Origin of the sequence: Bradyrhizobium sp. SZCCHNR1051 (assembly GCF_032489615.1) — a bacterium.
Taxonomy (GTDB): Bacteria; Pseudomonadota; Alphaproteobacteria; order Rhizobiales; family Xanthobacteraceae; genus Bradyrhizobium.
Genome location: NZ_JAUEYJ010000004.1, coordinates 220,360 through 277,018 on the forward strand (window position 1 = coordinate 220,360; position 56,659 = coordinate 277,018).

The window sequence follows — 56,659 nt, forward strand, 5'->3', positions numbered from 1 at the left end:
CGCCTCCTGATCACAGCTGTCATGCCCGCGAAAGCGGGCATCCAGTACGCCGTCGCCGTCGTAGGACTCATGGTGGCCGCGGCGTACTGGATCGCCCGGTCCCGTCTTCGCCAAGGCTTCGACGAGGCCGCGCGTTCAGGGCGCGCCGAAGCTTTAGCGAAGGCGGCAAGCCGGGCGATGACAGCGGAGTGTTGGGTTGGCATCGCCCTCACGATCAGTCCTCACACCAGCGCCTTGCCGCCGGCGAACGCCGCGGCCGGATCGGACGCTTCCGCCGGCAGGATCATCTCGTTGTGCGCCTTGCCGGACGGAATCATCGGGAAGCAGTTCTCCAGCGCCGCGACGCGGCAGTCGAATAGCACCGGCTTCTTGACCGAGATCATCTCCTTGATCGCGCCGTCGAGATCGCCGGGCTTAGACACCTGCAGGCCGACGCCGCCATAGGCCTCTGCCAGCTTGACGAAGTCCGGCAGCGCCTCCGAGTAGGAATGCGACAGGCGGTTGCCGTGCAGGAGCTGCTGCCACTGCCGCACCATGCCCATGTACTGGTTGTTGAGGATGAAGATCTTGACCGGCAGCTCGTACTGCACGGCCGTCGACATCTCCTGCATCGTCATCTGCACCGAGGCGTCGCCGCCGATGTCGATGACGAGGCTGTCGGGATGCGCCACCTGCACGCCGATCGCGGCCGGCAGGCCGTAGCCCATGGTGCCGAGCCCGCCCGAGGTCATCCAGCGGTGCGGCTCCTCGAAGCCGTAGAACTGCGCCGCCCACATCTGGTGCTGGCCGACCTCGGTGGTGATGTAGGTGTCGCGCCCGCGCGTCAGCTCGAACAGCCGCTGGATCGCATATTGCGGCATGATCACGTCGCGGTTCGGCTTGAAGGCGAGCGAGTTGCGCGCGCGCCAGGTGGCGATCTGCTGCCACCACGCCTTGATGTCGGGCTTCTTCGCCTCGGCCCTGAACACCTGCAGGATGTCGGCGAGCACATCGCCGCAATCGCCGATGATCGGCACGTCGACGCGGATGTTCTTGTTGATCGAGGACGGATCGATGTCGATGTGGATCTTCTTCGAGTTCGGCGAGAACGCGTCGGTGCGGCCGGTGATGCGGTCGTCGAAGCGCGCACCGACGCACAGCATGACGTCGCAATCATGCATCGTCATGTTGGCCTCGTAGGTGCCGTGCATGCCGAGCATGCCGAGCCAGTTGGTGCCCGACGCCGGATAGGCGCCCAGCCCCATCAGGGTCGAGGTGATCGGGAAGCCCGTCACCTCGACCAGCTCGCGCAACAGCTTCGAGGCCTCGGTCCCCGCATTGATGACGCCGCCACCGGAATAGATCACCGGCCGCTTGGCGCCGGCCAGCAGCGCCACCGCCTTGCGGATCTGCGTCGCATCGCCCTTGACGCGCGGGGCGTAGGAGATGTGCACGTCCGACTTGCGCGGCGGATGATAGGTTCCGGTCGCGAACTGCACGTCCTTCGGCACGTCGACGACGACCGGACCCGGACGGCCCGTGGTCGCGACGTAGAACGCCTCGTGCAGCACTTTTGCGAGATCGTTGACGTTGCGGACCAGCCAATTGTGCTTGGTGCAGGGCCGGGTGATGCCGACCGTATCGCACTCCTGGAAGGCGTCGTTGCCGATCAGGTGCGTCGGCACCTGGCCGGTGATGCAGACCAGCGGGATCGAGTCCATCAGCGCGTCGGCCAGCGGGGTCACCATGTTGGTGGCGCCGGGGCCCGAGGTCACCAGCACGACGCCGGGCTTGCCGGTCGAGCGCGCATAGCCTTCGGCGGCGTGGCCGGCGCCCTGCTCGTGGCGGACCAGGATGTGCTGAACCTCGCTCTGCTGGAAGATCTCGTCATAGATCGGAAGCACCGCGCCGCCGGGATAGCCGAAGAGGTGCTGCACGCCGTGGTCGATGAGCGCGCGCACGATCATCGCGGCGCCGGTCATCTGGTTCGGATCGTGGCTCTTGTCGGTCATGGCAGGCTCCGGATCGCTTCTGTCAGCGGCTTGTCGTCTTGGTCGGTCGGGTCTAGCGGATGGCTTCGGTCAGTGGCTCGGCTGGTCGGTTCGACGGCTTCCGGGCAATAAAAAAGGGCCCTGGAAGGCCCTGCGCACCGCTCGGATCATGGATGGCCGCTAGCCATCCCCGGCGATGCGCCTGGGTACGACCACAATAAGGAGGGCGGTAATAATGTTGCGCATGGTGCCGATCGAACTTCCCAAAGGTTGCGCGAACATAGCCACGGATGCCCCGATGTCAAGGCAAAGCGAGCTCATGAGCGCGATTTTGTCAGATTAACGCGGAATTTGCCGTTCGGCGAGCGGTAATTTGGCCACCCCGATCGTTCCGCAGGAGTGCCCGCGACGGGTCACTCCCAAGGATCGATCAGCGTAAGTCCGAGCCCGGCGAAATCTCCGACGTTACGTGTTGCGAGATCGAGACCATAGGCCGACGCGATACCGGCGATCTGCAGGTCGGCAAGCTTGTTCGGGATCTGATGCAACGGCAGCCGTCGCGACCGCGCTTGTGCAAGCAGCAGTGCTGCCGATTGAGCGGCAGCAGCGTCGAACGCGTAGACCCGGCTTCCGAAGCGGCGGATCGTCCTGCTGACAGCCTTTTGAAGACTGTCTTTCCGCCGGCCGTCATTGAGCAACGCCAGCCCGGCCGCCAATTCGACAATCGTAATGCTCGAAATTGCGGTATTCGCAAAGTTTGCATCAAGCCAACCGATCACTTGCATGGCCGGCGCTAGTTTCTGCACCTCCGAGATAACGTTGGTATCAAGCAGGATCATTCGAACTCGACAGGCCGAATAGGTGCGGACCGAAGCAATTCAAGCTCCGCATCGAGGTCGACGCCCGGTCTCGTAATGTTAAAGAGCCAAGTGCCAAACGGCTCTGCATCATCAGGCGACGATGCTTCCTCACGCGCGAGCTTTTCGAGCGTCTCCCTCAGGTCGGCTTCCAAGCTCTTGCCACGCCGTTCGGCGCGAAGCCGCAACAGCTCCTTGGTCGCATCGTCCACTTTGCGGATCAGGATGTCAGCCATCTATGCCTCCACCATTACGATATCACGATATCAAAGCTCGCTCAACGCTGCCACCCACGCCCGCGCCTGCTCCGGCGTCATCCACCCGAACTCCGGTAGCTGATGCCGGAACCAGGTGAACTGCCGCTTGGCATAGTGGCGGGTGTCGGCCTTGCCGATGACGGCCGCCTCCTCCCGCGTGATCTCTCCACGGAGATAACGGATCAGCGCAGGCACGCCATGCGCCTTCATCGCCGGGAGCAGCGGATCGAGCCCGCGGGCCGCCAGCTGTTCAACCTCCTCCAGCGCGCCGCGATCCAGCATCAGATCGAACCTCGCGTCGATCCGCGCATAGAGCGTCTCGCGCTCCGGCGCGATGAACAGCGCCCGATAGCTGCCCTCCGGCAGCAGCGGCGGGGTGGTCTCGGCATGCCACTCGGCCAATGGCCGACCGGTGGCTTCGATCACCTCCAGCGCGCGGGCGACGCGGGTGCGGTCGCGCACGTTCAGCCGCGCGCCCGCCGCCGGATCGCGCCGCGCCAGCTCGGCATGCAGCGCCTCGACCCCGTCGCGGTCGAGCCGCAGGCGCACCGCGTCTCGGACCTCGTCAGGGACGGGCGGGACCGCCGCCAATCCCCGTGTCAGCGCTTTGAAGTACAGCCCGGTGCCGCCGATGAAAATCGGCAGCCGCCCGGCCGCGTGCACCTCGGCAAGAACGACCGCGGCATCCCGGACATAGTGGCCGGCCGAGTAGTTCACGGCTGCATCGACATGGCCGTAGAGCCGGTGCGGCACATCAGCCTCGTCGTCAGGTGTTGGCCGCGCCGTCAGGATTCTCAGGTCACGGTAAACCTGCATGGAATCGGCGTTGACGACGACCCCGCCCGCTTTTTGCGCAAGTTCCACCGCCAGCGCCGACTTGCCGCTGGCGGTCGGCCCTGCGATAAGCACCGCTTTGTTGATCCCTGGCAAAGTCACCTGATGTCTCTCGTCGCCACCTTCATCTGCAATCCCGCCGATCCCGCGCTTGATACCACGATCGTGGAGGCCTTCCTGGCCGTGCTGCCCTCGCCGGGCACGCCGCGCTGGCTGTTCGACGAGGTCGCGATCGACATCCCCTTCGCCCACGACGGCGAGGTCCACAAGCTCGAGGCGCGCCTGCGCGACCTGCGCGGCGACATGCCGATCGACATCGTCGTGCAGCCCGAAGCCGTCCGGCGCAAGAAGCTTTTTCTCGCCGACATGGATAGCACCATGATCGGCCAGGAATGCATCGACGAGCTCGCCGACTTCGCCGGGCTGAAGCCGCGTGTCGCCGCCATTACCGAGCGCGCCATGCGCGGCGAGATCGCGTTCGAGCCGGCGTTGCGCGAACGCGTCGCATTGCTGAAGGACCTGCCGGTGAGCGTCGTCGACGAGGTCCTGACCAAACGCATCAAGCTGACGCCGGGCGGCCGTCATCTGGTGATGACCATGCGCGCACACGGCGCCTATACCTGCCTGATCTCCGGCGGCTTCACGCTGTTCACCAGCGCCATCGCGGCCAAGATCGGCTTCCAGGAGAACCGCGCCAATGAGCTCGTCATCGATGGCGGCAAGCTCACCGGCGAGGTGCGCGAGCCGATCATCGGCCGCGACGCCAAGCTCGCCACCCTGATCGAGCTGCGCGAGTCGTTCGATCTCGACGAGATCGACACCCTGGCGGTCGGCGACGGCGCCAACGACCTCGGCATGATCGAGGCGGCCGGCCTCGGCGTCGCCTATCACGCCAAGCCCGCGGTCTCGGCCGCCGCCTCGGCCCGCATCGACCACGGCGACCTCACCGCCCTGCTCTATGCGCAAGGCTACACGCGCGATCAGTTCGTCGACTGACGAGGCCGTCGCCGTGGCGCGGATGTCAAACGACGCGTGCAAGCGAAGCGCAATACGGCGCCCTCTCCCCTTGTTGTGAGAGAGGACGCATTCATGGGCAGCCGCCAGGCCGTCATTGCGAGCGCAGCGGCGCAGCGAAGCAATCCAGAGTCGGACGCAAGGCAAGCAAAGCCGTTACGAAAAGCCTGATCAGCACATCATTAGGATTTTATTTCAATCCTATGCACTCGCACGTAACTTCATTCCAATCTCATCTCAGATCGCAGATCAGATCATTCGCCCTCCGCATCAAGGCGGGGCGCGCAGTGTCGCTTTAACCGCATCACCAATCGATGAATTGTCAAATCATGCTGCAGCGCATATAAAGCTGACAAGGCTAGGGAGTGTCCAAGGAAACGAAAGCGATTGCACGCGATGCAATCGATCATCGTCACAAAAGGACCTCCCGATGACCATCAAGCACATCATTCCCGGCTCTCTTCTTGCCCTCGCGCTGCTGACCGGCGCGGCTGTCGCCGGTGAGCTGCCGAGCTACGAAGTCGGCGCGCTGCCGGCCACCCCGCACCAGCTTTCTGTCGTCGGTGCATCGGCCGCGCAGCAGACCATCGCCGCGGACAGCGCCGCCTCCCCGCACCAGCTCGCCGTGCTCGCCCAGCACCGTCGCAGCGCCGCTCTCGTCGCTCCGACCACCGTGGGCAGCGTTCGCAACTGAGCGACGCGAGCAACCCATCGTCACATAGGCAGCGCGCGTCTCGCTCGGCGAGGCCGCGCTCCCTATCCGAGAAAACGCGTGGCGTCGCGCGTGGTGAAGATCCTGGACATCCGCTCCGCGGACAGCCCAGACGCCCAGCCCGCTGCACCTTTGGGTCTTCGAGGCCAACATCGCCGCTCTCCGCTTTCATGCCCCGCTCGGCGGCCGCGTCGTCGAGACCAGTCGCACGGACATTCCGGCCGCCGGCGGCAAGACCATCCTGCGCGTGCATTGGCCTGACATCGCGCAATTGGCCGGATCATCTTCGCGCGCGACAGGGCTTGCAGCCGAGAGCGCTCCATCGATCTATGCATGCCCCCACCGTTGACCGGCATGATCCGGGCGGCCATTTTGCTTGAGCCGTTTGCATGGCGACCCGGTCAGGCCCTGCACGCACAGGGAATGCCGGAAGCCGCTCGAGGCCGGAGATGCCGCAGTGCCCGATGAGATGTCGCAGCTGGACGAAGCCTCCTTCCATCCGATCGACCGCGCCAAACTGCTGGAGCCTGCGCTCTCCTCCCACCCTCCGCGAATCCTGCTGCTCTACGGATCGCTCCGGCAACGCTCGTTCAGCCGGCTTCTCACCGAGGAAGCGGCGCGCATTCTCGCCCGCTATGGCGCGGAGACACGGACTTTCGATCCGCACGGCTTGCCGCTGGTCGACGACGCCGAGCCGGATCATCCGAAGGTCCGCGAGCTGCGCGACCTCGTGACCTGGTGCGAAGGCATGGTGTGGTGCTCGCCGGAGCGGCACGGCGCGATGACCGGCGTGATGAAGACCCAGATCGACTGGATCCCGCTGTCGCTCGGGGCCGTCAGGCCGACGCAGGGCAAGACATTGGCCGTGATGCAGGTCAGTGGCGGCTCGCAGTCGTTCAACGCGGTCAATCAGCTTCGGGTGCTCGGCCGCTGGATGCGGCTGATCACCATCCCCAACCAGTCATCGGTGCCGAAGGCGTTCGCGGAGTTCGACGACACCGATCGCATGAAGCCGTCGTCCTACTACGATCGCGTCGTTGACGTCATGGAAGAGCTCGTCAAGTTCACACTGCTGACGCGCGACCGGGCGGACTATCTGGTCGACCGCTATTCCGAGCGCAAGGAAAGTGCCGAGGAGCTGTCGAAGCGGGTCAACCAGCGGTCGCTGTGAGCCGGCGCCTGCCGTGGAGCGGCTGCCGCCCGTTTAATTCTGGAAAAAATAAATATCTTGCTATTTTACAGAATTCATGATTGTCTAGCGCCATCCCGCCTCACTGCGGAGGGGCGTAGCGCGCGATCGTCACGACACGCGAGGCGGGGAGCGGTGGCCGCGAGAGATCGCAGCATTCTCTTCAATGAGAGTGCGGACGAACGATCGCTCGCGGACGTGAAGTCGCAGCGTCCTGACACCCCGATGCTGGTGTCACGCTCGTGACAATGCTTCGCATTGCATGGGCAATGGTGGCCAACAAGCCCGGCGCACCAGGGAGACTGCGTATAAGCGTGAAGACCGCCGCGCAGGGAATGCCGGTTGAATCGGCTTTGCCTGTGGTACCTGCCGCCTGCATTTTTTCAGCAGGCGGGCCATGGGTGAGGCCTTCACCCGGCATTCCCTGCGCCCTCTGCATTTCGAGAGGGACGAACTGATTGCAGACCTCGGGCGCGATGCGCCGCGAGACTGCAAAGCTATGTCGATTGCTGTTTGAGCCGTGAATTCGCCTTGCGAACCGTCGTCGTCCCGGACAAGCCACGGCGCGCGCCAGCGCGTCGGGGCGCCGATCCGGGACCCATACGCCGCGGCCGTCGTGACGAGCAAACGGCCAATGATCAGCCCGGCCCAAACTGCTCCCTGGGGCTATGGGTCCCGGCTCAAGGCCGGGACGACAGCGGAGTGTGGAGCTGCCGTAGGGTGGGCAAAGCAGCCGTCCGCAGGGCGGCAGCGTGCCCACCGTCGTGCCGCGAACGCAGAGCCACATGGTGGGCACGGCGCGCGAGAGAGCGTCGTACCAAGCGTAGGTCACGGTGCGCCTTTGCCCACCCTACGCACCGTGCCCCGCGATGTGGAGGCGTGGACTCCTACCCTATTGCAGGCTCAACGCCACAAAGCGCAGCTCGCCGTCGGCGTTGGAGACGAGCAGCAGCACCGACTTCTTGCCGTCCTTCTTGAGCTGGTCGACGCGCTTCTTGATGTCGACGCCCGAGGTCACCGCCTCCTGGGCGACCTCGACGATGACGTCGCCGGCCGACAGCCGCTTCTCGGCGGCATCGGAGGCCTGGTCAACGCCGGTGACGACGACGCCCTTGACGCTGTCCTTGATCTTGTAGCGGGCGCGCAGGTCCTTCGACAACGCGGCGAGATCGAGCCCGAGCGCCTTCTGGGTCACCGGCTTCTCGGCCGGCTCGTCCTTCTTGATCGCCGCCTGCTGCACCTTCTCGGTATCCTCGAGCCGACCGAGCTTGACCTTGAGCGTCTGCTCCTGGCCCTTGCGGATGACGATGACGTCGACCTCCTTGCCGACGGCGGTGTCGGCGACGATGCGCGACAGGTCCTTCGGCTCCTTGATGTCATGGCCGTCGAACTTGACGACGACGTCGCCCGGCTCGATGCCAGCCGGCTTGGCCGGTCCCTTGTCGTCGACGCCGGCGACCAGCGCGCCGCGCGCCGGCTTGATGTTGAGGCTCTCCGCGATCTCGTCGGTGACGCCCTGGATGCGCACGCCGAGCCAGCCGCGGCGCAGCTCGCCGAACTGGCGCAACTGGTCGACGACGCCGGCCACAGTCTTCGACGGCACCGCGAAGCCGATGCCGATCGAGCCGCCCGACGGCGAGATGATCAGCGTGTTGACGCCGATGACCTCGCCCTCAAGGTTGAACAGCGGGCCGCCGGAATTGCCGCGGTTGATGGCGGCGTCGGTCTGGATGTAGCTGTCATAGGGCCCCGACGAGATGTCGCGGTTCTTGGCCGAGACGATGCCGGCGGTGACGGTGCCACCGAGGCTGAACGGGTTGCCGATCGCGACCACCCAGTCGCCCAGCCGGAGCTTGTCGGAGTCGCCGAACTTGACGACGGTCAACGGCCGCGGCGGCTTGAACTTGAGCACCGCAAGGTCGGTCTTCTTGTCGACGCCGACGAGCTCGGCCTTGATCTTGGTGCCGTCGTTGAGGATCACGTTGATCTCATCGGCATCGGCAATGACGTGGTTGTTGGTGACGACAACGCCCGAGTCGTCGACGATGAAGCCCGAGCCCAGCGAGTTGGTGCGGCGCGGCGAGTTGTCGGCACCGCCCCGGCCGCCCGGACCGCCGCGGCGGTTCTTGAAGAAGTCGTCGAAGAACTCCTCGAACGGCGAGCCCGGCGGCACCTGCGGATTGGCGTTCCGCCCCTCGGACGAGCCGCCCTTGGGCTCGACAGTCTGCGAGGTCGAGATGTTGACGACGGCGTCGATCACCTTTTCAGCGACATCGGCGATCCCCTCCGGCCCCCGCGCCGAGGCCGGGGCCGGCGCGAGCGCCCAGCCCGCGGCAAGAACCGCCGCGGTCAGGATCGGGCGCAGTCGACGGCTGAAAGCAAGGGTTGCGGTCATCGGGCGGATCTCCAGAAAAGTCGGCAAATTCAACCGCTACAGTGCGCCGGAACCGGCGGGGGACGCAAGCACGCCGGATCGGACCGCAGATTCATCATTGAGGGCGACCTAATACGGCAAAATGGCGCAGCCATCGCCTCACAATGGCGTTGGCCGGCCGGCGGACCGTCGTTTGCCGCGGCCGCCCCTCGTTCGGCGAACGCGCAAACGCACAACAATCCGCCGCTCAGATCGGTCGCCGGATCACCCAGATCAGGACCAAACCGGCCACCGCGGAGCCGATGCCGATCGCGCGCAGCACGTTGTCGGGCGTGGTCATCGCAGTCTTCATGGCCCGCCGCATCCACTCCGGACTGGCCGCGAACATCAGGCCTTCGAGCACGAACAGGATACCTAATCCGATGAGGAAATCGGAAAACGCAATGGACCTCATCGGACCCGGACCTCCCGTTCGACCTTCTTGATATGTAACGGGGCGAAGCAACGGCTTCGCCCCGTCCATGTCAACTCCTATTCGCCCGGATCGACCGCCCTGGGCATAAGGCAGGTGCCATCAGGGCTTGGGCGCCGGCACCGCGACGGCCGCGGTCGAGCCGGCGGTGGACGACGTCTCCGCCGCCGGCTTCCCTGAGGGGTTGGCGAAGTAGCGGAAGAACTCCGAATCGGGCCGCAGCAGGAAGCGGGTGTCGCCGGATTTCAGGCCGTTCTCATACGCCGTCATCGAGCGATAGAAGGCGAAGAAGTCGCGGTCCTTGCTGTAGGCCTCGGCGAACAGCCGGTTGCGTTCGGCATCGCCGGCGCCGCGGGTCTGCTCCGCCTGCGAGTTGGCCTCGGCGACGATCACGGTGGCCTCGCGATCGGCCTTGGACCTGATCTCCTGGGCCTTCTGGCCGCCGAACGCCCGGAACTCCTCGGCCTCGCGCTGCCGCTCGGTCTTCATCCGGTTGTACACCGCCTGGCTGTTGGCCTCCGGCAGGTCGGCGCGGCGGATGCGGACGTCCACCACCTGGATGCCATAGGCGTCGGCCTCCTTGTCGAGCTGATCGCGGATCTTGCGCATCAGGCCCTCGCGCTCGTCGCGCACGACTTGCGTGAAGGTGACCTCGCCGAGCACGCGGCGCAACGAGGCGTTGAGCAGCGTGCCGAGCTGGACGTTGGCGGTCTGGATCGAGCCGACGCTCTGGTAGAATTGCAGCGCGTTCTTGATCTTGTAGCGCGCGAAGGCGTCGACGACGAGCCGCTTCTGGTCGAAGGCGATCACTTCCTGCGAGGGGTTCTCGAGGTCGAGGATGCGCTTGTCGATCGAGATCACGTTGTCGATGAACGGCGCCTTGAAGTTCAGGCCAGGCTCGGTGACGACGTCGACCGGCTTGCCGAACCGCACGACCAGCGCCTGCTCGGTCTGCTGCACGGTGAACAGCGAGCTGTAGCCGATGACGACGAGCACGAGCACGGCGACGAGCGCGACGATGCCTGCAACGGGGGACCTCATCGGACGCCTCCCTGCTGAGCCGCCGGCGCCGTACGGCGCGGCAGGAGATCGCCGAGCGGCAGCAGCGGCACGGGGCCGCCGGAGGCACCGCTGTCGAGCACGAGCTTCTCCGAGCCGCCGAGCACGCGCTCCATGGTCTCGAGATAGATCCGTTCGCGGGTCACGTCGGGCGCCTTCTTGTACTCGTCATAGACCTTGAGGAAGCGCGCGCTCTGGCCCTTGGCCTCGGCGATCGCCTGCTCCTTGTAGCCTTCGGCGACCTGCAGGATCTGCGCGGCGCGACCGCGCGCATCCGGCACGACCTTGTTGGCGTAGGTCTGGGCTTCATTCTGGAGACGCTCGAGGTCGGCACGCGCCGCCTGGACGTCGCGGAACGCCTCGATCACCTGGGCCGGCGGATCGACCTTCTGCATCTGCACCTGGGTGATCTGGATGCCGGAGCCGTAGTTATCGAGCGTCTTCTGCATCAGCTCCTGCACGTTCTGCTCGATCACGGTGCGGGCGCCGGTGAGAATCGGCTGGATGTTCGACCGGCCGATCACCTCGCGCATCGCGCTCTCGGCCACCGCCTTCACGGTGCCCTCGGGGTTCTGGATGTTGAACAGGAAGTCGGCGGCGCCCTTCGGCTTGATGCGCCAGAGAACGGTGACGTCGACGTCGACGATGTTCTCGTCGCCGGTCAGCATCAGGCTTTCCTCGGGGACATCGCGACCGCCGCGGCCGCGCCGGCCGGGATCGTCATTGGCGGTGATGCCGATCGAGATCGAGTTGACGCGCAGCGCCTTGGGCAGCAGCACGGTCTCGATCGGATAAGGCAGGTGATAGCGCAGGCCCGGCTGCTCATCGCGGACATATTTGCCGAAGCGGAGCACAACGCCGAGCTCCTCAGACTGCACGCGGTAGATGCCGGAGGCGAGCCAGATGATGATGGCGCCGAGCACGATCAGCAGGACGCCGGCGGTGCCGAAGCCGCCACCGGGGATGAACTGCTGCAGCCGGTCCTGGCCGCGCCGCAGAAGATCTTCCAGGTCGGGCGGCCTTGGACCGACCGGTTGCGGTCCCGAGCCCCAGGGCCCCTTCGGACCCTGACCCCACGGGCCTCCGCCCTGATTCTTCCACGCCATCGATCGATCTCCTCCGAGAGGCTGAGTGTGCACCAACGCCGGCCCCGACGGTCGCCGGGTTATAAGGGACGGCCCCGCCCCTTACAACGTAGCGCTCCAGCTAAGCCCGAACCGGGTTTTGTCAATGTAAACAGGGCCGGAAGCGCCGGTTTGCCGCGGCCTCAAATCCGCCACGCGGCCAAACAACGCGGCTTCATCATTAACGAACGGTCTTGAACGGCCGTCGCGCCGGTCCCGTCGACGAACGCTCACCGCCGCCGGCGATAGGTGACGTAGGAGAATTCGGCCTGATCGTCAGGCCCCGAGGCATGGCGCTCCCGCGCCACCTCCTCCCATTGGGCCGGGTCGATCGCCGGAAACACGGTATCGCCAAGCGGGCTCGCATGCACCTCGGTGATCTCCAACCGGTCGGCGATCGGCATCGTCGCAGCAAAGAGCTCGGTGCCGCCGACGACCGCGATCTCCGCGGCTGAACGCCGCAGCGCATCACCACGCGCGATGCCGAGCGCTTCATCGACGGTATGGGTCACGATCGCGCCCGGCGCGCGAAACTCGGCATCGCGGGTGACGACGATGTTGGTGCGGCCCGGCAGCGGCCGGCGCGGAAACGAGATGAAGGTCTTGCGGCCCATCACGATCGGGCGGCCCATGGTCATCGCCTTGAAGCGCTGCATGTCGCTCTTCTGCCGCCACGGGATCGCACCGGCGGCGCCGATGATGCCGTTGTCGGCGACTGCGACGATCAGCACGATCTCGATCACGGCGCCCTCTCCGCGAGCTGAGCGAGCGCCTCGCCCATGACCTTGCAGAGCTTCCAGTCGTCCATCAGCTCGGCGCCGAGCGACTTGTAGAAGGTGATCGACGGCGCGTTCCAGTCGAGCACCGACCATTGCAGCCGCGCCCAGTTGCGCTCGACACAGGTGCGGGCGAGATGGCCGAGCAGCGCCTGTCCGATGCCGTTGCGGCGGAACGCGGGGCGGACGAACAGGTCCTCGAGATAGATGCCGGGCTTTCCGGCGAAGGTGGAGAAATTGACGAACCAGATCGCAAAGCCCGCGACCTCGCCGTTCCACTCGGCGATGTCGCTGAACAGCGTGGGATGCGCGCAGAACAGTGCCGCGGCGATGTCGGCCTCGCTGGCTGAAACCTCGTGCGAGAGCTTCTCGTAGTCGGCGAGCTCCCGGATCAGCGCGAACACGCTTCCGATGTCGTCAGGCCGGGCGCTGCGGATCGACAGTGGCATGCGTCAGACCGCGACCTCGGCCTTGATATGCGGATGCGGATCGTAGCCGGCGAGCGCGAAGTCCTCGTAGCGGAAGCCGAAGATGTCCTTGACGTCCGGATTGAGCGTCATGGTCGGCAGCGGACGGGGCGCGCGGGTGAGTTGCAGCCGCGCCTGCTCGATGTGGTTGGAATAGAGATGCACGTCGCCGAAGGAGTGCACGAATTCGCCGGGCTTCAATCCCGTCACCTGCGCCACCATCATCGTCAGCAACGCGTAGGAGGCGATGTTGAAGGGCACGCCGAGGAACACGTCGGCCGAGCGCTGATAGAGCTGGCACGACAATTTGCCGTTCACGACGTAGAACTGGAACAGGCAGTGGCAGGGCGGCAGCGCCATCTTCTCGACATCGGCCGGGTTCCAGGCGGTCACGATCAGCCGGCGCGAATCCGGATTGCGCCTGATCATGTCGATCACGCCTCCGATCTGGTCGATATGGCCGCCGTCCGGCGTCGGCCACGAGCGCCACTGATAGCCGTAGACGGGGCCGAGATCGCCATTGGCATCGGCCCACTCGTCCCAGATGGTGACGCCGTTGTCGTGAAGGTATTTGATGTTGGTGTCGCCCTTCAGGAACCACAGCAGCTCGTGCACGATCGCCTTCAGCGGCAGCCGCTTGGTGGTCACCAGCGGAAAGCCGGCCGCAAGGTTGAAGCGCAACTGGTGGCCGAACACCGAGAGCGTGCCGGTGCCGGTGCGGTCGTGTTTCTCGGCACCGTCGGACAGGATGCGTTCGAGCAGGTCGTGATACTGGTGCATGGTGCGCGCTGGCGGCCTTTCGCAGAAGGCGGCGAATTTAACGGCAGGAATCGCCCGGCCCTAGCCTCGACTCGGCCCGGTCGCCGATTATACCCCGAAAATTGTCGGCCGCCGCCGCAAATGACAAGGGCGGAACCGTCCATTCCGCCCTGCCCCTTCCGCCTCGATGGTCGTCTCGCGCTAGCTCGCCGGCTTGAGCACCGCGGTCCATTTGATGATTTCCGCCTTCACCAGCGCCGCCAGCGCTTCCGGCGTGCGGTCCGCAGCACCGGGAATGACGCTATCGAACTCAAGCAGGCGCTTGCGGACGCCCTCGTCGTCGAGCGCCTGGGCCGCGGCGGCGTTGAGCTGGCCCGCGAGGTCAGCCTTCGCTTTCCACGAAAACCTCGTCGCGCTTGCGGCGCAGCGTCGGCAGCACCGCCAGCACCAGCAGCCCCGCGGCAATCGCGAGCAGCACGGCGGACAGCGGCCGCGTCAGGAACACCGACCAGTCGCCGCGCGAGATCAACAGCGCGCGGCGCAGGTTCTCCTCCATCAGCGGCCCCAGCACCATGCCGAGCAGCAGCGGCGCCGGCTCGAAATCATGCTTGATCAGCCAGTAGCCGACGAGGCCGAACGCACCCGCCAGGACGACGTCGACCGGCGCGTTGTTGACGGAGTAGATCCCGATCGCGCAGAAGATCACGATCGACGGGAACATCAGCCGGTACGGCACGCGCAAGAGCCGCACCCAGATGCCGACCAGCGGCAGGTTGATGATGATTAGCATGAGATTGCCGATCCACATCGAGGCGATCATGCCCCAGACCAGGTCGGGCTGCTTCTGCATCACCTGCGGGCCCGGCACGATGCCGTGGATGGTCATCGCGCCGACCATCAGCGCCATGACCGCATTCGGCGGAATGCCGAGCGTCAGCAGTGGAATGAAGGAGGTCTGGGCCGCCGCATTGTTGGCGCTCTCCGGCGCCGCGACGCCCTCGATCGCACCGCGACCGAACCGCGACGGATCTCGCGCGAGCTTCTTCTCCAGCGTATAGGCCGCGAACGAGGCGATCACCGCACCGCCGCCCGGCAGGATGCCGAGGATCGAGCCGAGCACCGTGCCGCGCAGGATCGCCGGCGTGGAGTCTTTCAGATCCTTCCGGGTCGGCATCAGGCCGGTGATCTTCTTCTGCACGAGGTCGCGGTCCATCTCCGCGCCGGCATCGAGATTGCGGATGATCTCGGCAAAGCCGAACACGCCCATCGCGACGGTGGCAAAGCCCAGGCCGTCGGCGAGCTCGGGAATATTGAAGGCCATGCGCGAGACGCCGGTCTCGATGTCCGAGCCGACCATCGACAGCAGCAGGCCGAGCACGATCATTGCGATCGCCTTCAGCACCGAGCCCTTCGCCAGCACGACTGCGAAGATCAGGCCCAGCACCATCAGCGAGAAATACTCGGCTGGGCCGAACGCCAGCGCGAGCCTGGTCAACGGCGCGCCGAGGATCGCAATCAGCACGGTGGCAACGCAGCCGGCAAAGAATGAGCCGATCGCGGCGATCGCCAGCGCCGGACCGGCACGGCCCTGCTTCGCCATCTGGAAGCCGTCGAGCGCGGTTACCACCGACGTCGCCTCGCCAGGAATGTTCACCAGGATCGACGTCGTCGAGCCGCCATACTGGGCGCCGTAGTAGATGCCAGCCAGCATGATCAGCGCGCCGACCGGCGGCAGGCCGAAGGTGATCGGCAGCAACATCGCGACGGTGGCGATGGTCCCGATGCCCGGGAGAACGCCGACCAGCGTGCCGACCAGCGCGCCGATCAGGCACATCAGCAGATTGATCGGCGACAACGCGACGGCGAAACCGTGGGCGAGATTAGCAAACAGATCCATCACGCCCTCACTGCAAAAGGAAACGCGGCAACAGCGGCATCGGCAACCCCAGCACGTAGGGGAACAGCAGCGCGCAGCCACCGGTCAGGCAGATGCCGACGATCAGGGCCTCGCGCCAGCGCGTCTCGGGGCTGCCGATCGCCGCGATCAGGAAGCTTGCAAGCCCCGTGACCAATAGTCCGAGCGGGCGAATGGAGACGGCGAAGGTCAGGATCGCGAGCGAGACGAACAGCGGTCCGCGCCAGTGATAGGTCGCAAGCTGCGCGCCTTCACTCACGACGCCGATCACGGCCACGGCAGCTCCGAGCCCCAGCAGCAGCAGACCGAACATCCGCGGCGCAGTTCCGGCACCGAACGAGAAGCCGCGCATGCCCTGCAGATCGCTGGAGGCCCACAACGCGAACAGCGCGATCGCCATCAGCACGACACCACCGAAATAGTCCTGCGGCGCGCGTGGACGTACCATGAATGTGAACACCGCGACCGCGATCAGCGGATAGGTGTAGATGAGAGCCAGCAGAACATCGGAAGACAGCGATGTCTTGCCGCTTGCGGCATATTGCTGCGCCAGGCTCGGGATCGCAATTGACAAGGCCGACGCATGGGCCGCAATGACCTGCAGCGGACCGCGTCCGGATAGTGGCGCCACGAGACCAGCCAAGGCGATCAGCAGTTCGATGATCTGTGGCGCGAAGGCAAGGACCAGAATGATCGATGCGCCGGTCGCGCTGCGGGCAGCCGGCATGCCCGCCGTTTCGCCCGACAATTGGCCCGTGGTCTCGGCCATGCCTCGCCCTCCCCGATCGGCCTTGATGGCCGGCACTGTTTTCGTTCGGCGGCCCGGAGCAAACCGGTCGCGCTTCTATTTTGCCTAGCGACTTTCCCTAGAGAAGGCCAGCAAAACCAAGACAGCCGCCCGCGGCGAGCAGCCAGAGCGGATTGAGTCGCGTCATAGATGCAACGACTGCGGCAAGGACCGTCAGCGCGAACGCCCGCCACGTCTGGTCGGAAGCCTGACCGAGAATCCATGCGCTCGCCGCCATCAAGCCGATCGACAGCGGCACCAGCGTCGCCTGCAGCATGGCGGGCCAGCGCGCATCCCGCGCATTCGAGAGCCAGCGGCTGACAAAATAGGAGAGCACGGCGGTGGGACCGCACATCGCGATCGTCGCGACCGCCGCACCTGCCACGCCTGCGACCGAATAGCCGATCAGGGTGACGATCAGAACGTTGGGCCCGGGCGACAATTGCGAGAGTGCGAACAGATCGGCGAACTGTTTGTCCGTCATCCAGTGCCGGGCCTCGACTGCAACACGTTGCAGTTCGGGAATCGCCGCCACTGCTCCGCCAACCGCAAACAGCGAGATCAACGCAAAGGTCCAGAACAGCTGGAACAGCGGATTGTCGTCCCCGCTCATCGTGCCCACCGCGTCTTGGCATAGGTGACGGCTAGGCTGAGCGGCACGGCCACCAGCAGAACCTCCTGAAGTGGCAGGCGCGCCAACCCGATCGCCACGAACACGCCGGCCACGACGACGAGGCCCGCCAGGTCGCTCTTCTTCAGGAGCGGCGAGATCATGCGAAACACCACCGACGCCAGCAGGCCCACGGCCACGCAGGACACGCCAGCAAGCCCCCGTCGCCACGTGTCGGCTTGTCCAAAATGACCGTAGATGGCGCCGAGAGAGGTGATCAGCAGCACCGGGGGCCCGAGCAGGCCGGCAAAGGCAGCGAGCGCGCCGGGGACACCGCGCAACCGCGCGCCGAACACCACGGAGAAATTCACGATGTTGGGTCCGGGCAGGAAATGGCAGAGCGCGAAGGTCGCGTTGAACTCCTCCGCCGTCATCCAGCGATGCTCATCGACGATTGCACGCCTGGCGAACACCAGCACGCCCCCAAAGCCCGACAGCGACATTTTCGCGAATGCGAAGAAGAGCGTGCGAAGGTTGGGCGGGTGTTTGGCGATGTCGGCCGCGGGAGAGGCAACCAGCGCAACTTCGGAAGGCATGCCGCACTGTAGGAGGACAAAAACCAGAATGCCAAGGTTGAACCAGAGGGTTCCCGGCAGCCGCCCACATTTTTGTCGCGTGCCGCGGCGTTTCGGCCCTGTGCATCCGCCGGCCGGGGGCCTATATAGAACCTGCCGGCTTGCCGGCTATGGAAATAAATCGCCGTCGAAATAAACCATTCGGACCCGGGGGCGGTACCCGGCGCCTCCACCAAAGCCCATCGACAGATGGGTTTTGGCGGGGGCGAAATAGGATCGACGAGGGCGTAAAGGGCGAGCTTTTTCCCGGTATTGTTCCGCCGTTATCGGGCTACTGCAATAGTTGCCAACGACAACTTTGCTCCGGTTGCTCAGGCTGCGTAACGCAGTTTGAAAGACCACCTTAAAGTCCTAACGGGTTAAGCTCCGTTAGGCGGGGTTCGGAGGCACCTGGCAACAGAAGCCTCCACTTTCACGTTCCTCCGCTTTAACCTGTCTCCGCTTTAACCCATCTCCGCTTCAGGGCCGTGCTGTCCCCAGCTTTTTGGCGCGGCTTCGATTCATTCCTTCGTTGACCGGACTTCCGCCAGCTTCTACCCGTTCCCATATCTGGCGATCGACCGGCATGGCTGCTGACCTCAGCGCCGATGCCGGGTACGATGTGATTGACGCGAGTCGGGAATGCTGCTGCCTTGCCGGGCGCGGCCGCCCGAAGCGTCGGGCGCAGCCCTACACGACACAGGACCGATCATGGCGACGGATCATATTCGATACGATGTGCTGGCGCGCGACGCGTTGCGCGGGGTGCTGCGCCGGGTGCTGAGCGACGCTGCCGCCCATGGACTCCCAGGCGAGCATCATTTCTTCATCACATTCGTGTCCAAGGCCGAGGGCGTGAAGCTGTCGCCGCGGCTGCTGGCGCAATATCCGGAGGAGATGACGATCATCCTGCAACACCAGTTCTGGGATCTGGTGGTTTCGGAGGATCGGTTCGAAGTCGGCCTGTCGTTCGGCGGCATCCCTGAGCGCCTCGTGGTGCCGTTCCACGCCATCAAGAGCTTCTTCGATCCGTCCGTACAATTCGGACTGCAGTTCGAGCCGTCGGAGGCGATTGCCGAGACGCCGGCCGCGCCGAAACTGCCGGCCGCGCCGGCGCCATCGGCCATTGCCGGTCCGTTGCCTGCGACGCCGGCCGAAGCCGGCGACGACAAGCCGCTGCCGCCGGCCACGCCAGGAGAAGGCGCCGAAGTCGTGCGTCTGGACCGTTTCCGCAAGAAGTAGGCGCATTCGCCCCGCGCGGAACGACGGTCGGATCACTAGATTGAAGCATGCTCGAACCGGTCGACGCCGGTTCGCAACCAATGACGGGCATGCTTCATGGCACATTCAGCTAGTTCATCATCGCACGGATCGACGCGCACGGAGACCGACAGCTTCGGCCCGATCGAGGTCGCCGCCGACCGCTATTGGGGCGCGCAGACCGAGCGCAGCCGGCAGAATTTCCGCATCGGCCACGACCGCATGCCAATCGGCATCGTGCGCGCGCTCGCGCTCGTGAAGATGGCCGCGGCGCAGACCAATCGCGAGCTCGGACTGCTCGAGCCGCGCATGGCGGACGCCATCGTCCAAGCGGCGCAGGAGGTCATCGACGGCAAGCTCGACGACCACTTTCCGCTGGTCGTCTGGCAGACCGGCTCGGGCACCCAGAGCAACATGAACCTCAACGAGGTGATCGCCAATCGCGCCAGCGAACTGCTCGGGGGCGAACGCGGGACCAAGAAGCCCGTACATCCGAACGATCACGTCAACATGAGCCAGTCGTCCAACGACTCCTTCCCCACCGCGATGCACATCGCCGCGGCACGGGCGATCTCGGGCCATCTGGTGCCGGCGCTGTCGGAGCTGCTGGCGGCGTTGCGCGCCAAGCAGGACGCGTTCGCGGACATCGTCAAGATCGGCCGCACCCACACCCAGGACGCCACGCCGCTCACGCTTGGCCAGGAGTTCTCCGGCTACGCCGCGCAGGTCGAGAGCGCGATCGCAAGAATCGAGACGGCGGCGCGAGATCTCTTGCCGCTGGCCCAAGGCGGCACCGCCGTGGGCACCGGCCTGAACGCGGATCCGAAATTCGCGAAGCTGTTCGCCAAGCATGTTGCCGACATCACCGGCTGGCCCTTCACCAGCGCCGCCAACAAATTCGAAGCGCTCGCGTCCAACGACGCCTATGTGTACGTACATGGCGCGCTCAACGCGGCGGCCACCGGCCTGTTCAAGATCGCGAACGACATCCGCTTTCTCGGATCGGGCCCCCGCTCGGGATTGGGGGAATTGATCCTGCCGGAGAACGAGCCCGGCTCCTCGATCATGCCGGGCAAGGTGAATCCGACGCAGTGCGAAGCACTCACGATGGTGTGCTGCCAGGTGTTCGGCAATCACACGGCGATCACCATGGCCGGCAGCCAGGGGCATTTCGAACTGAACGTCTACAAGCCATTGCTCGCACATTGCATGATGCAGTCCGTACAATTACTAGGTGATTCAGCTCGTTCATTCAGCGAACATTGCGTGACGGGAATTCGCGCCGACGAGAATCGGATTCGAGAGCTGATGCAGCGCTCGCTGATGCTGGTGACGGCGCTTGCGCCGAAGATCGGCTACGACAATGCGGCCAAGGTCGCCAAATCAGCGCATCAGCACGGCACGACGCTGAAAGATGAAGCTTTAAGGCTCGGTTTCGTGTCTGAGGACGAATTCGACCGCCTCGTGCAACCCGAGAAGATGACGAGGCCCGGACGACCCTGACGGTAGTCCCGTAGTACTACGGGGGGTGATGCAATTCTCGCCGTTAACCCCTAAAGGATACTCTCGACTACAAGTTCTGCTGCGTTTGGTGAGTAAACAAATCCCGCTCGCAACGACGCGACTGGCCCTCGAACTATCAGGGAGCGATGACGTGATTGTCTGGAGAACGCCTGGGCTCATCCGCGCAATGCGCATGCTCTCGTCACGACGTTCGATGGCTTAGATGATTGGAGCAAGCATGGGTGATGTCATCAACTTGAAACGTTCCAGAAAGCGCGTGGAGCGCGATGAAGCAGCGAAGGTCGCCGAAAGCAACCGCGCTCGCTTCGGCAGGACGAAGTCCGAACGCGCAAATGACGCGCAACGCGACAAGCGCGCGAACGAATTACTCGATCAACATCGTATCAATGGCGAGGACGCGTGATGAAGTCGCCCGTCGTAAAACGTTCAATCGTGGTTGCTGGCCACAAGACCAGCGTCAGCCTCGAAGAGGCCTTCTGGAACGGCATGAAGGAGATTTCGGGTCTCCGTAACATGACCCTGTCCGAGCTGGTCGGAGAGATCGACAACAATCGCCAGCAGGGCAACCTGTCCTCGGCGATCCGGCTGTTCGTGCTCGACCACTTCAAGAGCCGCGCCGCAGCTTCTTCCGGCCTCGAGCCGAAGACGGCGGTGGACGCCCGGCACACGGCAGCCGCCGCGGCTCCTTGAGGCAGATCAGACGGCGGTCCGCCCGGCCTGTTTAAAATCGCTCTAAGATGCAGCGGCATTTAACATGCCGCGCTTGACCTCTTGGCACGCGATTGAAAATACAGGCTATGAGCGAAATCTGCGATACAAGGCCGCCTCAGCCGCTCGGTCTCGCCCGGCGAGGCTATACCGGAACAATCCAGCATCTGGCTGCGGGCGGCGCGAGCTCGTCCCTGCCGGACGTCGAATTGGAGAGCCGGCTGATCGAACTGGGCTTCGTCGAGGGCGCCCGGGTCGAAATTCTGCATGAGGGGATCGTCGGGCGCGATCCGATCGCCGTGCGTGTCGACAACATCACCGTCGCGGTCCGCCGGCGCGAGGCCATGGCCGTCATCGTGGCATAGGCCGCGCGGAAAGCGTCGTCATGGAAAGCCCTCTGCTGCATCTGGCCCTGGTGGGTACGCCCAACAGCGGCAAGACCTCACTGTTCAACGCGCTGACGGGAAGCCGCCAGAAGGTCGCGAACTATCCTGGGGTCACGGTCGAGCGCAAAGAGGGCGCATTCGTCACCCCGCAGGGCCGCCAGGTCTCGCTGGTCGACCTGCCCGGCACCTATTCCTTGCGCGGTCGCAGCCCTGACGAGGAAATCACCAGGGATTTCGTGCTGGGACGTGCCACCGGCGAGGTCCTGCCCGATCTGGTGTTGTGCGTCGCCGACTCCACCAACCTCAGGTTGACGATCCGGCTGCTGCTCGAGCTCAAGAGCACCGGCCGGCCGCTGGCGCTCGTGCTCAACATGTTCGACATCGCCAAGCGGCGCGGCGTCACGGTCGACGTCCCCGCCCTGTCGCTAGCGCTGGGCGTGCCGGTGGTGACGTCGATCGCCGTGCGGAAGGGCGGCACCGACGACCTGCTGCGGCTGACCGACGAGCTCCTCGCCCGGGCGGCCGCGGCCACCGGAGAGCGCGCCAACACCTGGCGTCCTCTCACGGTCCCGGAGCTGCGCGCCACCCAGCGCGAGGCCGACCGTATCATCGCGGAGACGGTCAGCTTGCCCGAGCGGCCCGATACCTGGACTGCCCGGATCGATGCCATCGCGCTGCATCCGGTCGGCGGTCTGCTGATCCTGCTGGCGATCCTGTTCGTGATGTTTCAGGGGGTGTTCGCCTGGGCCCAGCCGCTGATGCAGGTGTTGTCGGCGGCCTTCGATGCGCTCGGCCAGCTCGTTCACGACGAGCTTCCCGAAGGCCTGCTGCAGAGCTTCCTGCAGAACGGCGTGATCTCCGGCGTCGGCAGCGTCATCGTGTTCCTGCCGCAGATCATCATCATCTTCCTGTTCATCCTGCTCTTGGAAGATTTCGGCTACATGGCGCGCGCCGCATTCCTGATGGACCGCATCATGGGCGGCGCCGGGCTGCATGGCCGCGCCTTCATCCCGCTGCTCTCGAGCTTTGCCTGCGCCATTCCCGGCATCATGGCGACGCGCGTGATCGATAACCGCCGCGACCGGCTCACCACGATCCTGATCGCGCCGCTGATGACCTGCTCGGCGCGGATCCCGGTCTATACGCTGATCATCTCGGCCTTCATCCCGCCGACCAAGGTGTGGGGCCTGGTCAACCTGCAGGGCCTGGTGATGTTCGGGCTCTACGCCGCCGGGATCATCAGCGCGCTGCTGGTGTCGTTCCTGGTGAAGTTCTTCCTGATGCGCGACTACCAGCCGGCGCCGTTCATGCTGGAGCTGCCGGACTACAAGATGCCGCGGTTGCGCAGCATCGCGATCGGCGTCTACACCCGCGCCAAGATGTTCTTGCAGCGCGCCGGCACCACGATCTTCGCGATGATGGTGCTGATCTGGTTCCTGGCGTCGTTCCCGCAGCCGCCGGAGGGCGCGACCGAGCCCGCGATCAATTACAGCCTCGCGGCGATGATCGGCCAGGCGATCGCCCCTCTGCTCTCGCCGGTCGGCTTCAACTGGCAGATCGCGGTGGCGCTGGTGCCCGGCATGGCCGCCCGCGAAGTCGCAGTCGCCGCGCTCGGCACCGTCTATGCGATCGAGGGCGGCAAGGAGGCCGCCGAGCAGATCGGACAGGTGCTGGCCAGCAAATGGAGCCTCGCCACAGCGCTGGCGCTGCTCGCCTGGTACATTTTCGCCCCGCAATGCGCCTCGACGCTCGCCGTCATCCGCCGAGAAACCGGCAGCTGGCGCTGGATGGCCGTCACCTTCTTCTACATGTTCGCGCTCGCCTATGCGGCCGCGTTCGCGACCTACCACATTGCGGTCGCGATGGGCGCGGGCTGAGCCCGCGCCCTCCGCGTCAGCGCGCGACGTCGACATGCAGCGCGAAGCCGCGCGCGTCCGGCGCGCCGAGCTCGGGACGAAGCTGCATCGACGGGATCAGATAGTCGCCGTGGTTCTGCCGCCGGTACGGGGTCGGCTGATCCGTGAACAGCGTCCGCATGCGCTCGCGCAGCCGCTCGGCGATCGCGGCAAAGCCGGCATCATCGAGCCGGTTGACCCGGTGCGCCACGAACGCCGGCAGCACGTCGAAGCCGGGATAGAACAGGATGCCGTGGTTGATCGGAAACAGGAGATCGTCGATCGGCCCGTTGATGCCGCGCGCCGAATAATGCTCCTCCCAGCCGCCGGTGGTCACGACCAGCATCGCGCGCTTGCCGGCAAACACACCCTCACCATAGCGGTTGCCCCAGCGCTTGTCGCTGTGCTCGCCGACGCCATAGGTGAAGCCATAGGAATACACCCGATCGACCCAGCCCTTGAGGATCGCCGGCATCGTGAACCACCACAGCGGAAACTGCAGGACCACCGCGTCGGCCCAGAGCAGCTTGTCCTGCTCGGCCCTGACGTCCTCGGTCAAGGTGTGGGTCTTGAAGGCCTCGCCAGACGCGGTGGCGACGTTCAGAGGCCCGTCCGGCGGCAAGAGCGGGAAGTCGGCGCGGTCGGTGGCCGACTTCCAGCCCATCGCGTAGAGATCTGAGACCCGGATCTCGTGGCCCTGGGCCTTGAGCTCGGCGACGGCGACCTCGCGCAGGGCGCCGTTCAGCGAGCGGGGTTCGGGATGGGCGAAGACGAGCAGCACGTTCATGGCTTGGATCCTTTGCTGGAACAGCCGGAACATAGACGCGCGCCAACTTATCCACTATATGGCGTATATCGATAATATTATGCTGTTTTATGGATAAATCAGACATCAGCCTCATCAACATGCGCAGCTTCGTCCGGGTCGCCGAGCGCGGCAACCTGTCGGCCGTGGCGCGCGAGCTCGGGCTGGGCCAGTCCACCATCTCGCGTCACCTTCAGGAATTGGAGGATGCGATCGGCGTGCCGCTGCTCAGCCGCACCACCCGGCGCGTCACCCTGACCGACGAAGGCAGCCGCTACTACACGAACTGCGTCCAGATCCTGCGGCTTATCGAACAGGCCGGCGACGAGGCGCGCGGTGCGCGCGGCGCTGCCAGCGGCATCATCCGGATTTCCTGCACGGCGGCCTTCGGCATCCTGCATGTCGCGCGGCTGGTCTTCGCGTTTCAGGATCTCTATCCGGACATCGCGATCGATCTCAATTTGACCGACGAGCGCATCGACCTCGTGCGGGAGGGTGTCGACATCGCGCTGCGTCTCGCTCCGCTCACCGACAGTTCTCTGAAGCTGCGGTCGCTCGGCCACTCGCACCGGCTGCTGGTCGCTTCTCCCGACTACCTCGCGAGACGCGGCACGCCGCGCACGCCGCAGGAACTGATCGGGCATGACGGCATTCGCATGACCAACGTCGCGGGCAGCGAGTCGCTCGTCGTCATGGGACCCGATGAAGAACGCCATGAGGTGCCGTTCAGAGGCTGCTTCCGCACCAATCACGGACTCGCGGTTCGAGAGGCCGTGCTGTCCGGGCGCGGTATCGGCGGGAGCCATGCGTGGCTGGTCGACGATCTCATCGCGGCTGGCAGGCTGACGGTCATCCTGCCCGACCACCGTCTGCCATCGACTCCCCTCAACATGCTGATCGTCCCGGAGCGCGCCGGCATCGCGCGCGTGCGGCTGCTGATCGACTATCTCGCCGAGGAGATCGTCCGCCTGCCCGGCATCCGGCCCGAGCCCTGAGCTACAGCCGCGGCATCGCGTCCGGCCGCACCTCGCGCGCTTGCGCGGCCAGCCGGATCGCGGCATTGGCCGCACCGAAGCCCTGATAGTTGCGCCGCTGCACGATCTCGAAGAAGAAGCGCTCCTCGAAGATATGGGTGTAGACCTGGAAGAACTCGGCGTCGCCGTCGCGGTCGTACAGGATCTCGTTGGCACGGAGCGCTGCGATCGTCTCGGGCGCAAGATCATACTTGGCTTCGAGATCGTCGTAGTAGTTATCGGGAATGTCGAGGAAGCCGGCGCCGCGGGCGCGCATCTCGGCCACGGCGGCAAAAATGTCGTCGCAGGAGAACGCGATGTGCTGGACGCCGGAACCGAAGAACTCGGAGATGAAACGCGAAGATAAGGTGCGCGTCGCCGAGGAGCCGTTGAGGATGAAGCGCAGGCTGCGATCGCCGTTGACGATCGCCTGGCTCTGCACGAGGCCTCGGGGGTCGGCGATCTCCATCTGTGGCAGCCGCGAGAAGTCGATGATCCCGGCATAGAACAGCAGCCAGGACAGCATCTCTTCATACGGCATCGACTGGGCGATGTGATCGACTGCGGCGAGACGGTCGGTGCTCTTGTCGCTGGCGACAGCTTCGAAATCGACGTCCCAGTGCCGCCCGTGCGTATCCAGGAAGTACAACAGGCTGCCGCCGACGCCGTGGATCGCCGGAATTTCCAGTTCCCCCGGCCCGACCGGCTGCGTGAAGGTGCGCGTCTTCAAGGACTGCGCCCGCGCCATGGCACGAGCGGCGCTGTCGACGTCCAACGCCAACGCGCAGACGCCTGCCCCGTGCGTGACGTAATGCGAATGCGCAAAGCTGGCCGGCTCGCAGTTGATCACCAGCTCGATTGCGCCCTGGGACCAGCGCTGCACCGCCTTGCTGCGATGACGCCCCGTCTTGCGGAAGCCAAGCTGCCCGAACAGTTTCGCCAGAGACTCCGCTTTGTCCTCGCTGACCGCGAATTCCACGAAGCCGATGCCGTGGCTCCTGACCCGAGGCTCGAAGCGCGGCTCCGGCTGGGCGGGCATCTTTCCGGCGAGGTCATCCTGCAACAGCAGCAGCGAGCGCATGCCGTCGAGCGCGGTGCGCGGCGCCGAGCCGGCGCGGAACTGATCGTTGAAGATCTCCAGCGACAGCGGCCCGGCATAGCCGGTCGCGGCGACCGCCTCCATGAACGCCCCGACCGGCAGATCGCCTTGCCCGGGAAAGCTGCGGAAATGCCGGCTCCAGGACAGCACATCCAGTTCGAGCTTCGGCGCATCGGCGAGTTGCACCAGAAAGATCTTGTCGGCCGGAATGGCGCGGATCGCGTTGGTCGGCAGCGACGGTGCGAGCGCATGGAAACTGTCGAGGATGACGCCGATGGCTTTGTGATCGGCGCGGCGCACGATCTCCCAGGCATCGCGATAGTCATGCACGTGACGGCCCCAGGCCAGCGCCTCATAGCCGACACGCAGGCCACGCTTCGCGGCGCGCTCGCCGAGCTCGTGGAAATCGGCGGCGGCGCGGTCGATGCCGCCGAGCGAGTCCGGCGACACGCTGCTGCAGATCAGCAGCAGATCCGTGCCCAGCTCCTGCATCAGGTCGAACTTGCGCTCGGCGCGGATGAAGTTGCGCGCGCGCTGCGGCTCCGGCATGCCCTCGAAATCGCGGAACGGCTGATAGGCGCAGATCGCAAGGCCGAGGTCGCGGCACATCTGCCCGATCTCGCGCGGCCGCATCCCGAACGCGACCAGATCGTTTTCGAATATCTCGACCGTATCAAAGCCGGCGGCAGCGATCGCCTTGAGCTTCTCGTCGAGCGCGCCAGAGATGGAGACGGTTGCGATCGAGCGCTGGTTCATGCCGCCGTCTCCTCCATCGCGCCGCCCAGGAACAGCTGGCCGATGCGCGGATCGGCCAGCACGCGATCGGCCTTGTCGATGATGCGGGTACGGCCGAGCTCGAGCACGATGCCGTAGTCGGAGATCTCCAGCGCCGAGCGCGCATTCTGCTCGATCAGGAGCACCGAGACGCCGCGGTCGCGCAATTGTTTCAGCATGTCGAAGGTCTGCTGCACCATCAAGGGCGACAGGCCAATCGAGGGCTCGTCGATCAGCACCAGCTGCGGCTCGAGAAGCAGCCCGCGCGCGATCTCGAGCTGCTTCTGCTCGCCGCCCGACAGGGTCGAGGCCTGACGATCCGCCTTCTTGCGCAGCACGGGAAAGACATCGAGCGCCGCCTCGACGCGGGCGGTCAGATCGAGATCGCGCGAAGCGGCGACGCCGCCAAGCTCGATGTTGTGACGCACCGACAGCTCGCCGAAGATGTTGCGGCCCTGCGGGATGTAGCAGATGCCGGCGCCGAGCAGCGCGCGCTGGCTCAAGCCGGTGACGTCGCGGCCCTTGAAGACCACCTTGCCTTCGCGCAGCTTGAGCAGGCCGAAGATCGCCTTGAACACGGTCGACTTGCCGGCGCCGTTCGGACCGATGACGGTGGTGATCGAGCCCGCCGGCACCGAGAAGGTGGTGCCGTTGAGGATCGTCATCTTGCCGTAGCCGCCGACGAGGTTCTGGACATCGAGAATGGGATCGCTCATCGCCGGCTCCCTCAGTGTCCGAGATAGGCTTCGATCACGGCCGGGTTGGCCCTGATCTCGTCGGGTTTGCCGATCGCAAGCACCTTGCCTTCCGCCATCACCATCACGCGCGAGCACAGCGACATCACGAACTCCATGTTGTGCTCGATCACGACGAAGGTGGCGCGGCGCTCGCGATTGATCGCGATCAGCCGCTCCTTGAGGTCGCCCAGCATGGTCGGGTTGACGCCGCCTGCAGGCTCGTCGAGCAGCACCAGCCGCGGGCCGCCCATGAAGGCCATCGCGGCATCGAGCAACTTCTGCTGACCATAGGACAAGCCACCGGCCGGCTCGTTGGCGAGGTGCTCTAGCTTGAAGAAGCCGATCATCTGATCGGCGGTCGTGGTCAGGCCGGCATCCGACGGACCGAACAGGCGCGACAGCATGCTGCCGCGATGCTCCTGTCCCGCAAGGATTAGATTGTCGCGCACCGAGAGTTTCGGGAACACCTGCAGCAACTGAAACGTGCGGCTGACGCCGAGCCGGTTCAGCTCCGCCGGACGCTGCCCAGTGACGAGCTTGCCGTCGACCCTGACCTCGCCCGCGCTCGGCACCAGCTGGCCGAGAATGCAGTTGAACAAGGTCGACTTGCCGCAACCATTGGGGCCGATGAGACCGAGGATCTCGCCCTCATGCACGTCGAAGCTGACGCCATCGACTGCGGTGATGCCGCCAAAGCTCTTCTTCACGTCGCGAACGTCGAGGACTGCGGTCATCGCGCGGCCTCCAGCTTGGATTGAGCCGCGGCCCGCAGCGCGGATGCTGCCTGGGTCCGGCGTGAGCTGAGATAGCGGTCGAGAATGCCGAGGATGCCGGTGGGCGAGTAGATCAGCAGCAGGATGACCGCCACGGCATAGAGCATCAAATAGTAGCCCTCGGCGAAGCGCAGCCACTCCGGCAGCAGCACCGCGATCATGGCACCCAGGAACGGCCCGAGCATGAAGCCCGAGCCGCCGACGATCACCATCATCAGGAGGTCGAGCGAAAGCTGCAGGTTGAACGGCACCGGGTCGACATATTGCGTCAGCGGCGCATAGAGCACGCCGGCAATGCCGCCGAGCACCGAGCCGATCGCGAACGCCATCAGCGTGTAGCGTCGGGTGTCGATGCCGAGCGATTGCGCCCGGATCGGATTTTCGCGCAGCGCCATGAAGGCGCGACCCCAGGGCGAGCGGATCAGCCACCACATCGCGAGCGTCACGAGGCCGAGGGAGCCGAGACAGAGATAGTAGAACGGCAGCGGCTTGCGGGTCGGGTAGCCGAAGATCTCGGGGCGCGGAATGTTGCTGATTCCGTAGATCCCGTTGGTGAGCCAGCTCTCGTTACGGAACACGAGGAACGCCAGCGTCGAAAACGCGAGCGTGACGAAGGCGAGGTAGTGATGCTGCACGCGCAGCGCCGGATAGCCGAGGAGCCAACCGACGATGAAGCAGATCACGATGACGAGGCCGAGCGCGGCAATCAGCGGCCAGCCATGCGTGGTCAGGATCGCCGCCCCATAGGCGCCAATGCCGACGAAGGCGCCCTGCGCCAGCGACACCTGCCCGGCGTAGCCAAGCGTGAGGTTCAATCCCATCGCGGCGATGGTCATCACGGCCCACTGGCTCAGGATGTACAGGCCGTAGCGGTTGAAGTTCATCGGGACGATGATCAGGCCCGCGATGATGACGAGACCGAGCGCGACGAGAAGCAGTTTGCTGTGCTTGCTCATACCGTACGCTCCTCGGCGCGTCCGAGCAGGCCCTGCGGCCGGAACAGGATGACAAGGATCAGCAGAACCATCGGAACGGCGGCACGATACTGCGTGGAGACGTAGGCCGCGGCGAGGTTGTCGACGACGCCGATCAGGAGACCGCCGGCAATGGCGCCGCGCACCTGGTTGAAGCCGCCGACAATGGCGGCGATAAACGCGGCCTGCCCGAGCACCTCACCGCTGGAAAACTTCGCGAGATAGATCGGCGTGATCAGCAGCGAGGCCAGCGCGACCAGCACGGCATTGATCAGGAAGGTCAGGAGGATCATACGCTCGACGGGCACGCCGATGATGCGCGCGACCGTCGGGTTCTGTGCTGCCGCCTGCATCTGATGGCCGAGCGAGGTGCGGTTCAACAGCGTGGTCAATCCGACGACCGCGAGGATCGCGACTGCGAGCACGCCGAGGCTCTGCAGCGAAATCGCCCGGCCCAGGACGGTGACGTCACCTACCGGCACGATCGAAGGGAAAGGCGAGGCCTCGGCGCTGAAGAACTGCTTCACCGCCTCCTTGATCCCGACCGCCAGCGCCATGGTGGCGATCGCCAGCGGCAGCACGCCATGCCGCAGCATCGGATCGACCAGCAACATCTTGAAGGCGAGACCGAGCAGCAGTGCCGACAACAGGATGCCGACGAGAACCGCGAGCCAGAACGGCGCGCCGAGATGCATCACCGCGAGCATCAGGAAGGCCGGCAGCATCACGAACTCGCCCTGGGCGAAGTTGATGGTCTGCGAGGTCTGCCACAGCAAGGTGAAGCCGACGGCAACGAGCGCGTAGATGGCACCGGTGGCGAGACCCGCCACGATCAGGTCGAGCAGATTGGACATGGTTTCCCCGTTAGCCTTTGGGTGACGGCAGCGCTGGCATCCCCACCAGCGCCGCCAATCGACCATCCACCTCAGTTCAGCTTCGGTAGCACCTGCTTCACGACCTGCTTGCCTTCGACCACCTCGACCAGGAAGCCCTGGCGATCGATGTCGCCGTTCTGATCGAAGGTCACGTCCATCAGGACGTTCGGCTCAGCCGAGGTCTTGATGGTCAGGCCGTGCAGCGTGTCGGCGAAGGCCTTGGAATCCACCTTGCCCATCTTCTCGGTCGTGGCCTTGACCATGTAGATCGCGAGATAGCCCTTGAGGCCGTTGTGATCCGGCACGTAGTTGTACTTCTTCACGAAGCGGTCGCGGAACGCCTTGATGGCCTCGATCGGTGCGTCGGTGGTGAGACCGACATGGCCGCGGGCGCCGTTGGCGGCATCGCCGGCGAGCTCGATCACCTTCTGGCCGACCAGCGTGGTCTCGCCGATCAGCGGCGCGGTCACGCCCTGGCGCTTGATCTCCTTGAGGATGCGCGCGCTCTCTTCCTCGTTGACATAGATGAAGACCGCATCCGGCGCCGCCGCCTTGATCTTGCTGACGTCGGCGGCGAAGTCGGCCTGGCCGGCTTCGGTCGAGAGGTCGGCCGCGACCTTGATGCCGAGACGGTTGAACTCCTTGGTGATGACGTCGCGACCGCCGCGGCCGAAATCATTGTTGACCCAGACCACCGCGACCGACTTCGCCTTCAGCTCATCGTTGATGTACTTCGCGACCTTCGGCATCGACGATTGCTGGCCGAACGAGGTGCGGAACAGGAACTTGTTGCCGGCCTGCGTGAGCTCGGCCGCTTCGCCGCCCATGATCTGGGTGATGCCGGCCTCGGCCGCGAGCGGCGCCGTCACCTTCACCGAGCCGGAATAGCCGGGCCCGAGCAGCACGTAGGGCTCGCCATCGAGCGCCTTCTGCACCTGCGCACGCGCAACGCCGGGGTTCGACTGCGAGTCGGCATGGCTGACCTCGATCTTGCGGCCGAGGATGCCGCCCTTGGCGTTGACCTCCTCGACGGCGAGGTCGATGCCGTTCTTCCAGTTGTTGCCGACGGTCGCGCCGCCGCCGGAGAGCTCGGCGACATCGGCGATCTTGATGGGGGCGCCGGACTGCGCGTAGGCGGCTCCGGACAGCAGCACGGCCGAGCACAGGCCAGCCAGGATGATTGATCTCACGTTGTTTCCTCCTCTGCTTTAAACGCTTGTTTGCGTTTCTTGCTTGAACGACTAGTCCGGCGCGTATTGGCCGGTTTGCTCAGGCGGCGTCAACCGCCGGATATCTCTCCGCCATGTGGTTGTCGAACGCCGCCCCCATCGCCTCGGTCGAGGGTGCGAGACCGGTGAACAGCTCGAACGCGTCGGCGGCCTGGTAGATCGCGAGCTCGCGGCCGAGCAGGACGTGGGCGCCCCGGGCCTTGGCGGCTTTCAGGAGTGGCGTCCACAGCGGCGAATAGACGGCGTCCGCGACCCAGAGATCGGCGCGCAGCGAGTGTTCCGGCACCGGCGTACCGCGGTTCGGCAGCATCCCGATCGGTGTGCCGTTGACGACGCCCACCACCCCCTGCAGCGCCTCTTCGACGCTATCGGCCACCGTGATGGATTTGCCGCCCGGAAGCAGGTTCGCCAGCTTCTCCGCACGCGCGCGCTCGGTGTCGTAGATGTGCAAGCCTGCGACGTCGAGGTTCGCAAGCGCGAACGCAATCGCTTTACCAACCCCGCCGGCCCCAATCAGCGCCACGACGCCGCGACCGGTCCGGCTGACCAGCGGCGCCACTGCCCGCTCGAAGCCGGTGGTATCGGTATTGTGGCCGATCAGCCGGCCATCGCGCACGACGACGGTATTGACGGCGCCCATCGCCGCCGCCTTCGGCGCGAGTTCGTCGAGCAGCTCGACCACAGCTTCCTTGTAGGGATAGGTCACATTGACCCCGGCAAAGCCGAGCCGGCGCACGCCTTCAAGCAGCGTCGCCAGACCCGCGCGATCGGCACCGGCCACCTCGATCAGCTGGTAATGGCAGCGCATGCCGAGCGCCGCCGCGGCATATTCGTGCATCGCGGGAGACGCCGAATGCGCGATCGGCGCACCGATCAAGCCGGTCAGGAATTTGCGGGCTTTGAGCGCGGAAAGATCGGGCACGTTCGCTTTTGTCTCTTGCTGCTGTGACGTGCGAGCGTCGCACGCGCGGATTTCGATGCAGACGATAGCGCGTTCGCTCGCTAACACAATTACTCAAATATCGGCTGAACCTAACATCATGTTATTTTTTGCCGCCGCCGGATTTCGCCGGTTTGGCCACCTGACGTCGGCCGGGCTCCAGCGCGCGCATCTCCGCGCGCAGGCAGTCGATGAAGTGTTCGGCGTAGAGCGACAGCGGCGTGCCGCGCTTGACGGCGATGTAGGTGTCGAACCGCGTGGGCTCGGCAATCTTGATCAACTCGATGCCGGGATAGCCGCCATGCGCGACCGTGAACTGGTCGATCACCGCGATGCCGAGCCCGGCCTTCACCAGCGCGCAGACCGTGGTGCCGAAGCGCGCCTTGATCGAGATGTTGTAGCTGAGTTTGTTGCGCGCGAAGATCTCCGCCATGATCCGGCCGTAGGGGTCGTTGGGATCGATGCCGATCAGCGGATAGCGCGTCATCTCGGCAGCCGACACCTGCTTGCGGCCGGCGAGCTCGTGTCCCGGCGGCACGATGCAGAACAATTCGCCTGAGGCCAGCGGCAGGAATTCGAGCCCGGAATGATCGAGTCGGTAGCTCATCGCCACGCACTCGCCCTTGCCCAGCATCAGATAGTCGATCGCTTCCTCGATCTTGAGAATGTTGATGTCGATGCCGAGATCGGGATAGCGGCGGCGGACGCGCTCGATCGCGCGCGGCACCATCACCTGGGAAATGCTGGGCACCGAGCCGACGCGCAACTCCGAGAGCGCGCCGCGGCCGATGTTGGAGATGATGTAGCTGAGATCGTCGACCTTCTCATAGACGCTGTTGATCTGCTCGAAGATGTTCTGCGCCTCGGGGGTCGGGAAATAGCGGCCGTTCTGGCGCTGGAAGAAACGGATGCCGAGCGAGCGCTCGGTGTATTTCACCAGACGGCTGACGCCCGGTGCCGACACCTTCAGCAGGCGCGCGGCGCCGTTGATGGTGCCCGTCACCATGACCGCGCGGATGACCTCGACCTGTCGCAACGTCATCATCGGCGCGGTCCCCGCACGCCGTCAGCCGGCATCATGGACTGCCCGGCGGCGTCAGCACGACCGGCGGACGCGGCACGGGCCTGGGGCGCGGCGGCAGCGCACCCGGCGCGGGCTTGATCTCGACCGGCGGCGGCAAGGGCGCGACCTGCGGCTGGCTCGATGCCACCGGTGCCGCCGGCTGAGGCGCGGGAGCGGAGAGCGGCTGGGTCAGCGGCGGCACGACGGCGCGGGGGCCGCCGAGCTTGGCGCGCGGCTCACGCCGCGGATCACGCCCGGGCAGCGGCACGTCGGCCGCACTCGGCGCGGCCGGGCCAGCCTCGGGTGGACCGGGCAGCGACGCGGTGGACGACGGATAGGCCGGCGGCACCTCGCCGCGCGCGATCGCATCCAGACGCCGCGTTTCGCGATCGATCGCACGCACCGCGAGCCACGACGACAGCGAGGTGACGTCGACCGCGCGCGTCAGCGCCCCGGACGTGCCGATCACGAACAGCTGGATCTCGGGACGGCTGTTGGCGTTGCCGACGGTGTTCGCGCTCAGGCTGGCGCGAATGTCGGCCTGGTCGGCAGGAATGTCGAAGCCACCGGACACGACGGCGCGGGCGCCCTGCGCTTCGAGCGTGGTGGCGCCGACACGCAGCCTGCCATCGCGGATGATGAAGGGGATCTGAGCAGACGCGACCGGCAACGTCCCCGATGTCAGCACCGGCTCGATCACCTGCCGCAACTTGCCGTCGTCGCTCACCTGGCCTGCGTCGGCCGCGCGCAACGCCGCATCGAACGCCCGCGGGTCGAGATTGGGGAGCGCCGCATTGTCGAGCGTCACCGTGCCATTGCCCGAGAGCGCGTTGACCAGTGCCTGCACGCTGCGCCCTTCGGCGGCGAGCGTCATCTGCGCCGAAACCTTGCCGGCCGGCATCTTCAGGCTGTGATAGCGCAGCGCGTTGCCGTCGATGCCGGCGAGCTCGACGCGGCCGTTCAGGACGAGACCATTCGCGTTGGAGCGCGCATCGACGGTCGCGGTGACGTCGCCGCCGCCGAGCTTGCCCTTGACGTTCTCGATGGTCAGCGACTGGCCGTCGCTCTTGATGGCGCCACCCAGCGGACGCAGATCCGTGCCGTTCAGAATGGCGCCGCTGAGGGCCTGGAACGAGACCCGCCCGCGCCATCCCTTCAAGAGACCTGCGCCGAGAGGCTCGGCCTGCTCACGCCCGGCTGCGCCGACCAGCACCGAGAACACTTGCGGCACGTCGAGCGCGTCCAGCCCGAGCTCACCATCGATCTGCTTGTCCTCGTCGAGCACCAGGGCGAGCCGGCCGCGCAGCCGCGATCCACCGACCGTGCTGTCGATGTCGTCGAGCGTCACGCGATTGTTGGAAAGACCGAGACGGCAGAACAGGCGGATGTTCTGCGCCGCCGGATCCTGCGGCTTCAATCCGAACAACGGCGACAGATTGGCGCTGCGCAGGCGCAGATTGACGTTGGCCTTGGCGGTGTCCCCCCAGGGATCGACGGAGCCTTGCGCATCGCCATCGAGCCCGGCGCCGGACAGCTTCGCATTCACCCGCAGCGGCGTGCGCCAGCTGCCGGTCACGCTGGCGTCGAACTGGGCCGGACCGTTGCCGGCCGCCGCGACGCGATCGAGCCCGAGCAGCGCCAGCACGACATTGCCCTGCTCGGCCGCGACGCGGCTCTCGATCCCAAGCTCGGTTCGATCGATCGCGTCGACCTCGAAGCTGCGCAGCGCCGCCGCCGACGGTTTGGCCGTCAGCGTCGCCGAGCCCTTGAGTTGCGGCGCATCGAGATCGAGCACCGCCTTGGCCTGGCTGCGGTCGGCATTGGCAGGATCCTTGGCGAGATCGAGCGTGAGCTTCAACCGGGCAGCGCCGGCAGGCGTGCCGAGTGCATCGAAGCGCGCGGCGATCTGCGGCGCGAACGGCTGCACCAGCGCCGTGATCTCCTTGAGCGAGCCGGCCATCGAGGTCACGACCAGCCGCCCGGTCGCGTCGGCGCGATCGAAACGGCCGGAGCCCTCGCTCGTCACGCCGCCGCTCTGGCCAAACTTGATCTGGTCGATGGCGATGGTCTTGGGATCGTAGGAAAAGCGCGCGGTGAGCGGACGCAGCTCCTGGCCGCTGAGCTTGGCGCGGCCGACGTCGAGCGCCACGGTGGCCTCGGCGGGCCACTCGCCGGTGACGCCGACCAGCGACCGGGTCACGGCCATCGCCGCGTCGAGGTCGAGCCGGTCGCCCTTCAGCACCGCTTCGAAACGCGAGCCCGGCCCGGCCGACCGGTTGACGAGAGCGACGCGTCCATCGACGGAGCCGCCGTCGATATCGGCCTTGAGGCTGTCGATCGCGATCCGCTCCGGCGCCACGTTGAGGTCGCCGCGCAGCCGCAGCGGACGCTGGGTGCGGTAGCTGCTGTCGCTGCGGCCCTGCAGCCAGGCCACCAGCGTATCGGGCTCCGACGATTCGAGATCGAGCGCGCCGGTGAAGCCCGATGTCACCGAGGTCGAGATGCCGATGGTCCGGAAGGTCAGCCGCGTCGAACCGGGCGCGCGCAGATCGACCTTCTCGAGGCTCCATGCCGACGGCTCGTTGTGCAGGTCGGCGGTGAAGTTCTGCACCGGGCGGCCGGAGAGCATGATCTGCTCGGTCGCGAACTGCACGTTGGCCGGCATCGGCAAGGTCGGCAGTTGTGCAATCCAGTTGCGCAGCGCCGGCAGCACCAGCGCGGGCGCAATCGCCCGCCGGTCCTTGACGTCGTCACCGCCGGCCAGGAGCTTGTCGGCATCGAGCTGGCGTGCGGACAGTGAGGCTTTCAGCACGGGGGCGGCGCCGAAACGGACGTCGCCGCTGCCCGCGAATTTCAGTGAGCGATCCTCCTGGCCGAAGCTGACCTCGATCTGGTCGAGCTTGGCCGTCGCCTGGTCGCCGACGATCTTGGTGGCGATGCGCCAAGGCGTCGCGCCGGCCTGGTTCAGCGGACGGGTCTTGGCCTGTTGGACCTGCTTTGCGGACGGCTCCTTCGCAGACTGGGCGGGCTTGTCGTTGTCGGCGCCCTGCTCTTTCGGGGGCGACGACAGCGTCAGCGCGCCCTCGAACTTCGGCGAGCGGTTGGGAAAGCTGATGAGGCCTTCGATGTCGGCCATCACGGGACGCTCGCCCGGGTCGATGTTGAGGTGGACGCGCAGGCCGTTGGAGTCCTTGTCCTGGCTCGACGACACCCGGAACGGGTAGCGGCCGCCGCGGATCGACACGGCGCCGTCGCCGCGCAGGGAGCCAGCCAGCGAGCGCACGTCGCCGGAGAAGACGATGTCGGTCAGCTCCAGCGTCGAGCGGCTGGCTGCGTCGTGCAGGGCGACGCGGCCGGTGAGATTGAACCGGTCGATCGCGAGCGCGGCCAGATTGAAGCGGCCGGAGGCAGCCGGCAGGTCGACCAGGCCCTTGGCATCGAGGCCGAGATCGGCGGCCATGCCGCCGATGGTGAGTTCGTTCGCCCGCCATTCCCCGCGCATCAGATCGCCAAGGCTGAACTCGACGTCAAGCTTGTCGGCGCGCAGCTTGCCGAGGTGGTTGGCGCCGCCGAACGTGACCTGGCGCAGCCTTAAGGTCGGCGTCGGTAACAGCCGTGCATCCAGCGCACCGGCGACCCGCACGGGCACACCGATGACCTGGCTCGCCTCGGCCTCGAACTGCGGCCGGAACTGGTTCCAGTCGACGAAGTACGGGCCGATCAGCGCAGCAAGGAGCGCAAGGATGAAGGCAATCGCCAAGCCGAGCAGGGTCGTCTGCACGGGGTCTCCCTCAAAGGACAACGCTCCGGTGTCCCAACCTTAAAACCAATGCGGCCGCGGCCCACTGGCATCGATACCGGAGCGCTGCATCATATAGGATTAAGTATGGCGAAGTCACAGCGCTGTCGGTCTTTCCGGGGGCGTTGCACAACTCCGTTAACGAAGATGGTTACCAGTGGGCCGGCAGCCGCTTGAGGCCGCGCAGCACGAAGGTCGGCCGCCATTCGGGGTTGTCCGGATCGTCCAGCTTCAGCTCCGGCAGCCGCCGCAGCAGGGTTCCGATCGCGATCTCGGCCTCGATCCGGGCAAGCTGCGCGCCCAGGCAATGGTGGATGCCGCCGCCGAACGACAGCGGCTTCACGTTTGGCCTGGTGATATCGAGCTGTTCCGGATTGTCCGGATACACGGCGGGATCGCGGTTGGCCGAGCCGAGCAGGCACAGCACGCTCTCGCCCGCAGGAATCCGCCGGCCGCCGAGATCCTCGATATCCTCGAGCGCGACCCGCCCGGTGAGCTGCACCGAGGAATCGTAGCGCAGGAACTCCTCGATCGCGTTCGTGATCAGCTCCGGCCGCGCCTTCAAGAGCGCCAGCTGCTCCGGGTTGCGGTGCAGTGCCAGCAGGCCGTTGCCGATCAGGTTGACCGTGGTCTCGTGCCCCGCGCCGAACAGCAGGATGATGTTGGCGGTGAGCTCCTCATGGCTGAGCTTGGCGCCATCCTCCTCGGCCTGCAGCAGCTGCGTCGTCAGGTCGTCGCCGGGATGTTTCCGGCGCAACTCGAACAGGTGCTGGAAATACGCCTTGGACACGGCGTTGCCGGCATTGCCCTCGGCGATCTCGGCCTTCGACAGCGGCACCGGCTCGAGCAGCCGGCCGCCCTCGCGCGAGCTCTTGTAGAACGCCTCGCGATGCTCCTCGGGAATGCCGAGCATGTCGCAGATCACGGTGACGGGCAGCTTGAACGCGAAGTCCTCGATCAGGTCCATCCGGCCCTGCGGGATCACCTGATCGAGCGTGCGGTCGACGATCTCCTGGATGCGCGGCCGCATGTCCTCGACGCGCCGCGCGGTGAACGCCTTCACGACCAGGCCGCGCAACCGGGTGTGGTCCGGCGGGTCCTGCTGCAGCATCCAATGCCGCATGCTCTGGAACACCGGCTCCTGCATGATGTCGGGACCGTAGCGCCGGATCGAACGCGCGACGAAGTCCTTGCCGAAGCGCTTGTCGCGCAGCACCAGGCTCGATTCCGCGTGCCGGCTGGCGAGGAACGCGCCGAACGGCGTCACATGCATCGGATCGTTGTCGCGCAGTTGCGCATAGAAGGGATAGGGGTCGCGGATGAACTCCGGCGACAGCGGATTGAACAGCGGCGCAGCCTTGGCGGCCTGGACATGCTCGTTCATGTGGTCCCTCCCTTGGATTGGCCGATTAGCTCACGGCCGCGCGGCGATGGCAAGTCGGCCGGATCACACATCACGCCGTGGCCCCCGCCGTCCTTAACCTGTGCAATTGGCCGGCGACGAGGCGGACCCTGCGGGGTGCCGCGATCCAGATCGCCGCCGCCGAGACGAAGGCGCCGAGGAAGGCGATCACGAAGCCCGGCGTGTAGCTCAGGGTGTAGTCATAGAGCACGCCTGTCACCCACGGCCCTGCTGCGCCGCCGCACAGCCCGATCAGCATCAGCGTTCCGAAGATGCTGCCGAAATGCGCCCCCTGGAATATTTCCAGCGCGACCGCGCCCATCACCGAGGTCAGGCCGTAGCCCAGCGCGCCCTGCGTCGCCACCATGACGTAGATCAGCACCAGCGACGGCGCGGCCTTGAGCGCGATCAGCGCGGCGAAGCAGATCGCGAAGCCGAGACAGCCTAATCCCCACACCGCCTCGCGCCCCAGGCGATCCGACAGATGGCCGAGCGCGATCTGGCCGGGAATCCCGAGCAGGCTGACGGCCCCGAGCGCCCACACCGCGACGCTCGAGCTGAAGCCGATCTCGAGCAGGTATTTCGTCTGGTGCACCTGCACCGCGTACCAGACGTAGAGCCCGAAGAAATAGCCGAGCGCGAGCCACCAGAACCGGCCCGTGCGCAGCGCGCGCGACAACGTCCAGTCGGTGCCGGCCCAGGCGGCATCGACGACGTTGGAGACCGGCTTGGCCGCATGGGCGAGCGGCGCGGCGTCGCCATCGGGACGCAGGCCGATCTCCTCCGGCTTCTTGCGCAGCAGCAGATTGATCGGCGCCAGCACGACCAGCACGACGATGCCCATCGCGGTGCAGGCCGTGCGCCAGTTGGTCTGCGCGATCATGTGCTGCACCCACGGCAACAGCGTCATCGAGCCGACGCCGACGCCGGCGAAGGCGATGCCGATCGCCAGCCCGCGGCGGCGAATGAACCAGTTCGGCAGGAACAAGGACTGGCCGGAATAGCCAAGGCAGACGCTGCCGGCGCCGACCATCACGCCGATGGTGAGGTACAGATGCCAGGGCTGCGTGGTCAGCGGCGCGAGCAGGAGACCGCCGGCCATCAGCGCGACGCCGAGTTCCATTACGGCCCGCGGGCCGGTGCGATCCATCAGCCGTCCGATCAGCGGACTGACGATTCCGGAGGCAACGAAGCCGAACGAGAACGCGCCGGCGGTGACGCCGCGGTCCCAGCCGAATTCGGCGAGGATCGGCGGATAGAACAGCGAGAACGCCGTGCGTGCATTGACGCCGACGGCCATCGTCACGAAGGTCACGGCGACGATGACCCAGCCATAATAGAACGGCAGGCGCATTGTTGTTTCACTCCCTGGTGCATCCTTCGCATCATCTGCATGCGGAGGGGTCAAGGATTTTCTACGCCGCGCCATCCCGTGTCAGTTACCTCCGAGGTCATGTGTGCGGCGCACAGATTGGAGGCAGCTCCTCTCCGCCGTCATTGCGAGCGCAGCGGCGCAACGAAGCAATCCAGACTCGTGCCGCGGAGAGATTCTGGATTGCTTCGCTGCGCTCGCAATGACGATTGTGGCGATAGCTTGAATCCGTCGATCGAACGCGCATCTATAATTCCGCGGCATGACATGCCCGGGCTGTGCAACGTCCGTTCACCCTCAATCAGGAGGGCGCAGGGAAGGCCGGGCGCTGGCCGCGCCCGTGGCCCGCCTGCTCAAAAAAATGCAGGCGGCAGGTACCACAGGTTTAGCCGAGATCACCCGGCCCTCCCTGCGCGATGGTCTTCACGCTTATATGCAGGCTTCCTGGCGCTCGGCTTGTTGGCCGCCATGCGCGACAACGCGTTTCACGCGTTGCGCGGTGATACCAGCGTCGAGGTATCAGAACCCTGCAACTTCACGTCCGCAAGAGCATCGTTCGTCCGCACATCGAAAAGGACATGCTGCGAGTTCTCGCGGCCACCGCTCCCCGCCTCGCGTGTCGTGACGATCGCGCGCAACGCCCCTCCGCAAGTGAGGCGGGATGCGCGGAAGGATCGCGGTGATTTGCCCGACGACACAAGCGAAATCGCCTGCGACATAGTAACCCGACGGGCAGGCAACGCTCCGCCATCGCTCGTGATTAGTAGAAGACGTCAGCCAATATCGAGATTTCGGGTTCAAGGCGAGCGGCCCTCCCCCCGGAATGACGGCGGCTTGGACATTGCAGAACTAATGAGTTCAGCGGCTCACGCCGCTGCCCTCGCCTCGTCGACGCCATGGAACGCATAGACATCCATGCGCAGCACGCCGTAATTGGCGCTGTTGTGCAGGCGCTCGACGCGCCCGCCCTCGCCGGCCGCGCCCATCGCTGCGAACAGCGGCAGAAAGTGCTCGTCGGTCGGATGGTTGTCGCGCGCATGCGGAGCGAGACGGCGGTAGTCGACGAGATCGTCGACGCGGCCTTCGATCGCGGCGTTGTGCACCCAGTCGGCGAAGTCGACCACCCAGGACGGCGCGGGGTCGTCGATGTCGAGCCGGCGCTTGCGGAATTCGCCGAGATTGTGGGTGAAGCTGCCGCTGCCGATGATCAGCACGCCTTCCTCGCGCAAAGGCGCCAGCGCGCGGCCGAGTTCGAGATGATGCCTTGGACCGCGCTCGGTCTGGATCGAGAGCTGCAGCACCGGAATGTCGGCTTGCGGATACATCAGCAGCAGCGGCACCCAGGCGCCGTGATCGAGGCCGCGCGCGCGGTCGATGCCGACCGGCAGGCCGGCCGCCTGCAACCGCGCCGCCACGGCGTGCGCGAGATCGGGCGCGCCCGGCGCGGGATAGCGCAACTGATAGAGCTCGCGCGGAAAGCCGTAGAAGTCGTAGATGGTCTCGTTGACGGCGACCGCATTGACGGCGGGGATGTCGGTCTCCCAATGCGCCGAGATCACCAGGATCGCCTTCGGCCGCGGCAGACTGCCGCCGAGGCCGACGAGGAAGTCGCGGGCGGCCGAATCCGTGAGCGGCAGCATCGGCGAGCCGTGCGACAGGAAGATGCTGGGCAGGGTCATGTCATGGCTCCTCGTTCTCTAGACGGATGTTCAGCTGCCAACCCAACCCACAGCTGTCGTCCCTGCGAAAGCAGGGACCCATACCGCGTGATCGGCATTTGAGGCAGGCTGCGCGTCGACCAGCGTGCTCAACCCAAGTCCGCTTGTGGTTATGGGTCCCCGCGTTCGCGGGGACGACACTGAGATTGTCGCGGCAGTCAACCAACCATGACGATCAATGCGCGTTGCGCAACTGCCCGCCGGCAAGACCGCTGCGAAGGCTGCCCAGCGCATAGGCGCCGTCGCCGAGCAGGGCCTGGATCACCAGCGTGACGGCCCAGAACGCCGGATACTCCCAGCCGCCCTTCGGATTGTTGAAGAAGAACCCCGCGGAGCCATGGACGGTGAAGATGGCGCCGAGCAGGATCGGCACGGCGGCGAGCGCCACCCAGCGGGTGTAGACGCCGAGGATCAGCGCGATGCCGGCGAGGATCTCGGCCGTGATGACGAGGTAGGCGAGCTCGGGCGGCAGGCCGATGCTGCCGAAGAATTTTGCAGTGCCGGCCGGGCTGAACACGAACAGCTTGAGGCTGGCATGGGCCAGGAACAAGCCACCCAGCGTCAGGCGAAGCAGCAGGGCGGCGTAGGGTGCAGTGCGCGAATCGATCATCTCGGGCTCCTAATGGATAGTGCCGAGACATAGATCATTCCCTGGGAGACGATAATCTGGCCGCCAGGAAAGACAGCTCAAACCATTGAGGTGAGGTGGCAGGCGGTTCGTCGTGGACGTACCGCCTTACGCACCGACGCCACGGCGCCTCGAATGCCGACGCCCCGTTCGTCCACCGTTGCATGACGCCGACATGCCTCCGGAAACCGGGGGCACATGCCGCCGCTCCCGATCAGAACCGGTAGCTCGCGCCAACGCGGATCAGGTGGAGTTCGTTCTTGAAGTCGGCACGGTTGCCGTCGCGATTGAACAGCGTCACGTTGCCGTAGTCGGTGTAGACATATTCACCGCGTCCGACCCAGTTGCTGGTGAAGGCGTATTCGACACCGACGCCTGTCGTGAGGCCGGCCTTCACCTGATCCTCCCACACCACCTGCTCGCCGGCGTTGCGGCCCTTTTGGATATTGTTGGTCAAGTTGGCGATGCCGACACCGAGCGTGCCGAAGACCAGCAAGCGGTCGAACGCATAGCCGGCGCGCGCGCGGACCGAGCCGAACATGCCGTATTTGGCGTAGGACGAATCGTTGTCGAAGATGTCGTTGCTCTGCGACGCGGTGGACCGGCCGAGATCGACCTCGGCGCCGACCACGAAGCGATTGGCGAACTGATAATTGTAGCCGCCATAGAGGCCGAAGGCCACGCCATCAGCGCCCTCCTCGGCATGGCCGTGATTGTTGTTGCGATAGAAGTCGATGGTCCACAGCCCGTGCGCGCCCCCGGCGAATGCGCCGGCATAGAAGCCGGTCCAATTGTAGTACGGGGCATCGTAGACTGCTACGGGCCGCTGGACCCTGAAATCTCCTGCCTGCGCGACCGTGCCGGCAAGCAGGACGCCACAGGCGGCAACAGCAAGAGTGTACACTGCTTTCATCAACCCATCCTCACAAACTCAATACATGTGCAAGCGAGTGCATCCCCAGAAGGCGCTCGCGCGGGGCGGAAACTGAAAACGAAGTCGGGCACCAAGTTGACCCGCTTTGGGTCAGGAAGTGATCAAATGCGGCATTGTTCGGGACTGCACTGTGGCGCGGCAACTGATACCGGCGAGAACCCGAATTTGTTGCGACATCTTTTCACTTGCAGTGCGATGACGCGAAGGCAGCGCGACTGATTCGCGCCATCGTTATGACGGACGCCCACCCCCGCCCCCGTCCGCAAGAGTGATGATTCCCCGCACCTCACGAGTCTGCTAGCGAGACACCTCACACCCGGCGAGTGAGGCTGAATGCTGGACCGTCTGACTGGACTGGAAGTGATGTCGCGGATCGCCAGTTCTGGCAGCCTGTCGGCGGCCGCGCGTGCGCTTGGCATGTCGCCAACGATGGTCACGAAACATCTGGCGGCGCTGGAGGCGCGACTCGGCACGAAGCTGTTTCACCGCACCACGCGCCGGCTGACCATCACCGAGGCCGGTCGGCGATATCTCGATCTCGCCGAGCGCGTGCTCGGCGACTTCGAGGCGGCCGAGAGCGCGATCGCGGCCGACCGGGTCGAGCCGCGCGGCCTGTTGCGGCTCAATGTCCCGCTCGCCTTCGGCACGCGCCAGATCGCGCCGCTGCTCGCAAGCTTCGCCGCGCTCTATCCCGGCGTCAGCGTCGAGCTCGGCCTCAACGACCGGCTCGTCGACCTGATCGAGGAAGGCTGGGATCTCGCGATCCGCATCGGCACGCTCAAGGACTCCAGCCTGGTGGCGCGGCGGCTGGCGCCGTGCCGGATGATGGTCTGCGCGGCGCCGTCCTATCTCGCCGCCCATGGGACGCCGCGCACCACGGCCGATCTCGCCGACCACAACTGCCTCGGCTATACGCTGGCGGCGGCCGGCCCGTCGCGCTGGCGCATGGGCGGCAAGGCGGCCGTCGACGTCACCGTGAGCGGCAATCTGCGCGCCAACAATGGCGATGCGCTGCTCGCCGCCGCCCTGGCCGGGCAAGGCGTGATCTACCAGCCGACCTTCATCGTCGGCGACGAGATCCGCGCAGGACGGCTGGTGCCGCTGACGCTCGACGTGCCGCCATCGGACCTGCTGGCGGTGCATGCCGTCTACCTGCCGGATCGCACGCCATCGGCCAAGGTGCGCGCCTTCATCGACCACCTCGCCGCGGCGTTCGCGCCCGAGCCACCTTGGGATCGCGATCTTGCGTGAGCGGACGAACAGCTCGGCCGCGATGCACTCGGAGACATCGACATGATCGAGCAACCACGCCACGACGGCAATCATCATTGGCCGATGCTCCGCTCCCTGCGAGGCTGGCGGATCAGCGCCCTGCCCGCCGATCTCGCCGCCGGGCTGACGCTGGCGGCGATCGCGATTCCCGAGCAGATGGCGACCGCCAAGCTCGGCGGCTTCACGCCCGAGACCGGCTTCTTCGCCTTCATGGCGGGATCCCTGGGGTTCGCGCTGTTCGGCGCCAACCGCTTCCTGTCCTGCGGCGCCGATTCCACGATCACGCCGATCTTCGCCGGCGGCCTGGCGCTGCTCGCGACCAGCGGCACGCCCGAATACGGCAGCCTGGCCGCGGCGCTGGCGCTGCTGGTCGGGGTCATGCTGGTGCTGGCCGGCGGCTTCAGGCTCGGCGGCATCGCCAACGTGCTGTCGGTGCCGGTCACCGTGGGCTTCCTGGCCGGCATTGCCGTGCACATCATCGTCTCGCAATTGCCGGGCGTGCTCGGCCTGCCGTCACCGAGCGGGCCAACGCTGGCGCGGATCGCCACCTTGGCGGGCGAACTCGGCAAGGCCAACGCGTACACGATGCTCATCGGCTTCGGCGTGCTCGCGACCATCACGGTCTGCGAGCGGATCAGCGCCCGCATACCCGGCGCGCTGATCGCGCTCGCGGCCTCGACCTTGTTCGTGGTGTCGGCCGGGCTGAAGGGGGGCGGCGTGCCCGTCATCGGCGAGATCGCCGGCACGGTGCCGATGCCGTCCGTGCCGCTGATCGGACCGGAACAATGGGCGAAGCTGATCCCGCTCGCCTTCCTGATCGCGGTTGTGGTGATGGTGCAGACGTCGGCGACGACGCGCTCGTTCCCTTCCGATCCCGATGGTTCCGCCGATGTCGACCGCGACTTCCTCGGCGCCGGTGCCGGCAGCCTGCTCGCCGGATTGTTCGGCGCGTTTCCGGTCAATGCCAGTCCGCCGCGCACCGGCATCGTGGTCGAGACCGGCGGCCGGTCGCAGGTCGCGGGCCTGCTCGCCGCCGCGATCGTGCTGCTGCTCGTGCTGTTCGGAGCTCGGCTGCTTGCGAATGTGCCGGAAGCGGCGCTCGGCGGCGTGCTGCTGTTCGTCGCGCTACGCATCATCCGCGTCGCGCAGATCACAAGCGTCTATCGCGCGTCCAAGGGCGAGTTCCTGCTCATCCTGGCGACCGCGGTGGCGATCGTCGCGCTGCCAATCGAGCAGGGCGTCGCGCTCGGCATTGCGCTGTCGCTGCTGCACGGCATCTGGAGCACGACACGCGCCCACCTCATCGCCTTCCAGCGCGTGCCGGACACGACGATCTGGTGGCCGGCGCATCCGCAGATCAAGGGCGAGGATCTGTCCGACATCGCCGTGGTCGGCTTCCAGGCCCCGCTCAGCTTCCTCAATGCAGCGACGTTCCGCGCCGACATGCAGCGCCTGCTGCGCAGCCGCAAGCCGCGGCTGGTGGTGTTCGAGGCCAGCGCCATCGTCGAGATCGATTTCACCGCCGCGCAGACTCTGCGCGACGTGATCCATATCTGCAACGAGACCGGTATCGTGTTCGCGGTGGCGCGGCTGGAGTCGCTGCGGGCCCAGGAAGCCTTCGAACGGTTCGGCCTGTACGATGTGCTGCCGCGGGATCGCGTGTTCCACAGCGTCGATCACGCGCTGCGGAAGCTGCGCAGCAGTGCCTCGGATGTGCACGCTTGAGGGAATGGCGGCACGAGCGCCGCCGTGGTCGACGACGACTCCGGGGCAAGCGGACGCTTGCGCTCTGCGCAGTGACCTCGTGATACAAACCGTTACACGTTGCGGCGACGGTCGACATATGCCCGCTAAATTCATCGGCGAGACAACCGCCTCACGAGGCCCGGCGCGTCGGCCGCGGCGAGAGAGGAATCATCGATCATGCACAAGCTGCTTCCGCTGCTGTTGATAGTCATCTCCAGCACCGCCGCCCAGGCTCAGGACAGGAGCGCCATGCGCCAGGCCTGCGGCGACGATGTGCGTACGCTCTGTACTGGAATCATGCCGGGCGGCCGCCGCATCAAGCAATGCATGATCGAGAAGTTCGACAAGCTCTCCGACGGCTGCAGGACGGCGCTGAAGGACGCAAAGGCGCAGCAAGGCGGCAAATGATGCCGCCTGCGACGAAAGCCAGCAGGACGCGTCGCTGATCGTTCATGTTCCTTGCAGCGAATGTCTGCTAGAACACCGCACGACGGCGACCAAACTGCAGCGATGCGCCACATGATCAGCAGAGCTGCATCGCGCGATCGGTGTCATGGAGATCTCTGTGGTACCAGGAAGAGGTTTCGCGGCGTCGAGAAAATTGCGAAACCAAAACCTGTCCGACGACGTCTAAGGACTACACTGCTTCGAAACCAACGAGAGGACCGCACTGCAATGCGCAATCTGTTCACCTCCGCCCTGCTCGCCGCGACCGTCATGTTGGGCGCGTCGGCCGCGCAGGCCTTCACGCTGCCGGCTCAGCCGGCTGCTCCGGACAGCAATGTCGAGCGCGTCGCCGGCGGCTGCGGTCCCGGCTGGTTCCCGGACCGCTGGGGCCGTTGCCGGCCCGCCCCGCGCGTCTACCGCCCCTATGGCTATGGCGGCTTCGGCCCGCGCACCTGCTGGGTGCGGCCGACCCCGTGGGGACCGCGCCGCGTCTGCCGTTGATCTGAACGGAAACAAAATGCCGCCGCGTGTCGAACGCGGCGGCATTTTCTATTTGGCGAATCGTCACGCGATCCGACATCTCCCCGCATGGAGGGAGATGTCAGCAGCGGCCCTGCGCGCCGGACCCAAATCCGAAACTCAGCTCGGCTTGGATTGCCAATCAGCGCGCCGGGATGATCTTGCCGGGATTGAAGATGTTCTGCGGATCGAGCGCCTGCTTCACCGCGCGCATCGCATCGAGCGCTTCCGGGCCGAGCTCGGACTCGAGATATTTCTGCTTGCCCTGGCCGATGCCATGCTCGCCGGTGCAGGTGCCGTCCATGGCCTGCGCGCGCTCGACGAGGCGATGCATGAACTCGTCGCCGCGCGCCATCTCATCGGCATCGTCGACATCGCACATCAAGGAGCAGTGGAAATTGCCGTCGCCGACATGGCCGACGATCGGCGAGGTCAGCTTGAGACGCGCGAGATCCTCCTCGGTCTCGGTGACGCAATCGGCGAGCCGCGAGATCGGCACGCAGACATCGGTCGCGACCACGCCGACGCCGGGCCGGATCGCCTTCACCGACCAATAGGCGTCGTGACGCGCCTGCCAGAGCTTGGTGCGGTCCTCGGGCTTGGTGGTCCAGGCGAAGTCGCCGCCGCCGCACTCGCGCGCGATCTCGGCGAAGTTCTTCGACTGCTCGGCGACCTCGGCCGCGCTGCCGTGGAATTCGAGCAGCAGCAGCGGCGTCTCCGGCAAGGTCAGCTTGGAATAGGCGTTGCACGCCCTGACCTGCGCGGCGTTGAGCAGCTCGATGCGCGCCATCGGAATGCCGGTCTGGATCGCGAGGATCGTCGCCTGGCAGGCGCCGCGCACGGTCTCGAACGAGCACGACGCCGCGGCGATGGTCTCGGGAATGCCGCGCAGGCGGATGGTCATCTCGCAGATGATGCCGAGCGTGCCCTCGGCGCCGATGAACAGGTGCGTCAAATCGTAGCCGGCGGCGGACTTCTTGGCGCGGGTGCCGGTCTTGATGATCTCGCCATCGCCGCGCACGACCTTCAGCGCCAGCACGTTCTCGCGGATGGTGCCGTAGCGCACGGCATTGGTGCCGGAAGCCCGCGTCGAGGCCATGCCGCCAAGGGACGCGTCGGCGCCGGGATCGATCGGAAAGAACAGGCCCTGATCGCGAAGATATTCGTTCAAGGTCTTGCGGGTGATGCCGGGCTGGATCACGCAGTCGAGGTCCTCGGCATGCACCTCCAGCACCTTGTTCATGTCGCGCATGTCGATGCAGATGCCACCGGCCGGCGCATTGACCTGGCCCTCCAGCGAGGTGCCGGTGCCGAACGGAATGATCGGCACGCCCTTTGGCGCGCAGATGCGGACGACGTCCTGGATGTCGGCGGTCTCCTGCGCCAGCACCACGCCATCCGGCGGCTGCGTCGGCAGCCAGGTCGTGGTATGGCCATGCTGCTCGCGCACGGCCTGCGAGGTGATAAGCCTGTTGCCGAAGCGGGCCGCGAGCGCGTCGAGCGCACTTTTCAGCGCCTCCGGCGCGGGCCGCTTCAAATCGTGATGGGGGATCGTCGTCGCCACTGCTTCCTCCGAAAGTTGGGCGGACCGTGACAAAGGACGATCAAGGGGTCAAGGGAGCAAACGGAAGAGCCGATGAGCGATAATGCAGTGCCCGCAGCGCAAGGCGCCGGACCGTTTCTGTCACAGGTCATGCAGATCGAGCCGCAATGGATCGACTACAACGGCCACCTCAACATGGCCTACTACAACGTGATGTTCGACCGCGCCATCGACCAGATCTGGGCCGAGCTCGGCATCGGTCCCGCCTACATGAAGGAGCGCCAGGGCTCGACCTTCACCGCCGAATGCCACGTGCGGTACCTGCGCGAGATCCATCTCGGCGATCCCGTCCAGATCGCGGTCTGGCTGATCGCCGCCGACGAGAAGCGGCTGCACACCTTCGAGGAGCTGCGCCATGCCGAGGAAGGCTGGGTCTCCGCCACCTCGGAGAACATGTCGGTGCACATCGACATGACCAAGCGCAAGGTCGCACCGTTTCCGCCGGACATCCAGGCCAACATCGCCCGCGTGCTGCAGGCGCATGCCACGCTGCCGCGGCCCGACGGGCTCGGCCGCACCATCGGCATGCCGAAGAGATGACGGTGACCGGCCGCCGCTACGCCGGCAGGCCGGCGTCGGACAATCCCTCGAATACCCGGGCCGAATAGGCGTCCGGCAGCGGCGGCATGCCGCGCTGGACCTCGGCCAGGGTCAGGTCCGGATAGCCGGCACGCAGCGCCTGCAGGCTGCGCAGGGCTTCCGGCCGCTCACCCGCCAGCACGTGGGACGGGCACATGGTCCGGTGCACCCACAGCGACGACGGATGCTCGCGCAGGCCGCGCTGCTGCCAGCGCGCCGCCTCCGCGTAGGTGCCGGCGGCGAAATGCGCGCAGCCGATTCCAATGAGGGCGTTGAAGGCGAGCGGGTCCTGCGGCGCGAGATCCAGCGCAATCCGAAAGCGCTCGATCGCCGACGCGGCATCGCCGCGATAGACATCGAGCCAGCCGCTGCGGCTCCAGGCCCAGGCGGCACCGCCATCCAGCGCGAGCGCCCGGCCCACCACCTGCTCGGCCTCGGCGAGCTCATCCAGCAAGGTGAGCGCATTGCCGAGCACGCACAGCACGGTCGCATCCGCAAGCTCAGTCGGCACGCGCTGCGCCAGGGCGCGACCAAGCTGCCGATCCTGCCCGGGCGCGGTGCCGAAATGATAGACCGCGCGCTGGCCGTAGGCCCAGGCCGCGAGCGCCGTGGCCAGGGCATGACGGGGATCGCGGGCGATGGCCTGATGCAGCAGCTCGAGCGCACTGCGGTTGCCGTCGGCGTCGAGCGACAGCACGCCGGGCATGGCGCGCAGCGCGAGATCCTGCGCGGTCAGATCCTCATCCGGTTTGCGCAGCGCCCGATCGATCTCGGCGCGGCGCAGGCTTTGCAGCAGCGATGCCGCCACGCGGGCGGCCAACCGTTCGTGACTGTCGGCCTCCCACCGCAGCATGACCTCGCCGCGATGCGCCCATATCAGCCCGCCGCTGTCCTGGTCGATCAGCTGCAGCAGCAGCCGGGACGCGCCATCCCGACCGTGGAGCGACGCGTTCATGCGGTAGCGCGCCGCGCGCGGCTGGGTCGTCACGGCAAATCCGGCGCGGGTCAGCGCCAGCGTGAGCTCGGCCGCGAGGTCGTCCGCCAGCTCGCGCACGCTCGGATCGGTGGCGGTCATGGCGAAGGCGATGGTCGGCCGGTCGCGTACCGGCGCAATGGTGGTGCGCGACGCGGCGAGCTGCGCCATCAAGACCGCCTGCCGCCTCAGGGTTTCCGACGGCGTCTCGCCGTGGCAGCGACGATAGCCGGCGGCGAAGCGGCCGTAATGCGGGAAGCCGCAGCGCAGAGCGACGTCCATCACCTTCTCGCCGGCGCGCCCCTGCAGAAACTCGACACGGGCGCGCGCGTAGCCGAGCTCCTGCCGGACCATTTGCGGCGACCGGCCGATCGACCTGACGAACTGGCGCTGCAAGGTCCGTCCGGAAACGCCGGCAATCTTCGCCAGATCGGCCAGCGTCCAGCGCCGCCCGAGGTCGTCATGCATCGCTTCGAGCGCGCGGCGTACGCTGCGTGGCAAAGGCTGCCGCGCCGCCAGGGGAACCTGATCTCCGTCCATCATGCGACGACGTCCAATTGCCTATGGGTCATCGGCGGCGCTCGAAAAGTTCACGATCCGGATGGCCGTGTCGCGATCTGGATAGCGCTGCCCGAGGCCTGCCGCGTACGTCTCCACACATCAGCGCGCGCAACAGCGCTGCATTCTCCGGAGGAGACCATCATGACCGCATCAGCTGCAATTCAGGCCGGCGTGACCGCAGAGCCGGATTTCACCGCGCTCAAGGCACGCCAGCACAGCGCGTGGTCGTCCGGCGACTACGCCATCGTCGGCAACACGCTGCAGATCGTCGGCGAGGAACTCTGCGAGGCGCTTGACATCCGCGCCGGCCAGAAGGTGCTCGACGTGGCCGCCGGCAACGGCAACGTCACATTGGCTGCGGCGCGGCGCTGGTGCAACGTCGTCTCGACCGACTACGTGCCTGCCCTGCTCGACCGCGGTCGCCAGCGTACCGCCGCCGACGGCCTGTCCGTGCAGTTCCAGGAGGCCGATGCCGAGGCGCTTCCGTTCGGCGATGGCACGTTCGACGTGGTGGTCTCGACATTCGGCGTGATGTTCACGCCCCGGCAGGAGCGCGCCGCCGCCGAGCTCATCCGGGTGTGCCGCAGCGGCGGCAAGATCGGCCTGGCCAATTGGACCCCCGACGGCTTCATCGGCCAGTTGTTCAAGACGCTCGGAAAATATCTGCCACCGCCCGCCGGCGCCAAATCGCCGGCGCTGTGGGGCACCGAGGCACGCATCCGAGAGATGTTCGCCGATGCCGCCGACATTCGCTGCCATCGGCGTCATTTCGCGATGCGCTACCGCTCGCCTGAGCATTTCGTCGACGTGTTCAAGACCTACTATGGTCCGGTGCTCAAGGCGTTCGCTACGCTTGATGGCGACCGCCAGGCCGATCTCAAGCGCGACATGCTGGCGCTGATCGGGACGCTCAATCGCGCCGAGGACGGCACGATGGTGGTGCCGTCGGAGTATCTCGAAGTGGTCATCATCAAACGCTGAGATCGTCAGCTCTGCACCACCCAGTCGGGCAAGCGGTCGAACCAGGGCTGCACCTGCTCGAGCTGGCGGGCGAGCTGCAACAGCCTTGTCTCGTCGCCGAGCCGGCCCGTGAACTGCACGCCGAGCGGCAGGCCGTCGGCGGTCCAGTGCAGCGGCACGCTCATCGCCGGCGTGCCCGTGAGATTGGCGAGCTGCGTGAACGGGACGTATTGCAGGCTGTCGCGGGCGATCTTGTCGATCATGCCGTCGAGCACGCCCCAGCGCGTCAACAGCCCGAGCAGGCCGATGCGGTCGAGCATGTCGAGCAAGGTCTGCTCGGCGGTCGAGGGATCGCCCTGGCCGTGCCGGATCGGCGGATGCGCGAGCGTCGGCGTCAACAGCAGATCGTAGCGCAGATGGAAGCGGGCAAGCGCGCGCGCGAAGCCGTTCCATTTGAGCAGCTGCGTGGTGAGCGCGCCCGCCGAGATCGCGCCGCCGAGCGTCGACAGCACCCGCGTCAGCAGCTCGAACTCCTCGCGCTTCGCGCCCTTGCCGCGCGCATCGGCCACCAGCGCCGCGACCTGGCCGAAATAGATGTGCAGGAACGAGGTCGCGAGCGCGGCGCCGTCGATGTCAGGGGTGGCCTCCTCGACCTCGTGACCGAGGCCCTGCAGCAGCTTCACCGCGTTGTCGACCGCGAGCTTCGCTTCGGCGTGCACCTCCGTGCCGATCGGCGACGCCGTCGTGTAGCCGATGCGCAGGCGGCCGGGATCGTGGGCAACCGCGTTGGCGTAAACCACGCCGGGCTCGGCGGTGAGAAAAGGATCGCCCGGCTCACTGCCCGCGATGACGTCGAGCGCGAGCGCGGTGTCGCGCACGCTGCGCGAGAGCACGCCTTCACAGGAGGCGCCGAACCAGTACTCGCCGAAGCCCGGGCCCGACGAGACCAGGCCGCGCGACGGCTTCAGCCCGAACAGGCCACAGCAGGCGGCGGGAATGCGGATCGAACCGCCGCCGTCATTGCCGGCGGCCATCGGCACGACGCCCGAAGCGACCGCCGCCGCAGCGCCGCCGCTGGAGCCGCCCGGCGTATGTGCGGGATTCCAGGGGTTGCTGACGCGGCCGAAGGCGCGGGAGTCGCTGACGCCCTTCAGCGCGAGCTCCGGCAGGTTGGTCTTGCCGAAGATCACGAGGCCGGCTTCGAGATACCGTCTGACGACCGAGGCATGCTCGCCGGCGACGAAACCGGACAGCGCCTTGCTGCCATAGGCCGTCGGAAGGCCCGCATAGTCCTGGGCGCAGTCCTTGATCAGGAACGGCACGCCCGTGAGCGGGCCGTTGGCAGGCTTGGCGAGCTGCGCACGGGCCTCGCGCTCCATCAGCCTGCAGACGGCGTTGGTCCTCGGCTGGGCCAGCTCGTGCTGCGCCAGTGCGAGCTGCAGCAGCTCCGCCGCATTGGTCTCGCCGCCCTTCACCGCGGCCGCAAGCGCCGTCGCATCGCGCCGCACATAGTCCCGGACGTTCACATTGCCCTCCCCCGTACTGCAATTCGCCGCCGTCATCGTAGCTGATTCTGGTTGCAACAGAGGCGCAGTTGCGCCGAACGCGGCATCAATCGGGCGCAACGGTGGCAATCGTGGCGGCACGATGGTCGACCCCGGTCGACCTGACGGCCGGATTGCGCAGCTTGGTCCCGAATCTAGTTAATTTGATTCAGATCATTCGTCGCGTCTCTTGTGCCGACCTAACCTTACGCATCGTTAGTTGCGTAGAGTTGACGAGAGAGCGATGGGACGCCTCGCAAGCCTGCTGAGCCGAGCGCACGGTCCGCATGAGGATGCGGCAGCCGTTCCCGTGACCACCGCCGACTACTTCATCCTGCTGTCGCGCGCGATGGAGAGCCTGCCGGATTCCTCCCCCGAGCGCCGCGCCGAAGTCTACCAGTCGGCACGCCAGGCACTGGTGACCCAGTTGCAGGCGATGGATCCGCCGGTCTCGCGCTCACGCATCAAGGCCGAGCAGCGCGCGCTCGACGATGCGGTTGATACGATCGAAACGCGCGCGCTGACGGCGCCGGACGGCAGTCCAGAACAAACGACGACGCTGGTCCCGGACGACCCGCTGCATCCCTCCTCCATTACTGCACACCCCGACATTCCGACCGCTTCCGTTTCAACAGCTCAAGATGACACCCAGGATCCCGCCATGGCTCAAAGTCAGTTTCATTCCAAGTTTGCCCCGCGCGCCGTCGAGGAGAAGCCGATGTCACGACTCGATGAAATCAACCGGGTGCTGCGCAAGCTGCAGAGCGACTCGTTCGGGGTCGAGGCCTGCGCGCTGATCTCGGAGGACGGGCTGATGATCGCGAGCGTGCTCGCGGCCGACATGGAGGAGACGCGGGTCGCCGGCATGACCGCGACCTTGCTGTCGCTCGGCGGCCGCGCCGCCATGGAGCTCGGCCGCAGCCATCTGCAGGAGGTCATCATCCGCGGCGAGTCCGGCTATGCCGTGCTGGTCAGCGCCGGCCGCGGCGCGCTGCTGCTCGCGCTCACCAACGAGAACAGCAAGCTCGGGCTCACCTTCTTCGACATGCGCGAAGCCGTCCGGTCGCTGCAGAAGGTGCTGTAGCGCACCGTCGTCCAATGAGCCGGCGCGCGGCGACGACGCGGCGCCGACGGGAGTAGTTTCATGGCCAATACCGTCCTCTATGACGACGGCGTTCACAAGAACATCCTGCTGGAGGATTTCGGCGCCGGCGATCTCGCGGTGCAGGCAAACCAGCATCTCATCATCCACGACCGCGTCGGCATGCTGCTCGATCCTGGCGGCCACAAGGTCTATTCCAGGGTGCTCAGCGAGACCTTCAGCCAGCTCTCGGGCGGGCGGCTGAAATATCTGTTTCTGTCGCACCAGGACCCCGACATCGTCGCGGCGATCAATGGCTGGCTGATGACGACCGATGCCGACGCCTACATCTCCGAGCTATGGACCCGCTTCGTGCCGCATTTCGGCTTCGACCACATCGTCGCCCACCGGCTGAAGCCGATTCCCGACGAGGGCATGGTGTTCGATCTCGCAGGCAGCAGGCTCTACGCGCTGCCGGCGCACTTCCTGCACAGCGAGGGCAATTTCCAGCTCTACGATCCGATCTCGAAGATCCTCTACAGCGGCGACCTCGGCGCCTCGATCGGCGTCGACTACACCGTCGTGCGTGACTTCAAGGCGCATACGCGCTTCATGGAAGGCTTTCACCGGCGCTACATGGTCTCCAACCGCGTCATGAAGGCGTGGGCGCAGATGGTCAGCACGCTCGACATCGAGATCATCGCCCCGCAGCACGGCGCGCTGTTTCCGGATGCGACGATGTCGCGCCAGTTCATCGCGTGGTGCGCAGGGCTCGAATGCGGCATCGACCTGATCACGCCGAAATTCAAGGTGCCCGTGGGCTGACATGCTGGCGCCTTCCCCGAACTCCGTTCCGCCGTCGCCCGCAATGCGCGTCGATGCGTGCGCCGTGGCCGGCGAGGAGGCGCCGGTCTGGCTCGCCGCGGCCTTCGCCATCGCCGGCACCCTGATCGCCGTCATGTCCGCAGCGCTCTGGCAGCAAGGCACCGCCACGCCGCCGACCGCGACGGCCGCAATGCCGGTGACGGCCGTGCCGCAGGGCGACGACCGCGTTGCCGACGCGGCGCCCAAGCAACGGGAGGCGCGGATCGTCGAACCGGCGCCGATCATCGCGCCGCCGACGCCGCCCGCAATCGCTCCCGTCGTGATCGCGCCACCAACTCCGCCGATCGCCCCGGCAGCGCCCCCGGAGCCCCAGGGCACGACGAAGCCCCCCGCCGAGTGCTTCGCCCCGCTAGCGGTCGGCTTCGAGCGCGGCAGCGCGCGACCGAACCCTGCCGACATGAAGCGGTCGCTGGCGATCCTGCAACGCGCGCTCGCGCGCCACGGTGAGGCGACCATCATCATCGAGGGCCATACCGACGCCAGCGGCACCGAGGATCTGAACGTGCTGCTGAGCTATTCGCGCGCCAAGGAGATCGCGGCCCAGTTGAAGCGCGAGGGGCTCTCCGCGCAGCGGATGTCGGTGCGCGCGGCCGGCGCCGGCGAGGCGCGCGGCAATGCCCAGGCGGTCGCGGGCGACCGCAAGGCCGTGCTGCGCATTGCGGGCGTCGACGATTGCAGTCAACTCACAGCGACGAAGCGACCATGACGATCTATGCCATCGTGAGCGGCCTCGGCGCCGCCATTCTGCTGCTCACCTCGGGCTATTTGTTCGGCGCCCGCCAGGGCGCGCT

At 66.2% G+C, this 56,659-nt stretch carries 54 protein-coding genes, 1 other RNA gene and 1 pseudogene (1 of these 56 cut by a window edge); 21 read left to right on the top strand and 35 right to left on the bottom strand.

All coding sequences use genetic code 11. The features are described from left to right. Positions 1–221: 221 nt before the first annotated feature. The 4 genes from QW868_RS06410 to miaA all read right to left on the bottom strand — a co-directional run bounded on the left by QW868_RS06410 (position 222) and on the right by miaA (position 4,020). Positions 222–1,991 (bottom strand): acetolactate synthase 3 large subunit, encoded by a 1,770-nt coding sequence (locus QW868_RS06410; RefSeq protein WP_315778685.1) that lies wholly within the window; start codon positions 1,989–1,991, stop codon positions 222–224. 392 nt (positions 1,992–2,383) lie between these two features. Continuing rightward, positions 2,384–2,809 carry a PIN domain-containing protein gene (locus QW868_RS06415; protein ID WP_316227330.1) on the bottom strand — a complete coding sequence of 142 codons (426 nt, stop codon included), beginning with the start codon at positions 2,807–2,809 and terminating at the stop codon, positions 2,384–2,386. After that, positions 2,806–3,063 carry a FitA-like ribbon-helix-helix domain-containing protein gene (locus QW868_RS06420; protein WP_315771691.1) on the bottom strand — a complete coding sequence of 86 codons (258 nt, stop codon included), beginning with the start codon at positions 3,061–3,063 and terminating at the stop codon, positions 2,806–2,808. Before QW868_RS06420 ends, QW868_RS06415 begins: the two co-directional genes overlap by 4 nt. Before the next feature lie 30 nt (positions 3,064–3,093). Continuing rightward, entirely contained in the window at positions 3,094–4,020 is a 927-nt protein-coding gene (gene miaA, locus QW868_RS06425) for a tRNA (adenosine(37)-N6)-dimethylallyltransferase MiaA (protein WP_316230157.1), read from the bottom strand. A gap of 3 nt (positions 4,021–4,023) precedes the next feature. Between miaA and serB the strand changes: the two genes are divergently transcribed. The 3 genes from serB (at position 4,024) to arsH (ending at position 6,815) form a co-directional block, all read left to right on the top strand. Beyond that, complete coding sequence (serB, locus tag QW868_RS06430; RefSeq protein WP_315736884.1) at positions 4,024–4,914, top strand: phosphoserine phosphatase SerB; 891 nt, start codon at positions 4,024–4,026, stop codon at positions 4,912–4,914. A 448-nt stretch (positions 4,915–5,362) separates the two neighbouring features. Then, positions 5,363–5,626 carry a hypothetical protein gene (locus QW868_RS06435; protein WP_315736882.1) on the top strand — a complete coding sequence of 88 codons (264 nt, stop codon included), beginning with the start codon at positions 5,363–5,365 and terminating at the stop codon, positions 5,624–5,626. Positions 5,627–6,113: 487 nt separating this feature from the next. Next, positions 6,114–6,815: an arsenical resistance protein ArsH gene (arsH, locus tag QW868_RS06440; protein WP_315737074.1), complete on the top strand. Its 702-nt coding sequence runs from the start codon at positions 6,114–6,116 to the stop codon at positions 6,813–6,815. A 910-nt stretch (positions 6,816–7,725) separates the two neighbouring features. Here the strand turns inward: arsH and QW868_RS06445 are convergent. The 12 genes and pseudogenes from QW868_RS06445 to QW868_RS06500 all read right to left on the bottom strand — a co-directional run bounded on the left by QW868_RS06445 (position 7,726) and on the right by QW868_RS06500 (position 17,772). Then, positions 7,726–9,228, bottom strand: coding sequence for a Do family serine endopeptidase (locus tag QW868_RS06445; protein WP_315736881.1), 1,503 nt, complete (start codon positions 9,226–9,228; stop codon positions 7,726–7,728). A gap of 226 nt (positions 9,229–9,454) precedes the next feature. Further along, on the bottom strand, positions 9,455–9,661 hold the full coding sequence (locus tag QW868_RS06450; RefSeq protein WP_316230158.1) for a DUF2065 domain-containing protein: 207 nt from the start codon (positions 9,659–9,661) through the stop codon (positions 9,455–9,457). 120 nt (positions 9,662–9,781) lie between these two features. Then, positions 9,782–10,720, bottom strand: a complete 939-nt coding sequence (gene hflC, locus QW868_RS06455; RefSeq protein ID WP_315736879.1) for a protease modulator HflC — start codon at positions 10,718–10,720, stop codon at positions 9,782–9,784. Further along, positions 10,717–11,844: an FtsH protease activity modulator HflK gene (hflK, locus tag QW868_RS06460; protein ID WP_315736878.1), complete on the bottom strand. Its 1,128-nt coding sequence runs from the start codon at positions 11,842–11,844 to the stop codon at positions 10,717–10,719. Before hflK ends, hflC begins: the two co-directional genes overlap by 4 nt. Before the next feature lie 248 nt (positions 11,845–12,092). Continuing rightward, the gene (locus QW868_RS06465) at positions 12,093–12,605 is read right to left on the bottom strand and encodes a dihydrofolate reductase (RefSeq protein WP_315811307.1); all 513 of its coding nucleotides are present in this window, start codon (positions 12,603–12,605) and stop codon (positions 12,093–12,095) included. Beyond that, on the bottom strand, positions 12,602–13,087 hold the full coding sequence (locus QW868_RS06470; protein ID WP_316230159.1) for a GNAT family N-acetyltransferase: 486 nt from the start codon (positions 13,085–13,087) through the stop codon (positions 12,602–12,604). Before QW868_RS06470 ends, QW868_RS06465 begins: the two co-directional genes overlap by 4 nt. A 3-nt stretch (positions 13,088–13,090) precedes the next feature. Continuing rightward, a complete protein-coding gene (locus QW868_RS06475; protein WP_316230160.1) occupies positions 13,091–13,885 on the bottom strand; it encodes a thymidylate synthase in 795 nt (264 codons plus the stop codon). Positions 13,886–14,065: 180 nt separating this feature from the next. After that, positions 14,066–14,245 (bottom strand): annotated as a pseudogene (locus tag QW868_RS06480) (tripartite tricarboxylate transporter substrate binding protein BugD); the annotation flags it as partial. Between the two features lies 1 nt (position 14,246). Beyond that, entirely contained in the window at positions 14,247–15,761 is a 1,515-nt protein-coding gene (locus QW868_RS06485; protein WP_315736871.1) for a tripartite tricarboxylate transporter permease, read from the bottom strand. Positions 15,762–15,768: 7 nt separating this feature from the next. Continuing rightward, positions 15,769–16,548 carry a tripartite tricarboxylate transporter TctB family protein gene (locus QW868_RS06490; protein ID WP_315755142.1) on the bottom strand — a complete coding sequence of 260 codons (780 nt, stop codon included), beginning with the start codon at positions 16,546–16,548 and terminating at the stop codon, positions 15,769–15,771. 97 nt (positions 16,549–16,645) lie between these two features. Further along, positions 16,646–17,179 carry a chromate transporter gene (locus QW868_RS06495; RefSeq protein ID WP_315713367.1) on the bottom strand — a complete coding sequence of 178 codons (534 nt, stop codon included), beginning with the start codon at positions 17,177–17,179 and terminating at the stop codon, positions 16,646–16,648. Then, on the bottom strand, positions 17,176–17,772 hold the full coding sequence (locus QW868_RS06500) for a chromate transporter (protein WP_315811304.1): 597 nt from the start codon (positions 17,770–17,772) through the stop codon (positions 17,176–17,178). The genes QW868_RS06495 and QW868_RS06500 overlap by 4 nt, the downstream gene beginning before the upstream one ends. A gap of 95 nt (positions 17,773–17,867) precedes the next feature. Between QW868_RS06500 and ssrA the strand changes: the two genes are divergently transcribed. The 7 genes from ssrA to feoB all read left to right on the top strand — a co-directional run bounded on the left by ssrA (position 17,868) and on the right by feoB (position 23,545). After that, positions 17,868–18,222: a transfer-messenger RNA gene (gene ssrA, locus QW868_RS06505) on the top strand. Positions 18,223–18,501: 279 nt separating this feature from the next. Next, a complete protein-coding gene (locus QW868_RS06510; RefSeq protein WP_315778714.1) occupies positions 18,502–19,032 on the top strand; it encodes an SspB family protein in 531 nt (176 codons plus the stop codon). A 96-nt stretch (positions 19,033–19,128) separates the two neighbouring features. Further along, entirely contained in the window at positions 19,129–20,553 is a 1,425-nt protein-coding gene (gene fumC / locus QW868_RS06515) for a class II fumarate hydratase (RefSeq protein WP_316230161.1), read from the top strand. 238 nt (positions 20,554–20,791) lie between these two features. Next, entirely contained in the window at positions 20,792–20,977 is a 186-nt protein-coding gene (locus QW868_RS06520; protein ID WP_316230162.1) for a DUF4169 family protein, read from the top strand. Continuing rightward, positions 20,977–21,264, top strand: coding sequence for a ribbon-helix-helix domain-containing protein (locus QW868_RS06525; RefSeq protein ID WP_316230163.1), 288 nt, complete (start codon positions 20,977–20,979; stop codon positions 21,262–21,264). The genes QW868_RS06520 and QW868_RS06525 overlap by 1 nt, the downstream gene beginning before the upstream one ends. Before the next feature lie 107 nt (positions 21,265–21,371). Further along, positions 21,372–21,647, top strand: coding sequence for a ferrous iron transport protein A (locus QW868_RS06530; RefSeq protein WP_315713372.1), 276 nt, complete (start codon positions 21,372–21,374; stop codon positions 21,645–21,647). 20 nt (positions 21,648–21,667) lie between these two features. Then, entirely contained in the window at positions 21,668–23,545 is a 1,878-nt protein-coding gene (gene feoB / locus QW868_RS06535; RefSeq protein ID WP_315736861.1) for a ferrous iron transport protein B, read from the top strand. A gap of 16 nt (positions 23,546–23,561) precedes the next feature. Here the strand turns inward: feoB and QW868_RS06540 are convergent, their stop codons facing one another. After that, entirely contained in the window at positions 23,562–24,350 is a 789-nt protein-coding gene (locus QW868_RS06540; RefSeq protein ID WP_315736860.1) for an NAD(P)H-dependent oxidoreductase, read from the bottom strand. An 89-nt stretch (positions 24,351–24,439) separates the two neighbouring features. On the opposite strand from QW868_RS06540, the gene QW868_RS06545 reads away from it, so the two are divergent. After that, entirely contained in the window at positions 24,440–25,363 is a 924-nt protein-coding gene (locus QW868_RS06545; RefSeq protein WP_316178641.1) for a LysR family transcriptional regulator, read from the top strand. 1 nt (position 25,364) lies between these two features. On the opposite strand, the gene QW868_RS06550 is transcribed toward QW868_RS06545, so the two are convergent. The 15 genes from QW868_RS06550 to QW868_RS06620 form a co-directional block, all read right to left on the bottom strand. Next, positions 25,365–27,236 (bottom strand): bifunctional sugar phosphate isomerase/epimerase/4-hydroxyphenylpyruvate dioxygenase family protein, encoded by a 1,872-nt coding sequence (locus QW868_RS06550; RefSeq protein WP_316230164.1) that lies wholly within the window; start codon positions 27,234–27,236, stop codon positions 25,365–25,367. Continuing rightward, complete coding sequence (locus tag QW868_RS06555; protein ID WP_315778722.1) at positions 27,233–27,970, bottom strand: ABC transporter ATP-binding protein; 738 nt, start codon at positions 27,968–27,970, stop codon at positions 27,233–27,235. The genes QW868_RS06550 and QW868_RS06555 overlap by 4 nt, the downstream gene beginning before the upstream one ends. A gap of 11 nt (positions 27,971–27,981) precedes the next feature. Continuing rightward, positions 27,982–28,725, bottom strand: a complete 744-nt coding sequence (locus QW868_RS06560; RefSeq protein WP_316178636.1) for an ABC transporter ATP-binding protein — start codon at positions 28,723–28,725, stop codon at positions 27,982–27,984. Next, complete coding sequence (locus tag QW868_RS06565) at positions 28,722–29,720, bottom strand: branched-chain amino acid ABC transporter permease (protein ID WP_316230165.1); 999 nt, start codon at positions 29,718–29,720, stop codon at positions 28,722–28,724. The genes QW868_RS06560 and QW868_RS06565 overlap by 4 nt, the downstream gene beginning before the upstream one ends. Then, positions 29,717–30,592 (bottom strand): branched-chain amino acid ABC transporter permease, encoded by an 876-nt coding sequence (locus QW868_RS06570; RefSeq protein ID WP_315755128.1) that lies wholly within the window; start codon positions 30,590–30,592, stop codon positions 29,717–29,719. Before QW868_RS06570 ends, QW868_RS06565 begins: the two co-directional genes overlap by 4 nt. 71 nt (positions 30,593–30,663) lie before the next feature. Then, the gene (locus QW868_RS06575) at positions 30,664–31,803 is read right to left on the bottom strand and encodes an ABC transporter substrate-binding protein (RefSeq protein WP_316230166.1); all 1,140 of its coding nucleotides are present in this window, start codon (positions 31,801–31,803) and stop codon (positions 30,664–30,666) included. Positions 31,804–31,882: 79 nt separating this feature from the next. Continuing rightward, positions 31,883–32,764, bottom strand: a complete 882-nt coding sequence (locus QW868_RS06580; protein ID WP_316230208.1) for a shikimate dehydrogenase — start codon at positions 32,762–32,764, stop codon at positions 31,883–31,885. A 121-nt stretch (positions 32,765–32,885) separates the two neighbouring features. Then, complete coding sequence (locus QW868_RS06585; protein WP_315713383.1) at positions 32,886–33,827, bottom strand: LysR family transcriptional regulator; 942 nt, start codon at positions 33,825–33,827, stop codon at positions 32,886–32,888. A 31-nt stretch (positions 33,828–33,858) separates the two neighbouring features. After that, the gene (locus QW868_RS06590) at positions 33,859–37,626 is read right to left on the bottom strand and encodes an AsmA-like C-terminal region-containing protein (RefSeq protein WP_316230167.1); all 3,768 of its coding nucleotides are present in this window, start codon (positions 37,624–37,626) and stop codon (positions 33,859–33,861) included. A gap of 169 nt (positions 37,627–37,795) precedes the next feature. Continuing rightward, positions 37,796–39,028 (bottom strand): cytochrome P450, encoded by a 1,233-nt coding sequence (locus QW868_RS06595; RefSeq protein ID WP_315796327.1) that lies wholly within the window; start codon positions 39,026–39,028, stop codon positions 37,796–37,798. Positions 39,029–39,098: 70 nt separating this feature from the next. Beyond that, a complete protein-coding gene (locus tag QW868_RS06600) occupies positions 39,099–40,400 on the bottom strand; it encodes an MFS transporter (protein WP_316230168.1) in 1,302 nt (433 codons plus the stop codon). Between the two features lie 503 nt (positions 40,401–40,903). After that, complete coding sequence (locus QW868_RS06605; protein WP_315771425.1) at positions 40,904–41,056, bottom strand: hypothetical protein; 153 nt, start codon at positions 41,054–41,056, stop codon at positions 40,904–40,906. Positions 41,057–41,284: 228 nt separating this feature from the next. After that, positions 41,285–42,097, bottom strand: a complete 813-nt coding sequence (locus QW868_RS06610; RefSeq protein ID WP_316178623.1) for a class III extradiol ring-cleavage dioxygenase — start codon at positions 42,095–42,097, stop codon at positions 41,285–41,287. A gap of 214 nt (positions 42,098–42,311) precedes the next feature. Further along, a complete protein-coding gene (locus QW868_RS06615; protein WP_315811296.1) occupies positions 42,312–42,746 on the bottom strand; it encodes a DoxX family protein in 435 nt (144 codons plus the stop codon). 232 nt (positions 42,747–42,978) lie between these two features. Beyond that, on the bottom strand, positions 42,979–43,677 hold the full coding sequence (locus tag QW868_RS06620; RefSeq protein ID WP_315736843.1) for an outer membrane protein: 699 nt from the start codon (positions 43,675–43,677) through the stop codon (positions 42,979–42,981). A 354-nt stretch (positions 43,678–44,031) separates the two neighbouring features. Here QW868_RS06620 and QW868_RS06625 point away from each other — a divergent pair, with 354 nt between their 5' ends. From QW868_RS06625 to QW868_RS06640, 4 genes are all read left to right on the top strand, one after another. Next, on the top strand, positions 44,032–44,949 hold the full coding sequence (locus QW868_RS06625; RefSeq protein WP_316230169.1) for a LysR family transcriptional regulator: 918 nt from the start codon (positions 44,032–44,034) through the stop codon (positions 44,947–44,949). 42 nt (positions 44,950–44,991) lie between these two features. Then, the gene (locus QW868_RS06630) at positions 44,992–46,695 is read left to right on the top strand and encodes a SulP family inorganic anion transporter (protein ID WP_316230170.1); all 1,704 of its coding nucleotides are present in this window, start codon (positions 44,992–44,994) and stop codon (positions 46,693–46,695) included. Between the two features lie 198 nt (positions 46,696–46,893). Then, positions 46,894–47,124, top strand: coding sequence for a hypothetical protein (locus QW868_RS06635; protein ID WP_315811294.1), 231 nt, complete (start codon positions 46,894–46,896; stop codon positions 47,122–47,124). Between the two features lie 267 nt (positions 47,125–47,391). Then, entirely contained in the window at positions 47,392–47,664 is a 273-nt protein-coding gene (locus QW868_RS06640) for a GCG_CRPN prefix-to-repeats domain-containing protein (RefSeq protein ID WP_315736838.1), read from the top strand. Between the two features lie 160 nt (positions 47,665–47,824). Here the strand turns inward: QW868_RS06640 and QW868_RS06645 are convergent, their stop codons facing one another. Beyond that, positions 47,825–49,246 (bottom strand): FAD-binding oxidoreductase, encoded by a 1,422-nt coding sequence (locus QW868_RS06645; protein ID WP_315771420.1) that lies wholly within the window; start codon positions 49,244–49,246, stop codon positions 47,825–47,827. A 72-nt stretch (positions 49,247–49,318) separates the two neighbouring features. Between QW868_RS06645 and QW868_RS06650 the strand changes: the two genes are divergently transcribed. After that, entirely contained in the window at positions 49,319–49,825 is a 507-nt protein-coding gene (locus QW868_RS06650; protein WP_315811293.1) for a thioesterase family protein, read from the top strand. A gap of 16 nt (positions 49,826–49,841) precedes the next feature. On the opposite strand, the gene QW868_RS06655 is transcribed toward QW868_RS06650, so the two are convergent. Next, entirely contained in the window at positions 49,842–51,380 is a 1,539-nt protein-coding gene (locus QW868_RS06655) for a helix-turn-helix domain-containing protein (RefSeq protein WP_315811292.1), read from the bottom strand. A 159-nt stretch (positions 51,381–51,539) separates the two neighbouring features. Here QW868_RS06655 and QW868_RS06660 point away from each other — a divergent pair, with 159 nt between their 5' ends. After that, positions 51,540–52,379 carry a class I SAM-dependent methyltransferase gene (locus QW868_RS06660; RefSeq protein ID WP_316230171.1) on the top strand — a complete coding sequence of 280 codons (840 nt, stop codon included), beginning with the start codon at positions 51,540–51,542 and terminating at the stop codon, positions 52,377–52,379. A 5-nt stretch (positions 52,380–52,384) separates the two neighbouring features. Here QW868_RS06660 and QW868_RS06665 read toward each other — a convergent pair whose 3' ends face one another. Then, entirely contained in the window at positions 52,385–53,884 is a 1,500-nt protein-coding gene (locus tag QW868_RS06665) for an amidase (protein WP_316230172.1), read from the bottom strand. Between the two features lie 262 nt (positions 53,885–54,146). On the opposite strand from QW868_RS06665, the gene QW868_RS06670 reads away from it, so the two are divergent. From QW868_RS06670 to QW868_RS06685, 4 genes are all read left to right on the top strand, one after another. After that, positions 54,147–54,986 carry a roadblock/LC7 domain-containing protein gene (locus QW868_RS06670; RefSeq protein ID WP_316230173.1) on the top strand — a complete coding sequence of 280 codons (840 nt, stop codon included), beginning with the start codon at positions 54,147–54,149 and terminating at the stop codon, positions 54,984–54,986. Positions 54,987–55,046: 60 nt separating this feature from the next. Next, positions 55,047–55,808, top strand: a complete 762-nt coding sequence (locus QW868_RS06675; protein WP_315736828.1) for an MBL fold metallo-hydrolase — start codon at positions 55,047–55,049, stop codon at positions 55,806–55,808. 64 nt (positions 55,809–55,872) lie between these two features. Then, on the top strand, positions 55,873–56,574 hold the full coding sequence (locus QW868_RS06680; protein ID WP_316230174.1) for an OmpA family protein: 702 nt from the start codon (positions 55,873–55,875) through the stop codon (positions 56,572–56,574). Continuing rightward, positions 56,571–56,659, top strand: the 5' end (the start) of a protein-coding gene (locus QW868_RS06685; RefSeq protein ID WP_315736825.1) for a hypothetical protein. Its footprint extends 556 nt past the window's final position; 89 of the gene's 645 nt are visible here — the first part of the coding sequence; its start codon is at positions 56,571–56,573; the stop codon falls past the right edge of the window. Before QW868_RS06680 ends, QW868_RS06685 begins: the two co-directional genes overlap by 4 nt.

What these genes read in the sequence shown, in the direction of transcription:
- arsH (WP_315737074.1), top strand. Translation starts at nt 6,114, where the DNA reads ATGTCGCAGCTGGACGAAGCCTCCTTCCATCCGATCGACCGCGCCAAA.
- QW868_RS06555 (WP_315778722.1), bottom strand. Translation starts at nt 27,970, where the DNA reads ATGAGCGATCCCATTCTCGATGTCCAGAACCTCGTCGGCGGCTACGGC.
- QW868_RS06635 (WP_315811294.1), top strand. Translation starts at nt 46,894, where the DNA reads ATGCACAAGCTGCTTCCGCTGCTGTTGATAGTCATCTCCAGCACCGCC.
- QW868_RS06670 (WP_316230173.1), top strand. Translation starts at nt 54,147, where the DNA reads ATGGGACGCCTCGCAAGCCTGCTGAGCCGAGCGCACGGTCCGCATGAG.
- fumC (WP_316230161.1), top strand. Translation starts at nt 19,129, where the DNA reads ATGGCACATTCAGCTAGTTCATCATCGCACGGATCGACGCGCACGGAG.
- QW868_RS06655 (WP_315811292.1), bottom strand. Translation starts at nt 51,380, where the DNA reads ATGATGGACGGAGATCAGGTTCCCCTGGCGGCGCGGCAGCCTTTGCCA.
- QW868_RS06500 (WP_315811304.1), bottom strand. Translation starts at nt 17,772, where the DNA reads ATGCCTTCCGAAGTTGCGCTGGTTGCCTCTCCCGCGGCCGACATCGCC.
- QW868_RS06525 (WP_316230163.1), top strand. Translation starts at nt 20,977, where the DNA reads ATGAAGTCGCCCGTCGTAAAACGTTCAATCGTGGTTGCTGGCCACAAG.
- QW868_RS06490 (WP_315755142.1), bottom strand. Translation starts at nt 16,548, where the DNA reads ATGGCCGAGACCACGGGCCAATTGTCGGGCGAAACGGCGGGCATGCCG.
- QW868_RS06600 (WP_316230168.1), bottom strand. Translation starts at nt 40,400, where the DNA reads ATGCGCCTGCCGTTCTATTATGGCTGGGTCATCGTCGCCGTGACCTTC.
- QW868_RS06445 (WP_315736881.1), bottom strand. Translation starts at nt 9,228, where the DNA reads ATGACCGCAACCCTTGCTTTCAGCCGTCGACTGCGCCCGATCCTGACC.
- QW868_RS06550 (WP_316230164.1), bottom strand. Translation starts at nt 27,236, where the DNA reads ATGAACCAGCGCTCGATCGCAACCGTCTCCATCTCTGGCGCGCTCGAC.
- QW868_RS06625 (WP_316230169.1), top strand. Translation starts at nt 44,032, where the DNA reads ATGCTGGACCGTCTGACTGGACTGGAAGTGATGTCGCGGATCGCCAGT.
- feoB (WP_315736861.1), top strand. Translation starts at nt 21,668, where the DNA reads ATGGAAAGCCCTCTGCTGCATCTGGCCCTGGTGGGTACGCCCAACAGC.
- QW868_RS06570 (WP_315755128.1), bottom strand. Translation starts at nt 30,592, where the DNA reads ATGTCCAATCTGCTCGACCTGATCGTGGCGGGTCTCGCCACCGGTGCC.
- QW868_RS06450 (WP_316230158.1), bottom strand. Translation starts at nt 9,661, where the DNA reads ATGAGGTCCATTGCGTTTTCCGATTTCCTCATCGGATTAGGTATCCTG.
- QW868_RS06485 (WP_315736871.1), bottom strand. Translation starts at nt 15,761, where the DNA reads ATGGATCTGTTTGCTAATCTCGCCCACGGTTTCGCCGTCGCGTTGTCG.
- QW868_RS06640 (WP_315736838.1), top strand. Translation starts at nt 47,392, where the DNA reads ATGCGCAATCTGTTCACCTCCGCCCTGCTCGCCGCGACCGTCATGTTG.
- QW868_RS06630 (WP_316230170.1), top strand. Translation starts at nt 44,992, where the DNA reads ATGATCGAGCAACCACGCCACGACGGCAATCATCATTGGCCGATGCTC.
- QW868_RS06530 (WP_315713372.1), top strand. Translation starts at nt 21,372, where the DNA reads ATGAGCGAAATCTGCGATACAAGGCCGCCTCAGCCGCTCGGTCTCGCC.
- QW868_RS06650 (WP_315811293.1), top strand. Translation starts at nt 49,319, where the DNA reads ATGAGCGATAATGCAGTGCCCGCAGCGCAAGGCGCCGGACCGTTTCTG.
- QW868_RS06495 (WP_315713367.1), bottom strand. Translation starts at nt 17,179, where the DNA reads ATGAGCGGGGACGACAATCCGCTGTTCCAGCTGTTCTGGACCTTTGCG.
- QW868_RS06585 (WP_315713383.1), bottom strand. Translation starts at nt 33,827, where the DNA reads ATGATGACGTTGCGACAGGTCGAGGTCATCCGCGCGGTCATGGTGACG.
- QW868_RS06620 (WP_315736843.1), bottom strand. Translation starts at nt 43,677, where the DNA reads ATGAAAGCAGTGTACACTCTTGCTGTTGCCGCCTGTGGCGTCCTGCTT.
- QW868_RS06435 (WP_315736882.1), top strand. Translation starts at nt 5,363, where the DNA reads ATGACCATCAAGCACATCATTCCCGGCTCTCTTCTTGCCCTCGCGCTG.
- QW868_RS06510 (WP_315778714.1), top strand. Translation starts at nt 18,502, where the DNA reads ATGGCGACGGATCATATTCGATACGATGTGCTGGCGCGCGACGCGTTG.
- QW868_RS06595 (WP_315796327.1), bottom strand. Translation starts at nt 39,028, where the DNA reads ATGAACGAGCATGTCCAGGCCGCCAAGGCTGCGCCGCTGTTCAATCCG.
- QW868_RS06470 (WP_316230159.1), bottom strand. Translation starts at nt 13,087, where the DNA reads ATGCCACTGTCGATCCGCAGCGCCCGGCCTGACGACATCGGAAGCGTG.
- hflK (WP_315736878.1), bottom strand. Translation starts at nt 11,844, where the DNA reads ATGGCGTGGAAGAATCAGGGCGGAGGCCCGTGGGGTCAGGGTCCGAAG.
- QW868_RS06415 (WP_316227330.1), bottom strand. Translation starts at nt 2,809, where the DNA reads ATGATCCTGCTTGATACCAACGTTATCTCGGAGGTGCAGAAACTAGCG.
- QW868_RS06565 (WP_316230165.1), bottom strand. Translation starts at nt 29,720, where the DNA reads ATGAGCAAGCACAGCAAACTGCTTCTCGTCGCGCTCGGTCTCGTCATC.
- QW868_RS06410 (WP_315778685.1), bottom strand. Translation starts at nt 1,991, where the DNA reads ATGACCGACAAGAGCCACGATCCGAACCAGATGACCGGCGCCGCGATG.
- QW868_RS06420 (WP_315771691.1), bottom strand. Translation starts at nt 3,063, where the DNA reads ATGGCTGACATCCTGATCCGCAAAGTGGACGATGCGACCAAGGAGCTG.
- QW868_RS06675 (WP_315736828.1), top strand. Translation starts at nt 55,047, where the DNA reads ATGGCCAATACCGTCCTCTATGACGACGGCGTTCACAAGAACATCCTG.
- QW868_RS06545 (WP_316178641.1), top strand. Translation starts at nt 24,440, where the DNA reads ATGGATAAATCAGACATCAGCCTCATCAACATGCGCAGCTTCGTCCGG.
- QW868_RS06610 (WP_316178623.1), bottom strand. Translation starts at nt 42,097, where the DNA reads ATGACCCTGCCCAGCATCTTCCTGTCGCACGGCTCGCCGATGCTGCCG.
- QW868_RS06660 (WP_316230171.1), top strand. Translation starts at nt 51,540, where the DNA reads ATGACCGCATCAGCTGCAATTCAGGCCGGCGTGACCGCAGAGCCGGAT.
- hflC (WP_315736879.1), bottom strand. Translation starts at nt 10,720, where the DNA reads ATGAGGTCCCCCGTTGCAGGCATCGTCGCGCTCGTCGCCGTGCTCGTG.
- QW868_RS06615 (WP_315811296.1), bottom strand. Translation starts at nt 42,746, where the DNA reads ATGATCGATTCGCGCACTGCACCCTACGCCGCCCTGCTGCTTCGCCTG.
- QW868_RS06560 (WP_316178636.1), bottom strand. Translation starts at nt 28,725, where the DNA reads ATGACCGCAGTCCTCGACGTTCGCGACGTGAAGAAGAGCTTTGGCGGC.
- QW868_RS06540 (WP_315736860.1), bottom strand. Translation starts at nt 24,350, where the DNA reads ATGAACGTGCTGCTCGTCTTCGCCCATCCCGAACCCCGCTCGCTGAAC.
- QW868_RS06475 (WP_316230160.1), bottom strand. Translation starts at nt 13,885, where the DNA reads ATGCACCAGTATCACGACCTGCTCGAACGCATCCTGTCCGACGGTGCC.
- QW868_RS06520 (WP_316230162.1), top strand. Translation starts at nt 20,792, where the DNA reads ATGGGTGATGTCATCAACTTGAAACGTTCCAGAAAGCGCGTGGAGCGC.
- serB (WP_315736884.1), top strand. Translation starts at nt 4,024, where the DNA reads ATGTCTCTCGTCGCCACCTTCATCTGCAATCCCGCCGATCCCGCGCTT.